Source organism: Synechococcus sp. 'PEA 65AY6A-5F PE A' (assembly GCF_047462575.1).
Classification (GTDB): Bacteria; Cyanobacteriota; Cyanobacteriia; order Thermostichales; family Thermostichaceae; genus Thermostichus.
In genome coordinates, this window is the sequence record NZ_JAOALE010000026.1 from 1 (window position 1) to 44831 (window position 44831).

At 61.0% G+C, this 44831-nt stretch carries 46 protein-coding genes, 1 tRNA gene and 1 pseudogene; 27 read left to right on the forward strand and 21 right to left on the reverse strand.

All coding sequences use genetic code 11. The features are described from left to right. From GG26_RS09490 to nusB, 4 genes and pseudogenes are all read left to right on the forward strand, one after another. Positions 1–122, forward strand: a pseudogene (locus GG26_RS09490) (IS200/IS605 family transposase); the annotation flags it as partial. 136 nt (positions 123–258) lie between these two features. Next, the gene (locus tag GG26_RS09495) at positions 259–1116 is read left to right on the forward strand and encodes a Cof-type HAD-IIB family hydrolase (RefSeq protein ID WP_011429257.1); all 858 of its coding nucleotides are present in this window, start codon (positions 259–261) and stop codon (positions 1114–1116) included. Between the two features lie 11 nt (positions 1117–1127). Beyond that, complete coding sequence (locus tag GG26_RS09500; RefSeq protein ID WP_041438062.1) at positions 1128–3287, forward strand: ATP-dependent helicase; 2160 nt, start codon at positions 1128–1130, stop codon at positions 3285–3287. Positions 3288–3406: 119 nt separating this feature from the next. Next, the gene (nusB, locus tag GG26_RS09505) at positions 3407–4273 is read left to right on the forward strand and encodes a transcription antitermination factor NusB (protein WP_099812516.1); all 867 of its coding nucleotides are present in this window, start codon (positions 3407–3409) and stop codon (positions 4271–4273) included. Between the two features lie 389 nt (positions 4274–4662). On the opposite strand, the gene GG26_RS09510 is transcribed toward nusB, so the two are convergent. After that, positions 4663–4734, reverse strand: a tRNA-Gly gene (locus tag GG26_RS09510). A 108-nt stretch (positions 4735–4842) separates the two neighbouring features. On the opposite strand from GG26_RS09510, the gene ssuE reads away from it, so the two are divergent. Next, positions 4843–5394, forward strand: a complete 552-nt coding sequence (gene ssuE / locus GG26_RS09515; protein WP_011429260.1) for an NADPH-dependent FMN reductase — start codon at positions 4843–4845, stop codon at positions 5392–5394. A gap of 63 nt (positions 5395–5457) precedes the next feature. On the opposite strand, the gene GG26_RS09520 is transcribed toward ssuE, so the two are convergent. Next, complete coding sequence (locus GG26_RS09520) at positions 5458–5877, reverse strand: hypothetical protein (protein ID WP_011429261.1); 420 nt, start codon at positions 5875–5877, stop codon at positions 5458–5460. Positions 5878–6045: 168 nt separating this feature from the next. On the opposite strand from GG26_RS09520, the gene GG26_RS09525 reads away from it, so the two are divergent. Next, entirely contained in the window at positions 6046–7695 is a 1650-nt protein-coding gene (locus GG26_RS09525) for a hypothetical protein (protein ID WP_011429262.1), read from the forward strand. On the opposite strand, the gene GG26_RS09530 is transcribed toward GG26_RS09525, so the two are convergent. The 4 genes from GG26_RS09530 to GG26_RS09545 all read right to left on the reverse strand — a co-directional run bounded on the left by GG26_RS09530 (position 7689) and on the right by GG26_RS09545 (position 10798). Beyond that, positions 7689–8882: a glycosyltransferase gene (locus GG26_RS09530; RefSeq protein ID WP_011429263.1), complete on the reverse strand. Its 1194-nt coding sequence runs from the start codon at positions 8880–8882 to the stop codon at positions 7689–7691. The genes GG26_RS09525 and GG26_RS09530 overlap by 7 nt on opposite strands. A 2-nt stretch (positions 8883–8884) precedes the next feature. After that, positions 8885–9298 (reverse strand): PH domain-containing protein, encoded by a 414-nt coding sequence (locus tag GG26_RS09535; RefSeq protein WP_011429264.1) that lies wholly within the window; start codon positions 9296–9298, stop codon positions 8885–8887. A gap of 89 nt (positions 9299–9387) precedes the next feature. Next, positions 9388–9894 (reverse strand): hypothetical protein, encoded by a 507-nt coding sequence (locus GG26_RS09540; protein WP_240527286.1) that lies wholly within the window; start codon positions 9892–9894, stop codon positions 9388–9390. A gap of 22 nt (positions 9895–9916) precedes the next feature. Continuing rightward, positions 9917–10798 carry an ion transporter gene (locus GG26_RS09545; protein WP_011429266.1) on the reverse strand — a complete coding sequence of 294 codons (882 nt, stop codon included), beginning with the start codon at positions 10796–10798 and terminating at the stop codon, positions 9917–9919. A gap of 140 nt (positions 10799–10938) precedes the next feature. Here GG26_RS09545 and GG26_RS09550 point away from each other — a divergent pair, with 140 nt between their 5' ends. Continuing rightward, complete coding sequence (locus GG26_RS09550) at positions 10939–11532, forward strand: Maf family protein (RefSeq protein ID WP_099834680.1); 594 nt, start codon at positions 10939–10941, stop codon at positions 11530–11532. On the opposite strand, the gene gatB is transcribed toward GG26_RS09550, so the two are convergent. The 3 genes from gatB to GG26_RS09565 all read right to left on the reverse strand — a co-directional run bounded on the left by gatB (position 11529) and on the right by GG26_RS09565 (position 13539). After that, positions 11529–13001 (reverse strand): Asp-tRNA(Asn)/Glu-tRNA(Gln) amidotransferase subunit GatB, encoded by a 1473-nt coding sequence (gene gatB / locus GG26_RS09555; protein ID WP_414390219.1) that lies wholly within the window; start codon positions 12999–13001, stop codon positions 11529–11531. The genes GG26_RS09550 and gatB overlap by 4 nt on opposite strands. A 65-nt stretch (positions 13002–13066) precedes the next feature. Then, complete coding sequence (locus GG26_RS09560; protein WP_099812511.1) at positions 13067–13351, reverse strand: acylphosphatase; 285 nt, start codon at positions 13349–13351, stop codon at positions 13067–13069. Next, the gene (locus GG26_RS09565; protein WP_041438067.1) at positions 13348–13539 is read right to left on the reverse strand and encodes a hypothetical protein; all 192 of its coding nucleotides are present in this window, start codon (positions 13537–13539) and stop codon (positions 13348–13350) included. Before GG26_RS09565 ends, GG26_RS09560 begins: the two co-directional genes overlap by 4 nt. A gap of 167 nt (positions 13540–13706) precedes the next feature. Between GG26_RS09565 and GG26_RS09570 the strand changes: the two genes are divergently transcribed. The 3 genes from GG26_RS09570 to GG26_RS09580 all read left to right on the forward strand — a co-directional run bounded on the left by GG26_RS09570 (position 13707) and on the right by GG26_RS09580 (position 18124). After that, positions 13707–15149 carry a gamma-aminobutyraldehyde dehydrogenase gene (locus tag GG26_RS09570; RefSeq protein ID WP_414390222.1) on the forward strand — a complete coding sequence of 481 codons (1443 nt, stop codon included), beginning with the start codon at positions 13707–13709 and terminating at the stop codon, positions 15147–15149. Positions 15150–15274: 125 nt separating this feature from the next. Beyond that, complete coding sequence (gene bchD / locus GG26_RS09575; protein ID WP_414390258.1) at positions 15275–17293, forward strand: magnesium chelatase ATPase subunit D; 2019 nt, start codon at positions 15275–15277, stop codon at positions 17291–17293. Between the two features lie 123 nt (positions 17294–17416). After that, positions 17417–18124: a DUF2993 domain-containing protein gene (locus tag GG26_RS09580; RefSeq protein WP_414390225.1), complete on the forward strand. Its 708-nt coding sequence runs from the start codon at positions 17417–17419 to the stop codon at positions 18122–18124. 362 nt (positions 18125–18486) lie between these two features. Here GG26_RS09580 and GG26_RS09585 read toward each other — a convergent pair whose 3' ends face one another. After that, positions 18487–18903, reverse strand: a complete 417-nt coding sequence (locus GG26_RS09585) for a VOC family protein (protein ID WP_071813547.1) — start codon at positions 18901–18903, stop codon at positions 18487–18489. Between the two features lie 165 nt (positions 18904–19068). Here GG26_RS09585 and GG26_RS09590 point away from each other — a divergent pair, with 165 nt between their 5' ends. The 4 genes from GG26_RS09590 (at position 19069) to GG26_RS09605 (ending at position 22032) form a co-directional block, all read left to right on the forward strand. After that, on the forward strand, positions 19069–20097 hold the full coding sequence (locus GG26_RS09590; protein WP_011429276.1) for a rod shape-determining protein: 1029 nt from the start codon (positions 19069–19071) through the stop codon (positions 20095–20097). Between the two features lie 60 nt (positions 20098–20157). Then, the gene (gene mreC / locus GG26_RS09595; RefSeq protein ID WP_011429277.1) at positions 20158–20901 is read left to right on the forward strand and encodes a rod shape-determining protein MreC; all 744 of its coding nucleotides are present in this window, start codon (positions 20158–20160) and stop codon (positions 20899–20901) included. Continuing rightward, positions 20888–21517 (forward strand): rod shape-determining protein MreD, encoded by a 630-nt coding sequence (gene mreD, locus GG26_RS09600; RefSeq protein ID WP_011429278.1) that lies wholly within the window; start codon positions 20888–20890, stop codon positions 21515–21517. Before mreC ends, mreD begins: the two co-directional genes overlap by 14 nt. A gap of 287 nt (positions 21518–21804) precedes the next feature. After that, complete coding sequence (locus GG26_RS09605) at positions 21805–22032, forward strand: indolepyruvate ferredoxin oxidoreductase subunit alpha (RefSeq protein ID WP_011429279.1); 228 nt, start codon at positions 21805–21807, stop codon at positions 22030–22032. 38 nt (positions 22033–22070) lie between these two features. Here the strand turns inward: GG26_RS09605 and GG26_RS09610 are convergent, their stop codons facing one another. Both GG26_RS09610 and GG26_RS09615 read right to left on the reverse strand, forming a co-directional pair. Beyond that, positions 22071–22595: a YIP1 family protein gene (locus tag GG26_RS09610; protein ID WP_011429280.1), complete on the reverse strand. Its 525-nt coding sequence runs from the start codon at positions 22593–22595 to the stop codon at positions 22071–22073. Positions 22596–23026: 431 nt separating this feature from the next. Beyond that, positions 23027–24979: a protein kinase domain-containing protein gene (locus GG26_RS09615; RefSeq protein ID WP_414390230.1), complete on the reverse strand. Its 1953-nt coding sequence runs from the start codon at positions 24977–24979 to the stop codon at positions 23027–23029. 130 nt (positions 24980–25109) lie between these two features. Here GG26_RS09615 and GG26_RS09620 point away from each other — a divergent pair, with 130 nt between their 5' ends. Next, entirely contained in the window at positions 25110–25967 is an 858-nt protein-coding gene (locus tag GG26_RS09620) for an inositol monophosphatase family protein (protein ID WP_011429282.1), read from the forward strand. On the opposite strand, the gene GG26_RS09625 is transcribed toward GG26_RS09620, so the two are convergent. Both GG26_RS09625 and hemE read right to left on the reverse strand, forming a co-directional pair. Then, positions 25922–26905, reverse strand: coding sequence for a glycosyltransferase family 2 protein (locus tag GG26_RS09625; RefSeq protein ID WP_011429283.1), 984 nt, complete (start codon positions 26903–26905; stop codon positions 25922–25924). The two genes, GG26_RS09620 and GG26_RS09625, sit on opposite strands and share 46 nt — an antisense overlap. A 61-nt stretch (positions 26906–26966) precedes the next feature. Next, entirely contained in the window at positions 26967–28055 is a 1089-nt protein-coding gene (gene hemE, locus GG26_RS09630) for a uroporphyrinogen decarboxylase (RefSeq protein ID WP_099812502.1), read from the reverse strand. 224 nt (positions 28056–28279) lie between these two features. Here hemE and crtE point away from each other — a divergent pair, with 224 nt between their 5' ends. From crtE to GG26_RS09650, 4 genes are all read left to right on the forward strand, one after another. Continuing rightward, positions 28280–29173, forward strand: coding sequence for a geranylgeranyl diphosphate synthase CrtE (gene crtE / locus GG26_RS09635; protein ID WP_011429285.1), 894 nt, complete (start codon positions 28280–28282; stop codon positions 29171–29173). Positions 29174–29253: 80 nt separating this feature from the next. Next, a complete protein-coding gene (locus GG26_RS09640) occupies positions 29254–29715 on the forward strand; it encodes a divergent PAP2 family protein (protein WP_041438070.1) in 462 nt (153 codons plus the stop codon). A 42-nt stretch (positions 29716–29757) separates the two neighbouring features. Further along, complete coding sequence (locus GG26_RS09645) at positions 29758–30375, forward strand: hypothetical protein (protein ID WP_011429287.1); 618 nt, start codon at positions 29758–29760, stop codon at positions 30373–30375. A gap of 31 nt (positions 30376–30406) precedes the next feature. Further along, positions 30407–31243, forward strand: a complete 837-nt coding sequence (locus GG26_RS09650) for a SirB1 family protein (protein ID WP_099812501.1) — start codon at positions 30407–30409, stop codon at positions 31241–31243. A gap of 51 nt (positions 31244–31294) precedes the next feature. Here the strand turns inward: GG26_RS09650 and GG26_RS09655 are convergent, their stop codons facing one another. Next, positions 31295–31537: a hypothetical protein gene (locus GG26_RS09655; protein ID WP_099834679.1), complete on the reverse strand. Its 243-nt coding sequence runs from the start codon at positions 31535–31537 to the stop codon at positions 31295–31297. 437 nt (positions 31538–31974) lie between these two features. On the opposite strand from GG26_RS09655, the gene GG26_RS09660 reads away from it, so the two are divergent. After that, on the forward strand, positions 31975–32802 hold the full coding sequence (locus tag GG26_RS09660) for a DUF1350 family protein (RefSeq protein ID WP_414390237.1): 828 nt from the start codon (positions 31975–31977) through the stop codon (positions 32800–32802). Here GG26_RS09660 and GG26_RS09665 read toward each other — a convergent pair. Continuing rightward, positions 32799–33038 carry a hypothetical protein gene (locus GG26_RS09665; protein WP_414390240.1) on the reverse strand — a complete coding sequence of 80 codons (240 nt, stop codon included), beginning with the start codon at positions 33036–33038 and terminating at the stop codon, positions 32799–32801. The genes GG26_RS09660 and GG26_RS09665 overlap by 4 nt on opposite strands. A 403-nt stretch (positions 33039–33441) precedes the next feature. Here GG26_RS09665 and GG26_RS09670 point away from each other — a divergent pair, with 403 nt between their 5' ends. Continuing rightward, positions 33442–33675: a hypothetical protein gene (locus GG26_RS09670; RefSeq protein ID WP_011429292.1), complete on the forward strand. Its 234-nt coding sequence runs from the start codon at positions 33442–33444 to the stop codon at positions 33673–33675. Between the two features lie 190 nt (positions 33676–33865). Here GG26_RS09670 and GG26_RS09675 read toward each other — a convergent pair whose 3' ends face one another. After that, positions 33866–34882: a hypothetical protein gene (locus GG26_RS09675; RefSeq protein WP_414390243.1), complete on the reverse strand. Its 1017-nt coding sequence runs from the start codon at positions 34880–34882 to the stop codon at positions 33866–33868. A 443-nt stretch (positions 34883–35325) separates the two neighbouring features. Beyond that, positions 35326–36435 (reverse strand): bifunctional diaminohydroxyphosphoribosylaminopyrimidine deaminase/5-amino-6-(5-phosphoribosylamino)uracil reductase RibD, encoded by a 1110-nt coding sequence (gene ribD, locus GG26_RS09680; protein ID WP_414390260.1) that lies wholly within the window; start codon positions 36433–36435, stop codon positions 35326–35328. A gap of 111 nt (positions 36436–36546) precedes the next feature. Between ribD and GG26_RS09685 the strand changes: the two genes are divergently transcribed. Together GG26_RS09685 and GG26_RS09690 are read left to right on the forward strand one after the other, a co-directional pair. Beyond that, a complete protein-coding gene (locus GG26_RS09685) occupies positions 36547–38145 on the forward strand; it encodes a glucose-6-phosphate isomerase (RefSeq protein ID WP_414390246.1) in 1599 nt (532 codons plus the stop codon). Positions 38146–38264: 119 nt separating this feature from the next. Then, entirely contained in the window at positions 38265–39416 is a 1152-nt protein-coding gene (locus GG26_RS09690) for a glucose-6-phosphate dehydrogenase assembly protein OpcA (protein WP_414390249.1), read from the forward strand. A 177-nt stretch (positions 39417–39593) separates the two neighbouring features. Here the strand turns inward: GG26_RS09690 and psb35 are convergent, their stop codons facing one another. Together psb35 and GG26_RS09700 are read right to left on the reverse strand one after the other, a co-directional pair. Next, positions 39594–39902 (reverse strand): photosystem II assembly protein Psb35, encoded by a 309-nt coding sequence (gene psb35 / locus GG26_RS09695; protein WP_099812496.1) that lies wholly within the window; start codon positions 39900–39902, stop codon positions 39594–39596. 110 nt (positions 39903–40012) lie between these two features. Continuing rightward, complete coding sequence (locus GG26_RS09700; RefSeq protein ID WP_011429298.1) at positions 40013–40231, reverse strand: hypothetical protein; 219 nt, start codon at positions 40229–40231, stop codon at positions 40013–40015. 168 nt (positions 40232–40399) lie between these two features. On the opposite strand from GG26_RS09700, the gene GG26_RS09705 reads away from it, so the two are divergent. Further along, positions 40400–41689, forward strand: a complete 1290-nt coding sequence (locus GG26_RS09705; protein WP_011429299.1) for a cysteine desulfurase — start codon at positions 40400–40402, stop codon at positions 41687–41689. Then, positions 41690–42805, forward strand: a complete 1116-nt coding sequence (locus tag GG26_RS09710) for an aldo/keto reductase (RefSeq protein ID WP_414390254.1) — start codon at positions 41690–41692, stop codon at positions 42803–42805. It begins immediately after the preceding gene. Between the two features lie 92 nt (positions 42806–42897). On the opposite strand, the gene GG26_RS09715 is transcribed toward GG26_RS09710, so the two are convergent. After that, on the reverse strand, positions 42898–43281 hold the full coding sequence (locus GG26_RS09715) for a hypothetical protein (protein WP_011429301.1): 384 nt from the start codon (positions 43279–43281) through the stop codon (positions 42898–42900). A 123-nt stretch (positions 43282–43404) separates the two neighbouring features. On the opposite strand from GG26_RS09715, the gene GG26_RS09720 reads away from it, so the two are divergent. Both GG26_RS09720 and GG26_RS09725 read left to right on the forward strand, forming a co-directional pair. Beyond that, positions 43405–44082, forward strand: a complete 678-nt coding sequence (locus tag GG26_RS09720) for a hypothetical protein (protein WP_011429302.1) — start codon at positions 43405–43407, stop codon at positions 44080–44082. 7 nt (positions 44083–44089) lie between these two features. Continuing rightward, positions 44090–44831, forward strand: a 742-nt coding sequence (locus GG26_RS09725; protein WP_011429303.1) for a hypothetical protein, incomplete at its 3' end; no start/stop codon positions are given.

Below are 44831 nucleotides of genomic sequence, written 5' to 3' on the forward strand. Positions count from 1 at the left end.
AAAGTCAACGGTACAATCACTACAACCATGGTGTGGGGCTAGCGGTTGTTTATCTCATTTTTTGGCCAAAGAGAAGGAAAAAGGTCTTGGTAGGAGAAGTCAGGAAGAGGTTGTTTGAGCTATGAAACTATATCAACGACCCCCATCATGGGTAAGCGACTAAAGTGGCTAGCGGGCTTTTCCGCCCTGCACTAAAGTGCGGGGCTACCCAGCTATCCTTTTGTGTTAGTGTCTGGGAGGTTGCCAGGAGGAGGGGCAATGCAAACCGGAGCAGAAGCTCAAGTCCAACAGCGAAAAAAGGAGGCAGGATCCTGGAGAGACATTCGGCTGTTGGTATTGGACATCGACGGCACGATTGCCGGGCCTTCCAACCAGGTTTCGGAGCCGGTGCGGCAGGCCATTCAAAAAGCCAAGGCGGCAGGCGTGCGGGTAGCCATTGCTACAGGTCGGATGCATCGCTCTGCTGAGCGGTTTCACTACGCCATTGGGGCCGATATGCCCCTCTGCAGCTATCAGGGGGCGCTCATTCGCGATCCCGACAGCCAAAAGACCTTGAAGCATTGGAGCCTGGACTGGTCGCTGGCGGAGGAGCTGCTGCAGGTGCTGCAGGATCAGCCGGTGGGGGTGCACCTCTACATCGACGATCAGCTCTATTTGCGGGAGCTCAGCCCCCTCAGCCAAGCCTATGCCGAGCGCTCCCAGGTGCCGTTCCAGATGCTCTCCCCCGCCCAACACGGGAAAAGCCCCACCAAGATCCTGGCTGTTTCGGAGGATACGGAGTTTCTGCAGCAACTCCAGGGATCCCTGCGGCAGCGGTATTCTCCTGAGCAGATCTACCTCACCCGCTCGGAGCCGATTTTTTTGGAGGCCACCCATGCGGCGGTGAACAAGGGCAATGCCGTTCGTTTTCTGGCGGAAGAGCTGCTGGGGGTGTCGGCGGATCAGGTGATGGCCATCGGCGATGGCGACAACGACATCGAGATGCTCCAGTATGCGGGGATCGGGGTAGCCATGGGGAACGCCTCGCCGGCTCTGCTGCCCCACGCTGATTGGGTTGCTCCCCCCGTCACCGAAGATGGGGTGGCGGTGGCCATTGAGACCTTTATCCTCGGCTAGTTGCGGATACAATGGTGAGCTTGGCAGATTCTCCTTTTCCCCAAGTCACGTTGCGTCCAGAACAGCAACGGGCATTGGCGTATCGGTCGGGGCCTCTGGGGATCGCGGCAGTTCCGGGGAGCGGCAAGACGTTTATCCTGGAGCTGCTAATCGCCGATCTCATCCTGAATCGCGGCGTTCCACCGGAGCGCATTGGGGTGTTCACCTACATGCGTTCGGCGCGAAGCAATTTGATCAACCGCATCAACCAACGCCTGCAACAGGCGGGCTATCCGGATCGCTTTACCCAAGCCTTCACCTTGCACTCGCTGGCGCTGCGGGTGTTGCGGGAGGTTCCCGGCCCTTGGGAAGAGCTGTCCATCCTGGAGGAATATGAACAGGAGCGCCTGCTCAGCCGTCTCTGCCGCGCCTGGCTCGCCCACCACACCCACCTCTGGGAGCCCTTGATCCCTGCCGAGAAGCCCCACAAGGTGGTCCGAAACCGGCTGCGGTTTCGACGCAGCTTCCAGCAGATGGTGCGGGCGGTGATCAGCACGGCCAAGAATCTGCGTCTGGGGCCGGAGGCGATCCCCACAACTACTCAGGGCTATCTGGGCTGGGCGGCCCCCATCTATGCTGCCTACCAAGCGGAGCTGCGTCGCCTGGGCAAGCTGGACTACGACGACCTGGGCTGGCAGGCAGTGGAGCTAATCGAGCGCGACCCGGCCCTGCGGCAGCAGGTGCAAAATTGGTACGACTACCTATTCGAGGACGAGGCCCAGGACAGCTCCCCCCTCCAAGAAGAGCTGCTGCGGCTGCTCAGCCAGCGCACCGGCAACCTGGTACGGGTCGGGGATCCCAACCAAAGCATCATGGGCACCTTCACCACCGCCGAGCCGCGGCTGTTTCGCGCCTTTTGTCAGGCCAATCCCCAGGTGACGTTGAAAGAGTCCAGCCGCAGCGCCCCCCAGATCCTGGAGTTGGCCAACCGCCTGGTGGACTGGGTGAACCAGAAGCACCCCATCCCAGCCCTGCGCACCGCCCTGGCTCCCCAGCACATTTGCCCGGCCAGCGCTGGCGGCCTAAATCCCCCGGCCAGCGAAGGGGAGGTGGTGTTTCGCCGGGTAGTCGGATCCCCGGAGCAGGAGCTGCAGGAGGTGACGCGGTGGGCCCTGGCAGCCGCCCAGGCTTTTCCCGACCAGACGGTGGCCATTCTGGTCACCACCAACGAGCTGGGGGGCAAGGCCCTCGACTACCTGCGGGAACTGGGGGCAGAGCAGGTGATCGATCTGTTGCGGGGCAACCCCAGCCAGCGGCGGGTGTTGCTGCAACTCAAGGGAATCATCGACTGGTTGGCCCAGCCCATTTCCTCTGCCCGCTTGGCCGCTGCTGTGGATCACCTGGCCGACTGGGCCGGGATCCCGCGCCTGGAGCTGGGGCCGATGCTGGACTGGATCCGCGCCTCGCTGCCGGAGCGGCTGCTATTTCCCCAGTTTGGGGAAGCCCCCACTTTGCCGGATAGCCCCTCTTGGCAAAACTTGGGCAGGCTGCTGCGCATCCTTGCCGGTTGGCTGCGGGCCGGGCGCTCCCCTTGGCCGGAGGTGCTCAATGTGATTGTCCAAAGCCTCTACCGCAAGCCGGAAGAGCTGTTTGTGGGTTGCTACGTCATCGACCAGTTGGAGCAGGTGCTGGGATCCCTGCCCGAGGTCGATTGGCAGGAGATTGCCCAAGAATTGCGGGTGATTCTGGATCGCCGCCTCAACAACCTGCCCTCGGAGATCTTTGCCTTCAACCCGGAGCCGGGCAGCATCACCGTTACGACTCTGCACCGCGCCAAGGGCTTGGAATGGGATCAGGTGTTCATCCCCCAGGTGTCGGCCTACGAGTTTCCCACCTACTCTGAAGAGCGACCGGTGGGGCTGAGGTTTTTGGAGGATGTCGATATGAGAGCAGAAGCCCTGGCCCAGTTGCGGCAGCTCAGCCGCAGAAGTTGTTGGGAGCAGCAGGCCGACTCGGCCACCGAGCAAGCCTTTTTGGATCTGGCCGCAGAGCGGCTGCGGCTGCTGTACGTGGGCATCACCCGCAGCAAACGGCGGCTTACCCTCTCCGTCTCCAGCCAATCTCGCTTTGGCGAAGAGCAGAGTGCATCGTTGGTGTTTCGCGTGTTGAGCCGCCCTTGCGAGGCAAGTTGACAGCGAGGCGCCCGGGCCTCTGGTTCTTCATTGCCCCGCGGCAGGCTGCTAGCATGGCTAAGCCCGATAGCGCCGCCTTGCGCGATGGGGCAGTCGTTTAAAAACATGGGTATTCTGCAATGCAACCTCGGCGTGTTGCCCGCGAACTGGCCCTGCTGGGGGTCAACCAACTGCCGGCCACAGCGGCCAAACTGAGCGAAAAACAACTGGAGGACTTGCTGCTGGCAGCCATCCGCGCTCTGCAGGAAGAGACCCATGAAACTCTCTCCACAGCGGCGGCGGAGATCCAGCGCAGCGATCGCCTGTTGCACGAGAGCGATCCCCTGTTATTGGCCGCTTCTGATGCCAAGGAAGAGGGCGGAGCTCGCTCTCTTACTGTCCGCCTTCAGCAGGCCCAACGACATCTGCAACGCTTGGAAACGGCTCTGAAGGAGGCCAACGCCGGCGACACCGTGCAGGGAGAATTGCTGGAGCTGGCCCACCAAGCCCAAGTGGCCCTCAGCAACGCCGGCCAAGCCCTGGAACACCTGGAACAGCGGCTGTACAGCGTCCGCCGCATCCTGGATGAGGTCGTTCAGTTGTCCCAAAAGGCGGTCAACCGGCTGGGAGTTGCCCTCTCCATGCCGGAGCTGTTGCACATTGCCCAAGCTCAAGAGGTACGCGCCTACGCTCTCCAACTGTTGACCGCCCTGCGCACCCATAAGGAGGCTATCGACGCCCGTTTGCAAGGGGTTTTGGTAGGCTGGCAACTGAAGCGGGTGGGGCGGATCGAGCGCGATATCCTGCGCCTGGCGGTAGTGGAAATGGAGATCCTGCGCAGCAGCCCCGACAAGGTCGCCATCAACGAAGCTGTAGAATTGGCCAAAAAATACGGGGATCCGGAGGCCGCCGCTTTTGTCAACGGGGTGCTACGGCGGGTGGTGGACAGCCGCATGGAAGCCCCTTTCGGTCGGAATCCTTCGCCAGCCGGGGATCTCAGAAGCTAGGCTCCTCACTGCCTTAGGGTGAAGGCCCTGCGTGGGGCAGATTGTTTGACCCTCCTACCGCCCAGGGGATTTTTACGCAGTCCGCAAGCGGACTCACAGAGGCGTTGTCAAGACACCTCTAGACAGTTCCTGGAGGCAAGGCCCCAAGGTTCTGCTGACTTTTCTGATCGCGTCAGCGGGACGGAGTCGTTGCAGGTTGGCTGAGACGGCAGTCTCTTCCGGACGCTTGCCACCGGTCGGGTTTTTCACCGTCTTAGGGGCTCGCCTGGGAACGGCACGCCTCGGTGATAACTATGCCATTGATGAGCAGCTAAAGTTGCTCACGGGCCTTTCCGCCCCGCACTCAAGTACGGGGCCAGCCAGCTATCCCTCTGTGTTTTCGATGGGGAAGCGGGCGATGAGATTCGAACTCACGACATCCAGCTTGGGAAGCTAGCGTTCTACCACTGAACTACGCCCGCAGGGATCCAGGCTCGACAACCTGGAGACTTTCCTAACGCATAGTTTAGCATTTCTTGGACGGGATCCCTGGTACAACAGAAGCAGCGTTCTACTTCTTTTGTTGATCCATGCCGGCCATCCTCCTGCTCTCCGGTAGTCCTGGCCCTCTTTCTCGGGAAGCCGCTGGCCCGCCACCGCGGTCGGAAGCGATTTTGCACCACGCTGCCGGGATCCTGTCCGGTCTGGGATTGACGACGGAGTTTGTCTCGGTGCGGGATTTGCCGCCAGAGGATCTGGTGCGGGTTAACTTTGAGAGCCCTCACCTCCAGCAGATTCAGGAAAAGGTGGCCCAGGCTGCCGGGATCGTCATCTCTGCTCCTGTCTATAAAGCTTCTTATCCAGGCGTGTTGAAGGCGCTGCTGGATTTGCTAGACCAGGATGCTTTTACCGGCAAGGTGATTCTCCCCATTGCCACCGGGGGAACCCTGGCCCACCTGCTGGCCATCGACTTTGCCATGAAGCCGGTGCTGGCCGTGATGGGCGCAACCCATATCTTGAAAGGGATCTACATCCTCAGCTCGCAGATCCAGTTTGAGGCCGACGGCACCCTGCGGCTGGAGGCCGACATTGAAGAACGTCTGCAAGCAGGGATCCGGGCGCTTGCCCAGGCGGTGAAATAACGATTTTTCGTTCATGCGGAAGCGCCCAGCCAACAACTGAAAGGCAACTCTCCGGTGCAGCCTTCAGGGATCCCTCAACAGCACCGTCGCAGTCACAGCGGCACTTTGTCCCAACCGGTCGAAAACCCGTAAACTGAGCAGGTAAGAGCCGGGCACCAAGTTCAAAGGGGGGCGGATGCGGAAGCGAGTAGTGCAGGACACGTTGCCGGAGACACAGTTGACCTGGGCTGCTGACAGCGTCTGCACCTCGATCCCCGACCATGACACCTGAAACGCCAGCTCCGCTGGGAGCCGCCCCGGCACCGACACCGAGACCCCAACCTCCAAAAAGCCGCCCCGGCTAACGGCGGCAGGAATGTCGCTGCTGGTGATTAGCGGCGGCAGAGGGGGGCTGGCAGTGAGCGCGGCGGCACCACAACCGACCAGAGCCACGCCCAGCAGGGCCAGCGTCAACCCCCAAGGTTTGGATCCCAGCTTGATCACAGGGCTCCCGCTTCAGAACTCCATCCCCCAAGTATAGAGGATGGAGGCAACATCTCTAGCGTTAGTTTTGGGAGAACTCAAAAATTCACGCTATAGGTGGTGTCAAGCTGGATATTTGCCCGGAGCATCTGCTAGAGTAAAGCCCATAATCTGTCGAGCAGCCGGGCTATGGAAGTGGAAGAGGAGCTAAAAGCTTTGCGGGCGCGCGTGCGCAACTTGGAGCGATCCCTAGCAGAGTCAGAGGCACTGTCATTGCAGCAGATTGAATGTACCCATCGCCTGGAACAGCAACTGCTGGAAGCGCAGGCCCAACTGCAGGAGCGGGAGCAAGCTTTGCAGGCTTGTCAAGAGGAGAAGGCGCGGCTGGAACAACGTCCTACCCTGGAAGCTTTTCAGCTCCAACAGCAGCACATTGAAGAGTTACAAAATCTTCTCTGGGAAATGGAGCGCCGACCCACGCTGGAGCACTACCAGATCCTGCAGCAACAGTTGCAGACCAGCCAAGCAGAAATCGAAACCCTGAAGGCAGAACTGCAGCGGCGCGTCGATCCGGCCCGGTTCTATCAACTGCAGCAGGAGCTCTGGGAGCTGAAACAGCAGGCCAACCAGTTGGGGGAATACGCCGTCAAGTTGCCGCAGGTACAGCTTTTACAAGCCCAATCGCAGCTCCGCATTCAAGCGCTGGAGGAAGAGAAGGCGCAGTTGCAGGCGCAAATCCAGGAGCTGGCCGCTCGGCCCTCTGCGCAGGAAATGGAAGCCCTACGGGCGGAGCTGGAGGCGGCCCACCGCCAGGCCGAGGCTGAGGGGCAGCGTCTCAAAGCCGAGCTGGAAAGCGAAAAGGCACGCCTGCAAGCCGACCTGAATGCAGCGCAGCAACGTCTTCGCGAATTGGAAGAACGCCCTTCGCAGGAGCAATGGGCAAGCTTGCAAGCGGAGCTGAACCAGTTGCGCCAACAAGCCTCTTTTGCCAAGGCCGAGCGAACCACCTTGCTGGCGGAGCTGCAGCAGAGCCAGCAGCGCCAGGCAGAACAGGCCCAGCAAATTGCCAAACTGGAGGCGGAGCTGCAGGCTCTGCGCCAAGAGCGAAAAGCCCAAGTGGATCCCAGCGGCGAGGCGGAGTCTCTGCAGACGCAGCGGCTCCTTGCTCTAGAAGAGCAAGTGCAGGCTCTCACCCGGGAGCTCGACGCCTTGCGGGCCGAACGGGATCAGCTTCTCCAAGAGCTGGCTCAGCGGCCCACCCTTGTCCAGTGGCAGGAAGTGCAGCAGCAGCTTCGGGAGCTGGCCCAGCGACCAACTCGGGAAAGCCTGGAAGAAGCCCGGCGGGCACAGGAGCTGGCGGAGGCCCATCATCTGGTTAGCCAGAAACAGATCGAGAAGCTGCAGCAGCAGGTGGCGACTTTGAAAACCGAGTGTGTGCAGGCCCACGCCTATGCCCAAACTCAGGAAAAAGAGGTGGCCCTGTTGTTGCAACGCAATCAGGAGCTGGAGGAGCAGCTAGCCGCTCTGCGGCAGTCGTCTGCGGCTCCTCCCCAAGCAGGTGTCGAGCTCAGGTCTGGCCGCCCGGCTCAGGAACGGGTTCAGGCGGCAGCTGAAGGGCCTGCTCCCTCCCCAGCGGTGGCTGCCGCCCCACCCACCAGCCGACCCACAACTGGGAGAACGCCCGCTGGTGGGATCCCACCCCTTGCCCTTGAGGAGCGGCAGGATCGGGCGGAGAAGCTGCTGAGACGCTCCGCCTTGGCGGCTGCACGGGCTGGGGGAGAAGGGGGCAGCCGCAGCCGCATCGAGTTGCCGGCTTTTGTACAGCGGCGGCCCTACTGAGGCTGCCATTCTTGCGGATCCAAGCGCTCTCCCGCCTGGAAACGGGGCCAGGCCCAGCGCAGCAGGGATCCCAACTGGGCGTGGAACCGCTCCGGCGCAAATTGCAAGGCATGGGTCCGAATCCGCTGCGGATCCCATTCCTGGCGCTCCGCCTGGCGCAGCCCTTCGACGAGGGCTTCCACCCTGGCTTCGGGGATGAGGATCCCCGTCTGGCCGTGGATGACGGTCTCGCGAGTGCCCCCTCGGTTGAGGGCGACCACAGGACGACCACAGGCTTGCGCCTCCACCGCCACCAGGCCAAAATCCTCTTCCCAGGGAAACAGCAGCAGCCGGCAATTGGCCAGCAGCTCCTGCAGGCGGTCTTGGGGCTGGTGGGGCAAAAACTCCACTTGCGGCCCTGCCAGTTGCTTCAGTCGCGGCAGCTCCGGCCCTTCCCCCACCACTACCAGGCGGCGGCCCAGTTGCTTGCAGGCAGCAATGGCCAAATCCACCCGCTTGTAGGGCACCAGCCGGCCCACCACCAGGTCGTAGTCGGCTTGGGGATGGGTTACCGGCTCAAACCCCTGCAGCGGCACCGGCGGATAGATAACCACAGCCTCGCGGCGGTAGAGCTTGGCCAGGCGCCGGCGGATGTGCTGCGAGTTGGCAATCAATAGGTCTGGCCGCTGGGCTGCCACAAAGTCCCACTGGCGCAGGCGGTGCAACAGCCAGCGGCTGAGGGCGGCAAGCGGGCGGATCCCCGTCAACCCCTCCCGCTCCAGATAGAGCTCCTGGTTTTCCCAGAGGTAACGGGGCGGGCTGTGGATGTAGCTAAGGTGCAGAGTGGAAGGCCCTGTCAGGATCCCTTTGGCAAAGGCATGGCTGCTGGAGATGACGCAGTCATAGGCGGAGAAGTCAAAGCTCTCGTAGGCCAAGGGCATCCAGGGCAGCAGGTACTTAAGGCGGCTGTGATAGTTGCGCCGCAGCACCCCCAGCCAGCGGGCCCAGCCCTGCAAAAACGAGGTGTAAACCGACCGCTGCTGCCAGCTCGGCGGCAAGGTGTGGGACGAGAAGAGGCTGACGTAGAGAGGTGCCTGTGGGGCAAAGGCAAGGAGCTCCTGCAAAACCTTTTCCGATCCCCCTGGCCAGATCAAATACTCGTGCACCAGCGCCAGGCGCTGCGCCCAGGAGGGATCCCAAGCAGGCATGGCTAGGCTTGGGTCGAGGGGGACCTTTTGCCGATGGGCCCGCTTACTTGCCTGGCTTTCTCGTCCAGCCGTTCGCTGATGTAGGCGTAGATCTCGCGGAAGCGGGGCACTGCCCGCATCTCTAGGCGGCTGCCGTCTTTGAGGGTGAGCACCATATCGCCCCAGGTGCCTAGGCCCCGTGGCACCGTCACCACCTTGGCAATCTCTTTGTAAATGACATCAGAGCGCTCCTTGCCGCCCCAGCCGCCGATCACAGTGATGCGACGGTTGGTTATCCGGTAGTGAACCCAAAGCTTGCGCACCAGGGCGCCCACAAACAGAGGCAAGCCAACGAGGGTGAGGCCGAGGAAGGAGTTCAACACCAGATCGCCCGTGTGAGGGCCGCCCTCAAAAAAAACTTCTTCTTTGATCGCCATGCTCAGCCCACCTAATGTCGAATGTCAGCATCAACAATGCTAAAAACAATCTTAAGCTAAACGGTTTCTCACCCCAACTGTCTGCCGAGTTAGCGGTGGATGCGGGATCGAGTCAGTTTTTGGAGGGCTTGCCCCGAGCGGTAGGTAGCCAAGATCAGGTGAACAAACAACACCATCACCACCAGCGCCACCGCCACCGCCCCGACATTGCCCAGCCAGCCCCACCCTTCCAGACCTGTCAGAGCCACCAAAGCCCAAGAGGCAGGGTGCAGCATTCCCCCCAAAAGAAGAATCTGGGAGAACAGGTGCCCGGCTGTGAAGCGGGATCCCAACGCCACCAGCGCCAGGCCGCCGCCGATGTTGATCAGCCCCATATTGCCCAAAAAGGCGTAGCAGATGTGCCAGGCGTACTTTTGTTTGGGCACCTCTTGCCAGGAAAGGGGTTCCCTAGGGATCCCTGGCAAATCTTGCGGAGCGGGCAGCAGCGGCTGAACCTGACTGAGGATGAGGCCCAGGACGATGGCTGCCAGCAGCATCACCACTCCCGCCTTTACATTGAGCTTGCCAGGGATGGCCAATTCAGGATGTGCCAACATTGCAGGTTCTCTCGATCCCGTCCTAGCCTATCCTGTCTTTGCCCCCAACCGGCAGATTGGCCAGCGGACTGCTGGCTGGAGAGGCTTGGCTATCCGGATAGAGCGGCGTGCCGCAGCGCTTACAAAACTGGGCATCCTCATCGTGCTGGGAGAGGCCGCATCCCGGGCAGGCCCACTGCAGCGAGGTGCCGCTTTTCACCAGTTGCTTGATCAGCTCCCCTACTTGCCAAGGGATCAGGGCCACGCCCGTCAGGATCATCAGCACCGTCAACAGCCGGCCCAGCTCAGAGGTGGGGGTGAGATCCCCAAACCCTACCGTGGTCATGGTAACAACCGAAAAGTAGAAAGCATCCAAAAAGGTGGCAAAAGCGCCGGGATTGGCCGGATGTTCCACCTGGTAGATGAGGCCAGAGTAGACGAAGACAATCGCAAAGAGAGTAAAAAGGATGCGCAACAAGATGCGGGTGTCGGCGGAGATGACCTGACCAAAGAGGGTCTTGCCCTCCACCAGGCGCAGCAGCCGCAAGATACGAAACCAGCGCAAGAGGCGGATAAAGCGAATATCCGTCAGCCCGGCAAAAAAAGGCAAAATCGCCAGCAAGTCAATGAGCGAATAGAGGCTGAAGACGTAGCGCAGCTTCTGCAGGGCCGCTGCCCAGCGCAGTAGATATTCCACCACGAATAGGCCGAGGATGAGGCGATCCAGCCGCTCCAGCCCAAGGCGGAGTTGGGGGGGAATGGGGTAGGTCTCCACTACAAAAAAGGCAGACGAACAGAAAACCAGCACCGCCACCAGCCAATTGACCCAGCGGCTTTCGGGTGTGTCCTGATCCCCCCAGTAGCGCTGGAGGAGGCCAGCAGGGGCAAGCTCAGTTTGGGTGGCCTGGGAGGGTAGGGTGGTCACAGACGGGATCCCGTTGGGAAGAGATCGAGAGGGTTTCCCTTGAGCGCCTATCGGGCGTACCTTGACTAGGTTAATGGAAACTAGTAGTAGAGCAAACTTCAGTCCTGCAAACGTCTAGGCTTGAGTTGAGCATTGAATCGATGTTGCCTCCCATTGTCCTGGCTTCGCAATCTCCTGCCCGCCGCCAATTGTTAGAAGCTGCCCGGATCCCTTTTCGCGTTCAACCCAGCTACTTTGACGAAAGCCAAATCCAGAGCCCGGATCCGGTGGAGCTGGTGCAGAAGCTGGCTGCGGCCAAAGCCGAAGCGGTGGCGGCTCAGCAACGGGAGCCCGTCTTGGTGATCGGGGCTGACTCCGTGCTCTACCTAGGGGGGGAGATCCTGGGCAAGCCGGCCAATGCTCTAGAGGCGGAACGGCGCCTGCGGCAAATGCGGGGCGAAGTGGGAGAGCTCTACACGGGCCATGCCTTGATTGACACGAGGCAGAACCGCCGCCTCGTCCACTATGCGGTAACACGGGTGTTTTTTGCCAAGCCCAGCGACGAGGAGATCCGCGCCTACGTGGCCACCGGCGAGCCGCTCAATTGTGCTGGCTGCTTTGCCATTGACGGCCGCGGCAGCTTGTTTGTGGAGCGGATCGAGGGGTGCCCTGGCAACGTCATTGGGCTGAGTTTGCCGTTGCTGCGGCGCATGATCCAGGAATTGGGCTATTCCCTCACCGAAGCCTGGAATTAGCCGTCTAGATGCCGCTTGAGCAGCTCGTTGGCCAGCTTGGGATCCGCCCGTCCTTGGGTTTTTTTCATCAGTTGCCCGACAAAGTAGCCGAAGAGCTTGGTTTTGCCCTCCCGGTACTGCTGCAGTTGCTCGGGGTTCTCGGCCAGCACCTCGGCGATCATTGGCTCCAAGAGGCTGCTATCGGAGATCTGGGTCAGGCCCTTGGCCTCCACCAGGGCGCAGGCCGAGCCGCCTTTTTCCAGCAGCTCCGGCAGGATCTCCTTGGCAATTTTGCTGGAAATAGTGCCTTGCTCGATGAGGCCGATTAGCTCAGCCAGGGTTTCCGGCTTCAAGGCGATGTCCGGGTAGTCCAGCTTGTGGGTGTTGAGGTAGCTGGCGATGTCGCTCATCATCCAGTTGGCGGCTGCCTTCGGGTCGGCGCCGGCAGCAACCACGGCCTCAAAGTACTCGGCGGTGTTGCGTTCGTCGCTGAGGTAGCGGGAGTCATACACCGAGAGGCCGTACACCTGTTGGTAGCGCCGCCGCTTCACACTGGGCAATTCCGGCAGCTCCGCCTGCCAGCGGGCTTTTTGCGCTTCCGTCACACGAATGGGCGGCAGATCCGGCTCCGGAAAATAGCGGTAGTCGCTGGATCCCTCTTTCTTGCGCATGCTGATGGTGCGCTGGCTGTTTTCTTCCCAGAGGCGGGTCTCCTGTACGATGGGCTCGCCTGCTTCCACGGCCTTAACTTGGCGGTTGAACTCGTACTCGATGGCCCGCTGGATGGCGTTGAAGGAGTTCATGTTCTTGATTTCCACCTTCGTGCCAAAGGTCGGGGAGCCCAGCGGGCGCACCGAGATGTTGACGTCGCAGCGCAGGGATCCCTCCTGTAGGTTGCCATCGCACAGCCCGGCGTAGCGGAGGATGCGGCGCAGCTCCTGTACATACTCGGCTGCTTCTTCCCCAGTGCGGATATCCGGCTCGCTGACGATCTCGATGAGGGGAACTCCTGCCCGGTTGAAATCCACCAGGGAATAGCTGGATCCCGACAGCCGATCGCTGCCGGCATGCACCAATTTGCCCGCGTCTTCTTCTATGTGCAAACGGGTGATGCCGATGCGCTTGCTGCGGCCGTCGCTGAGCTGGATCTCGACCCAGCCGTGGGTGGCAATGGGCAGGTCGTACTGGGAGATTTGGTAGTTTTTGGGCAGGTCGGGGTAGAAGTACTGCTTGCGGTCGAACTTGCTGTAGGGGGCGATGGTGCAATTGAGGGCCAGGCCAGCCTTGACCGCGTATTCCAGCACCTTCTCGTTCAGCACGGGCAGGGTGCCGGGCAGGCCCATGCAGACAGGGTCAATTTGGGTGTTGGGGGGAGCGCCAAAGGCCGTCGCGCTGCTGGAGAAGATCTTGGAGCGGGTGCTGAGCTGGCAGTGCACCTCCAGCCCAATCACAGCTTCGTATTCCACTTTGGCAGGGGCAGCAACCGTCATGGCCAAACGAGAAAGAGTAGGTTTTCCCATTCTAGTGGGATATCGCTAGCTGCTGAGCTGCTGCCTCAAACGGTGGGGCGGATCTCGAAGGTGGAGAGGCCTTCGGGTGGCTCGAAGCGGTGTTCGACGGCCTCCACCCGCGAGCCGGGGCTGCCCTGCTGGCACCAGCGCAACATCGCCTCCACCGCCGCCGGGGATCCTTCAAAAACCGCCTCCACCCGGCCATCCCGCAGATTGCGCACCCAGCCGTGGACGCCGGCGTTGCGGGCCATGGCTTCGGTGTAGGCCCGAAACCCCACTCCCTGAACCCGCCCGCGCACCCAAACGTGAACGCGAACCCTGTCGCTCATGCTGAGGGGGATCCCTCCGAGGTGTTGCCAAGTTCTGAAGCCGAGGGCGACTCGGCTGGCTGGGCCGTAGCTTTCTCCGCCTGCTGCTCTAGGCGCTGCCAGAGAAAGTTGACAAGGGCAACCAGTCCCACGATCCCCAGCGAGATCCCGCCGGCGTACCCAATGGCTTGCCACAGCACAGGAGACATAGGCCAACCTCGCTGGTGCAGAAAGCTCCCTTCTGACCTTACCAGACGGAAACCCCAAGAGAGGGGATCCCTGGCGGCTTGGCCCTCTCCTCGACAACGCCCTCCAAGCTGGACAAGATTCGGCACAATGGGGAGAAGTGTTGCTAGCGAGCAGTTGAGAAGAGGCCATGGCCCACAAACTCTGGATCGACGGCCAATGGGTTGACAGCCAAGGGGGAAACCTGATGGTCATCGAGAACCCGGCTACGGGCGAGCAATTGGCGGAGGTGGTGGACGCCAGCCCTGCCGATGTGGATCGGGCGGTGCAGGCGGCCCACACGGCTTTCTACGATGGCCGTTGGTCGAAGCTCACCCCCGGCGAGCGATCCCTGGCCCTCTGGAAGTTGGCGGATCTCATCGAAGCTCGCGCTGCCGAGCTGGCCCGTCTGGAGTCGGAAAACACCGGCAAGCCCTACGAGCTGGTCAGCTTGGGAGGGGATCTGGCCTTTGCGGTGGATAACCTGCGTTTCTTTGCCGCTGCCGCCCGCGACATCCATGGTTTGAGCGCCGGAGAATACGCCAGAGGTTACACCTCGCTATTTCGCAAGGAGCCAGTGGGGGTGTGCGCGCAAATTACCCCTTGGAACTACCCGCTGCTGATGGCCGTCTGGAAGATCGGCCCCGCCCTGGCTGCCGGCTGCACAGTAGTGCTCAAGCCCGCTCCCACCACCCCTCTGACTACCCTGATGCTGGCGGAGCTGACTGCTGAGGCCGGGATCCCGCCGGGGGTGGTCAACATCATTACCGGAGGCGATGCTACCGGCCAAGCCCTGGTGGAGCACCCGCAGGTACGCATGGTCAGCCTCACCGGCTCTACTGCCACTGGCAAGCAGGTGATGCGGACGGCGGCAGACACTCTCAAGCGGGTGCATCTGGAGCTGGGAGGCAAAGCCCCGTTTTTGGTTTTCGAGGATGCCGACGTGGAGACTGTGGCCGCCAAGGCTGCTTTTGCCGCCACCTTCAACAGCGGCCAGGACTGCACGGCAGCCACCCGCCTCTATGTGCACGAGAGCAAGCTGGCGCAGATGCAAGAGGCCATCGTCGAGGCGATGCGCAAAGTAAGGCTGGGATCCCCTTTTGAGGCGGGGGTGGAGATGGGGCCCTTGGTCTCGGCAGCCCAGCGGGAGCGGGTGAGGGGATTTGTGGAGCGGGCCAAAGCCGAGGGAGCCAAGGTGCTGACCGGCGGGCGGATCCCTCCTCAGTTTGACCGGGGCTACTACTACGAACCCACAGTGATTACCCATGTCGATCAAAAAGCGGAGATCGTGCAGAGTGAGGTTTTTGGGCCGGTCCTCACGCTCGGCTCGTTCCGCGAAGAAGCGGAAGCGCTACGCCTGGGCAATGACGTCCTATACGGGCTGGCGGCTTCTGTGTGGACTCAAGACCTCGGACGAGCCATGAAACTGGCCGCCGATCTGGAGTTCGGAACCGTCTGGATCAACGATCATCTCCCCATCGCCTCCGAGGCTCCCCACGGCGGCTTCAAGCAATCGGGATTTGGCAAAGATCTCTCGGCAGAGGCCGTGCGAGAGTATCAAATTGCCAAGCATGTGATGATTGCTACTTGTTGAGGGGTGGCTCTGGCAACCTCGTTCGAGGAAGAGGCTAGCGGTAGCCAGTTGGCAAGGCTCCGGGAAACTCCTACAAGCGATAGACTTGAGTGCATGTCTCCCTACCTCGAGCCCCTATCGTGCCGATGGCCACGTTCTACTCCTCAACCTCAGGATCGGCAGCTCTAGCCCCTCCCCGCACTTTCCCTCTTACCGCCGTGGTCGGCCAGCAAACCGCCAAGCTGGCTCTCCTGTTGGCGGCGGTGGATCCCAGCTTGGGAGGAGTGGTGCTGGTGGGGCCGCGCGGCACGGCCAAGTCGGTCTTGGCCCGAGGGATCCACGCCCTGCTGCCCCCCATCGAGGTGATTGCCGGCTCCTATTGCAACGACGACCCGGCGCGGCCCGAGACCTGGTCGGACTGGGCCAAGGCCCGCTACCCCCAGGGAACGACACCCCCCACCCAGGTGATAGCTCCTCCCTTTGTCCAGGTGCCTTTGGGGGTGACGGAGGATCGGCTGCTGGGATCGGTAGATGTGGAGGCCTCGGTGAGGCAGGGGGAAACGGTTTTTCAGCCGGGGCTCTTGGCTGCCGCCCACCGCGGCGTGCTCTACGTGGATGACATCCACCTCTTGGACGACGCCATCGTCAACCTGCTGCTGACGGTGGTGGGAGATGGGGTCAACCGCCTGGAGCGGGAAGGGCTGAGCCTGCAACACCCCTGCCGGCCTCTCTTGGTGGCCACCTACAACCCCGAAGAGGGATCCCTGCGCCCCCACCTGCTGGATCGCCTGGCGCTGGTGGTGCCGGTGGGGCAGGAGCTGAGCCTGGAAGAGCGCAGGGAAATTGTCCAGCGGGCAACGCAATTTGTCGACGCTCCCGAGTCCTTTCTGGCGGAACACCAAGCGGAACTGGAGGAAATCCGCACCCGCATTCTCCTGGCGCGGGAGTGGCTGCCCCAGGTCAAGCCCAAGCGGGAACAGATCCTCTACCTGGTGCAAGAAGCCATCCGCGGCAACGTCCAAGGCCATCGAGGGGAGCAGTTTGCCCTGCGGGCCGCCTGGGCCCTGGCCGCCCTGGAGGGACGGGATCGCCTGGTGGCCGAGGATCTGCAACAGGCAGTGCAACTGGTGCTGCTGCCCCGCGCCCGCTACGATCCCGACCAACCCCCGCCGCCACCCCAATCGCAACAGTCGGATCCCCAGCCGCCAGAGCCCGACAAGGAGGGGGAAGACAGAGAAGAGACGGAGCCCCAGCCGGAAAATCCCAGCCTGCCCCAGGAGTTTTTCTTCGATCCCGAACAAGTGGCCCTCGACCCGCGCCTCTTGGCCTTTGCCCAATCCCTCAACAAACAAGGGAAAACGGGATCCCGCAGCCTGGTGTTCAGCGCCGACCGGGGCCGCTACGTCAAGCCCATCCTGCCCCAGGGCGCCAATCCCTGCATCGCCGTCGACGCCACTCTGCGGGCGGCTGCCCCCTACCAGAAAAGCCGCCGCCAGCGGCAGCCGGGGCGGGCCGTCATTGTTGAGCCCGGCGACATCCGCGCCAAGAAGCTGGCCCGCAAGGCAGGGGCCTTGGTGATCTTCGTGGTAGACGCCTCCGGCTCCATGGCCCTCAACCGCATGCAGGCGGCCAAAGGCGCCGCCCTGCGCCTGCTCACTGAGGCCTACCAAAACCGCGACAAAGTTGCCCTGATTGCCTTTCGCGGCGAGGCTGCCGAGGTGCTGCTGCCCCCCACCCGCTCCATCGAGCTGGCCCGCCGCCGCCTGGAATCCCTGCCCTGCGGCGGGGGATCCCCACTGGCCCATGCCCTCACCCAAGCGGTGCGCCTGGGGGTGAACGCCCGCGCCAGCGGCGACGTGGGAGAGGTGCTCCTGGTAGCCCTCACCGATGGCCGGGCCAACATCCCCCTCAGCCGCTCCCTGGGACGCAGCGAAAGCGATCCCATCGACCTGAAGCAGGAGCTGCGGGAGATCGCCCTGCGCATCCGCGCCCTGGGATTGAAGCTGCTTCTCATCGACTCGCAGAGCCGCTTTGTAACCACCGGTTTCAGCGCCGAGCTGGCGGAACTGGCGGGCGGACGGTACTTTCATCTGCCCCGCGCCACCGACCAGGGGATCGCAGCCGTGGCCCGCTCGGCCATGCAAGAGGGACGCCCATACCCTTGAGAGAGCAGCTCTCCCTCGGTAGGAGCTGTAACTTTTCTTAATGGTTGGTTATGATCCCTGTAGGCGCTCTTAGCTTGCCCTATGGTCACAGGACTCCTGCCAGAACTCTCTTTGCCTCATCCCATGCTTACTGACTGGGTCAGCCGGGGAGTGAGCGCAGCCATTCGCGCTCTCTTCAAGCAGGCAGAGCAGCTGGAGGCGCGCGTGCGGGCAGAGCCCATTGCCAAGCTGTTGCAAGGACGCATCGACAGCTTTGAGCTGGTGGGCCAGAACCTGCAGATGTACAACGGCCTGCGGCTTTCGCTTTTAGAGCTGTTTTGCAACGCTGTAGCCATTGACTTTAGCCAAATCTGGCAGGGTCGGATTAAGCTGCGGCAGCCGGTGCAGGCCAGGATGCGGGTGGTGCTGAGCGAAGCGGATCTGGCGCGATCCTTTAACACCCCTTTTGTGCTGAACAAGCTGGCTCAGGTGGATCAGGGGGGCAAGCCGCTCTCATTTCATCAGGTCGAGGTTCACCTCACCCCAGAGCAGCGGTTGCGATTGCAGGCCGAGGTTCAGCCAGGGGGAGAAAAGCCCTTGCAGGTGGGCTTTTCCGCTCGCATCGAGGTGCTAGAACGTCGCCGCATTTGCCTTGCCGATCCGCTGTTTGAGGGCGACACGGAGGAGGGGCGGGCCCTGAGCCGAGCCTTGGTGGATCACCTGAATGCGCTCCTGGATTTGGATCGGCTAGCCCTGCAAGGGAGCAAGCTGCGAGTAGATCGGGTGTGCCTACAGCCTCACCAGATGATCCTCTACGGCAGCGCTGCTCTGGTGCGGTTTCCCACCCGCTAGCCCCCCTGGGAAAATGCTTGACAACCTTTTGGAAGGCGGGTACGCTCAGGGGTGGTGAGGAGTGAAGAGAAGAAGCCTCTGGGGTCGAAACACGGACAGACGCCCAGAGGTTTTTTCATGACCTGCTCAGCCTCAACGGGGACACCGCCATCCCTACCTAGCCTCCGAGTTTTAACTATTCTCAACCACAGGGGATGGGGGACTTTTCCCAACACCCCGGCCTCTTGCCCCAATTGGGAAAAAGCCTGTCCCCCCAAACTGGCTACGACCCTTTGAATTCAGTCTGGGACATAGCACCTGCCACAACTTTTTTTGCTCGAAAAGGTTCCAAAGAGTCTCCCCTGAGCCTCAGGGGTCTTGGTTCAGTTGCAAGTCCCCTCCCAGGTCATCGCCTGCCAGAAGGCCGCAGAAGGTTGGTGCAACACAATGCGATTGCCATCGGGATCCCGGAAGTCCACCTCCTGGCCGTGAAAGGCCTGCCGCAGCGGCGAAACGGAGATCTGGTGCTCCGCCAACACCGCCGCCAGGGATCCCAGGCATGCCGCCAGATCCTGCACCTGCAGGCAAAGACTTGCTGCTCCCGCCTGGGCGGCAAACTCTGGATGGAGACTGCGGTAGAGGCCCAGTCGCAGGCCAGGCAGGCGAAACTCCACATACACTGGCTCTCCCTCCCTGGAGAGCTGGACTTGGGGCGGGATCCCCAAGAGGGCCTGGTAAAAGTGCAACAAACGGGGCAAATTGGGGGTGGCCAAGCTCAGCAAAGCTGCAGCAATCTGCATCGCAACCGGAAAAAGGAAGCTACTCATTCTAATCCGAACTTCCGCTGATAGCCAGCCCTAACTGCGCCACTCGGAAAGGGATCCCCGCCTCTCCTAGGATTGGACTATAGTAGGTAGCGAGACTTGCTGCTCTTTCTTCACGAATAAAAACTGGAGCAACCTACCGTGGGGCTATTCAGCCGATTTTCCCGTGACATGGGCATCGATCTGGGCACGGCCAACACCCTAGTCTATGTGGCTGGCCGCGGCATTGTCCTACAGGAGCCCTCTGTCGTCGCCATCGACCAAAACACCAAACAACCGCTGGCCGTGGGGGAAGATGCCAAAAAAATGTTGGGCCGTACCCCGGGCAACATCGTGGCTGTGCGTCCTCTGCGGGATGGGGTGATCGCCGACTTCGACACGGCGGAGATGATGCTGAAGCACTTCATCCAGCGGGTGCATGGAGGTCGTTACTTGATCGCCCCGCGCATCGTCATCGGGATCCCAAGTGGGGTGACCGGCGTAGAGCGACGGGCAGTGATGGAAGCGGCCCTGCAAGCCGGCTCGCGGGAGGTGTATTTGGTGGATGAGCCGGTGGCAGCAGCCATCGGCGCGGGGCTGCCGGTGCAAGAGCCCACCGGGAACATGATCATCGACATCGGCGGCGGCACCACCGAGGTGGCCGTCCTCAGCTTGCAAGGGATCGTCCTCAGCGAGTCGGTGCGGGTGGCAGGAGACGAGCTGAGCGAGGCCATCATTCAGTACATGAAAAAAGTTCACAATCTCACCATCGGGGAGCGCACTGCCGAAGAGATTAAAATTCAAATCGGCTCTGCCTACCCAACTCAAGAGGAGATGACCATGGAAGTGCGGGGGCTGCATTTGCTTTCGGGTTTGCCCCGCACTGTGACGGTGAAGAGCACTGAGATCCGTGAGAGCATGGCCGAGCCCCTCTCGGTCATTGTGGAGGCCATCAAGCGCACCCTGGAGCGCACGCCGCCGGAATTGGCGGCAGACATCATCGACCGCGGCATTATGTTGGCGGGAGGGGGGGCGTTGCTCAAGGGGCTAGACGCCCTGATCAGCCATGAGACCGGGATCCTGGTTCACATTGCCCCGGATCCCCTCAGTTGTGTGGTGCTCGGTACAGGGCGGGTTTTGGAGGATTTCAAAACCTTGGGTCGAGTGTTGAGCGGCAGCTTCAAGGGTTAGAGGAGTTTCCTCTGAATCCCTGATTCGAGGTGTGAGTCGAGTGGGTTAGAGAGGTATTGCTTGAATCGGCTACACCAGTGGTGGATGCGTTATGGTTTGGGGTTGCTCCTGTCTGCTTCGGCGATAGGAGGGGCGTGGGCTTTGCGCCAGACCCAGGGATCCCTGCTGGTGGAGCTGTACAGTTGGCTCACCGCACCCATCCGTCCACCTGTGGATCCTGACGCCGTACTTAGCCAGGCCGCCACCCGCGAGCTACAGGCCCTGGTGGCCGAGCTGCGGCACCAAAACCGCGAGCTGAAGCGCCTGCTGCAATTTACCGAGCAAATGCCCCAAGCAGGGATCCCGGCGGCGGTGGTGGGCCGCAGCGCCGATCACTGGTGGCAACAGCTCACCCTCAGCCGCGGCAGCCAGCATGGGGTCAGGGTAGGAGATGTGGTTATGGCACCGGGGGGATTGGTCGGGCGGGTTGAGGCGGTAACCCCCAACACCAGCCGCGTGCTGCTTATTAGCGATCCCACCAGCCGTGTCGGGGTGATGCTCAGCCGCAGCCGGCACATGGGCATCTTGCGGGGCACCGGCACCCAGAACGCCATCTTGGATTTTTTCGATAAGGATCCCAAAGTGGAAGTGGGGGATGTGGTGGTAACTTCGGGCCTGAGCAGCTTCTACCCGGCGGGGGTTGTGGTGGGAACGGTTCGAGCCATCAACCTGGATGCCAGCCCTGCCCCACAAGCCACAGTCGAATTGTCGGCGCCCCTGGGCCTCTTGGAGTGGGCCTTGATTTACCGCTATGCTCAACCTTAAGTCTCGCCTCAATTGGCTGGTCACCGCCTTGTCAGGGCTGTTGGCGGTGGTGGCCCCTTGGTGGCGGGGGCCGGGCTTGGAGCTGGCGGGCCTAACCCCCGATTGGCCCCTGATCTGGGTGGTGTGCTGGAGCGTGCGGCGCAAGGCTTGGCAGGGGGCTGTTGCCGGGATCACATTGGGTTTTCTGCAGGATGCCCTGACCAACCCTTATCCTACCCATGCCCTGGGGTTGGCGGTGGTCGGGATCCTCACGGCCAAGTTGCAGAAGCAGCGCTACATGCAAGAGGACTTCATCTCCGTGGCTTTGATCGTCTTCGGCATGGTGGTGATTGCCGAGACGCTGATGGCGCTGCAATGGATGTGGCTGACGGCCTCTCAGGGATCCGCTGGCCTCGAGCCGGCGGAAATGGCAACTTGGTTGGATGGGTTGGCAAACTCCTCGCCCGCCGCCGGCGCCATTGGCGGCGATGGCCCCCGTTCTCTGGAGAGCATCTGGTGGAACCATCAGCGCAATGCCCTCACGTCGGCCATTTTAAGCAGCCTGTGGGCCCCCGCTCTCTATTGGCCCCTCAGCCGTTGGTGGCAATCTCAAGAGCAGGATTTGAGAGAGACCTAGCTGCAGGTTCTGCCGCCAGTGATCTGCATTCCCCACAGCCGCTGCCGGGCGCGATGGGACATCGGTTGCACAGCTACTGCTCCCAACGGCGGCAAAACGGTTCCTTGCCCCATTTCCTCTCTCCCTAGGAGAGGAACGGGGGGTGAGGGCTTGGGGTCGCTCTCAGAGGGATCCGTTTTCGCCTAAAATGACAAAGCCCTCTGCCACCCACTGCCAACGGGCCAACAGACTCTGGGCCAAGCGGATGGGAAGGTGTTGAGGTTGACTCGATTGAGGGAGAGGGATCCATGCCTCATACCATCGTCACCGATATTTGTGAAGGCGTTGCCGACTGTGTGGAGGCCTGCCCCGTCGCCTGCATTCACCCTGGGGACGGCAAAAATGCCAAAGGCACCGACTACTTCTGGATCGACTTTGCCACCTGTATTGACTGTGGCATCTGTCTTCAGGTTTGCCCTGTGGAAGGGGCGATCCTGCCGGAGGAAAAACCGCACCTGCAGCGAGTGCCCAACTAGCCCGGCGGGCTGCTTCTTCCCAATTTTGCAATTGCCTTTCAGCCCAGAGAAGCCAAAGCCACAACGGCGCTGGTCAACCAGTTCAAGGACAGGAGCCCGCCCAGGAAGGCCAACGGGATCAGACCCGCCAGGCGCCACCACTCCAGATCCAGCGCCACCGCTGCCGCCCGCACCTGCCAAACCACAAACCACAACAGCGCCACGAACCCCAACAGGGATCCGGCCACTCCGCCCAAGGATTGGGCAGGTCCCAGCAGCAGCCAGGGCAGGCCAGCAAAGCCCGTCAGGCAGAGGAGCGACGCAAAAGAAGGGGCAGCCCGCCCAAAACAAAAGGCCAGCGCCTGCAGCAGGGCCGCCAGGCTTACCCATCCCAGGAAGCCTGCCAGCAGCGCCAGCACCATGCTCGGCAGGTTTACCCCGAAACGACGCACAGCCTCGAGAATGTTCAGCAGCGCCACCACCCCAAAAGCTTGCCAGAGAACAGGCTGTTGCCGCAGCGAGCGAAAGGTGGGCTCCGGCAGAAACCAAGCGCCGTAAATGTTATCCAACAAAGAGTCGAGCATGGCCGGCAAAAAGTCGGTCTGCCCTCCTATCCTAGCCCAACGACAAGAGGGCTCCTCCAAAGCCAAGCAAATGCCGATCCCGTCCTTGGCAAAGCCCTGATGAGCACTTGACAAGCACGGCCCGCAGATGCGGTATGATGAGCTAAGGATTCTGAGGCGTTGGTGACTGCCGTTACGTTTTTGCGATCGATACCCTTCGACAATTAGGACGGGTGTGGATGTGAGAGCAGTAAGCCAAACTCGATTTGGAAACTATCGATAGTCATCCCCGATGTCCTACACTGGCTTTTCCAGGTCGAAAACCACGGTAAAACGGCGCAATAGGATCCTTAAGAAGGCTCTCGCTGGAGGGCCTTCTTGCTCTTAATGGCTGCACGGGATCCCTCGTCAGGCAAGTTTTGAGGGGAGCTGAGGTGGTTGTGGGATGGGGGTTAGGCGGCCTGTTGTTTGGCCTGTTGGCAATTTTGAACGGCAGGGATGCGGCGCCAATTTAAGTTAGCAAGCACCAGGGCGCTGAGGGGACGGGTGTGAGCCAGCAGCCCGGCAAGGAGCAGCAGCCAACGGCTCAAGGCAGAGCCGGCCAACAGCCAATGGATGAGCAGAGCTGCCCCTCCTCCTTCTACCCCTGCCGCCAAGACCCAGGCCCAGGCAACTTTCCCATGCCGGGACAGGAGGATCCCTTGCAATCCACCGACGCCAAGCCCCACCAGCAAGCCACGCAGCGGGCTGGCCATCGCCTGCAAGGCGTTCTGCAGCCAGGGATCCCTGGGATCGAAAGCGAAGGTTGCCATCCCCGCCTCCAGGGTATCTGCTGCTACCCAACCCAAAGCCGTGGCCAGCAGCGTGGCCGCCACCCACCGCCAAGAGACCTGCCGCCGCAATACCGCCCACTGGAGTAGCCCCATCCCCAAGCCCAGGCCGGCCCCGGCCACCGCTCCTTGGAGCGAACCCAAAGCAGCCAGCAGGGGAGCTGCCGCCCCCAGCCCCAGATAGCCGATCCCAGCCGCCGCCCAATTGGCCAGGAGCCAGCCCAGGGCCAATCCTTTGCGCTGGCGGGGCTTGCCTGAGGTGGGGAGGGTGGGCTTCTGGTGGGGGCTAACCTGTTCCTGGCCGACCTGCTGTTCGACCTCGCGCAGCCCCTGTTCTGCCGAGGGGTTACCCGGCTCCAGCCGCAGCACTCCTTGATAGTCCATCTGGGCAAGGCCCCAATGGCCCTGCCGCTGGTGGGCCAGGCCGCGGTATAGGTAGTAGCGGGCTTCGTTGGGGGCACTCTGGATCAGCTTGTTAAGCAGGTGGACAGCCATTTTGTATTCGCCTGCCTCGATCAAACGCACCGCCCGCTGCAGCTCTTCTTCCTCAGCTTCCGAAACAGGGGCGGCTCGGCTCTGCTGGGTGGCTTGCTGGCCAAAGCCGGCAGGGATCCGCTGCAGAGGAGCCTTTTGAGGGGGAGGCGGGATCTTGTCCCCATAGACGGCTCGGAGCTGCTGGGCCAGCTCCTCCATGGTGGCCGGGCGAAGGGCAGGGTCTTTCTCCAAGCAACGCAGCACCACCTTTTCTAGGGCCTCAGGGATGGGGTGGGGCAGCGGATGGTCTTGAAAAGGGCGGGGCTTTTGAAAGTTGTGGACGTGGTACCAGCCCTGCAGGGTGTCGGTCTCTGGCTCGAAGGGCAACGCACCGGTTAACAGCTCGTACAAAACCACCCCCAGGGAATAGATGTCGGAGCGGCCATCCAGCTTCTCTCCCCGCATCTGCTCCGGCGAGGCATAGACCATCGTGCCCAAAAAATACCCGGTTTGCGTCAGGCCACGAGAGGTTTCCCCCATGAGTTTGGAAATGCCAAAGTCCAGGAGCTTGACCCGTTCTTTGCCATCGGGCCCTTTTTGCACAAAGATGTTGCTGGGCTTGATATCGCGGTGGATGACCCCTCGAATCGAGTGTTTGCCCAGATCCATGTGAAAGTTGTGGGCGTGGTGCAGGGCCGAGCAAATTTGCAAAGCCAAGTTCACCACCCGCTCTGGGTGCAGGGGACCTTCCCGTGCCAACACATAGTCCAAGCCCTGGCCCGTGTAAGGCTTGGCCTTCAGGTACTCCATCACCAGGTAGGGCTGGTTTTGGTACAGACCGTAGGAGCGCACCTGCACAATGTTGGGGTGCTCGCCCAACAGGGCGCTGACCCTGGCCTCGTCCAGGAAGCGCTGCTGCAGTTGCTGGTAATACTCCGGCTCCATGTCTGGCGGCGGCGGGCGCAACAACTTAACGGCCACCGGCTCGTCATTCAACTGGGTATCCACCGCCTCGAACACATTGCCGTAGCCACCCTCGCTGATGTGGCGGGTCAGCCGGTAGCGGTTGCCAATCAGTTGTCCAATTAGGCGCTGGTTCATGGAGGAGGAGGGCCAGCCGAGGGGAGGGTCTACCTAAAATGATTCTAGTCAGCTTGAGGGCGCAAGACCTGTGGGTGAGGGATCCGCCCTTTTTCGCCCCAGAAGTCAGGGATCCCGCTAGGATTGGGGCATGGGTGCTTCTCCTGAAACCGCTTCTCTCCCGCCCTTCTGGCTGGAGGTTACCGAGTTTGCCCTGCAGGCCACGGCAAAGGTCGGAGCGCAGCTCTTGGCAGACTTTGGCCAGGCCTCCTCTACGGAAAAAGCGGACGGCAGCTTGGTGACCGCTTCTGACCAATGGGCGGATCGCGCCTTTCAGGAGGCAATTGCCGCGGCCTACCCGGATCACGGCTGCCTGAGCGAGGAGTCCAACCACATTTTCCTGGAGAAAGAGTGGTGCTGGGTGGTGGATCCCCTGGATGGCACCACCAATTTTGCCCACGGGATCCCCATCTGGGGCAGCTCGCTGGCGCTGTTGCACTGGGGTGTGCCTGTGTTTGGCTGTGTGCATCTGCCCCCCATCCGCCAGACTTTCTACGGCTACTGGCCTCAGTTTCCCGACGACGCGCCGGCAGGAGCTTTTCTCATCCGCCACGACCGGGATCCCGTCCGTCCTCAGCCCATTGGCCCCAGCACCGCCCCACCCGGACCCAACCAACTGTTTAATTTTTGCTCCCGCAGCAGCCACTGGATTAGCCCGCAATTTCCCTGCAAAGCCCGCATGCTGGGCGGCGCTGCCTACAACCTGCTGGCGGTGGCCGGCGGCAGCCTTTTGGGGGCGGTAGAACGCTCGCCCAAGATCTGGGATGTGGCGGCGGTGTGGGCCATTGTCAAGGGGGCCGGCGCCGTTTGGGAACCCCTTGGCCCTGCCGACCCGGATCCCGGAACGCCCTTGCTCCCCGGCAAGGACTATGGTCGGCTGACCTATCCGACGCTGGTGAGCGCTCAGAACAGGTGGATCCCCGTGTTTCGGGCTTTCATCGCTCTGTAGCTCTCGTAAACCGCCTGGACGTTGTACCAGTTGAGGAAGAAAACCCGACACAGCTCCAAGGCCAACTGCGAGCGGCCCTGCCGGATCAACCAGCGCAGCAGCGGCTCTAAGCGCTTCTCGTTCAGCCACCCCCCCAGCGACAGAAGGCCCCACAGGCATTGATGCAGAGGCGTCAGTTGGATCATCAGGCGCACGGCCCAGGTGGGGTGTTTTTGGTAAAAGAGAATACCCATGCGGCCCCGCTGCCGCTCCCGCTCGATGAGGGCTGGGATTTGCGCCAGCTCGAAGGGCGGATGCCAATGGTAGCCGGTGGCTTGGGGGCACTTGACCAGGCGCAGGCCCAGGCGCTTTAGCCGCACCCCCAGCTCCAGGTCTTCCCAGCCGTAGAGGTGAAACCGCTCGTCAAAGGGGCCGGCAGGGGTTTCACAAGCCCGCTCCAGCCAATGGCGGGCAATGGCCACGTTGCCGGTGGCAAAGAAGGCTGCCGAAAAATCGGTGGGCTTGAAGGGCTCGGAGCAGGGATCCCGAAAATTGCAGGTGTTGATTACCCGCCCGTAGGTGAAGACCTTGGCCTCGTGGGGCGAGTCGGGATTGCCGGTAACCCCGTGTCGCCGCAGCATCTGGGCATGAGCGGCCAAAAAGTGCTCCACCACCACCAGGTCGCTGTCGATAAAGACAATGATGGATCCCTGGGCGTGGCGAAACCCCAGGTTGCGGGCGGCAGCAGGGCCGCGGTGTTCTTGGCACAAAAGCCTGATCGGCGGCAAATCTGGCGGCTGGCTCTGCAGCCATTCCAGCGTGCCATCGGTGGAGCCGTCGTCCACCACCACCACCTCGTAGCCGTCGTAGGGGCCAGGCTGCTGCTGCGCCAAGGCCTGCAGACATTTCTGCAAGATGGGACGGCGGTTGTAGGTGGGGATGATGACGCTGATGTACACCGGGGATCCCTGGCTCGCAAGGCAAACCCTACCCCTAAAGTCAAGGGGTTTTTCCATACGGCTAGAGAGCTTTGAGCAGCTCTGCCGCCTGGCGCACCGTCTCGAAAAAGTGATGGACATTGGCCTCCGGAGTGGTGTGGTGCACGCCGTGGCCCAGGTTCATGATGTGGCCGCGAGATCCCGCCTTTTGAATCACCTCCAGGGTGCGCTGCCGGATGAATTCCGGGGATCCCAGCAACACCATCGGGTCGAGATTGCCCTGCACCGCCAGGGATCCCAGGCGGGCCCTGGCCTCGGCCATATCGCTCATCCAATCGAGGCTGAACACATCGATGCCAGCTTTGCCCACCCGCTCCAACAAAGCAGCGCTGCCGTTGATGTAGAGAATGAGCGGCACCTGCGGGCACCGAGCTTTCACCTGATCCACAATTTGCTTTTGGTAGGGCAAGGCCCAGGTTTCGTAGTCGCCGGGGCTGAGCTGGCCGGCCCAGGTGTCGAAGAGCTGCACCACCTGGGCGCCGCACTCGATCTGGTAGATCACGTAGCGGGCAATGCTATCCGCCAGCTTACTCAGCAACTGATGCAACACCTGCGGCTGAGTGAAGGCCAGGCTCTTGATATGGGCATAATCTTTGGAGCTGCGGCCCTCCACGGCGTAGCAGGCCAAGGTCCAAGGGGAGCCGACAAAGCCCAGCAGCGTCGCCTTCCCTTCCACCTCGCGGCGCAGAGTGCTGAGGATGGTCTTGATAAAGGGCAGGCTTTCTTCCGGCTCTAGCAGTCGGATTTGCTCAACTTGGGCCTGGGAGCGGATCGGCGGGTCGATGATCGGCCCCTGCTGCTCCACCAACTCAAAGGGGATCCCCATGCCCTCGAGGGGGGTGAGGATGTCGCTGAACATAATGACGCCGTCGGGGGCAAAGGCGCGAAACGGCTGCAGCGAGATCTCAATCGCCAGCTCCGGGATCTCGCAGCGCTGCTTGAAGGTGTATTTGCTCTGCAGCTCGCGGTAGGCCGCCATGTAGCGACCCGCCTGACGCATCATCCAAACGGGGGGACGATCTACCACTTCCCCGCGGGCCGCCCGCAGCAGACGGTCGCCATCGCCGACGGAGGAAGGAGAAGCGCTGAGCTGAGCAGGTGAGTGGGACATGGGAAGACCAAGCCGGTTCAAGATCCTCAATGCATCCTGACATTGGGGGGACGGCTAGCGCAAGCTCGCGGCCCTTCCTCTTGACCCTTTCCTTAGGGGTTGCAACTTGCTTTCACCGGCTGAGGAAGGCGGATCCCGACCTAGAGTGGACATGAGATAATGTCAGCTTGCAGGCCTGTTGTAGAACCCCTTCCCGCCGTTGCTGAGTTGAGAGGAGCCCTCCCTTGGTTGCCCAAACCTTCAACCTGGACACCTACTTGAGCCAACGCCAGCAACAGGTGGAAGAGGCGCTTTCTGCGGCATTGGTTCCCGCCTATCCGGAGCGCATTTACGAGGCGATGCGCTACAGCCTGCTGGCGGGGGGGAAACGCCTGAGGCCGATCCTCTGTCTGGCGGCCTGTGAGTTGGCCGGCGGCTCTGTGGAGCAGGCCATGCCCACCGCCTGCGCCCTGGAGATGATCCACACCATGTCGCTGATCCACGACGATCTGCCGGCGATGGACAACGACGATTTTCGCCGCGGCAAGCCCACCAATCACAAGGTATTCGGCGAGGATATCGCCATTTTGGCAGGAGATGCCCTGTTGGCCTATGCCTTTGAGCATATCGCCAGCCAAACGCGGGGGGTGCCGCCGCAGTTGGTGCTGCAAGTCATTGCCCGCATTGGCCATGCTGTGGCGGCAACCGGCTTGGTAGGGGGCCAGGTGGTGGATCTGGAGTCCGAAGGCAAAGCCATTTCCCTAGAAACTTTGGAGTACATCCACAGCCACAAGACGGGTGCTCTGCTGGAGGCCTCGGTGGTTTCGGGAGGGATCCTGGCAGGGGCCGATGAGGAGCTGCTGGCGCGGCTGAGCCACTACGCTCGGGACATCGGCCTGGCTTTTCAGATCGTGGACGACATTTTGGATGTTACTGCCACCAGCGAGCAACTGGGCAAAACGGCAGGCAAGGATCAAGCTGCCGCCAAAGCCACCTACCCCAGCTTGTTGGGCCTAGAGGCTTCCCGGCAGAAAGCTGAGGAACTGATCCAATCGGCCAAGGAGGCGTTGCGCCCCTACGGATCCCAGGCCGAGCCCCTGTTGGCTCTGGCCGATTTCATCACCCGCCGCCAGCATTGAGACAAGAGGACAAGAAGGTAGATGGGATCCCTGTCCACCCTGTCGGAGACCCTGGTCGCGTTCTGGTGCCGGAGAGCCCTATGCTGCAGCAGTTGATGGCCAACCACGTTCTCTGGGTTGCTCTGCTGGCCAGTGTCTTGGCCCAGGCCATCAAGCTGATCCTGGCCTATGTGCGTTCGGGCAAGCTCAACCTGCGGGTTTTGGTGGAGACAGGGGGGATGCCCAGCTCTCACGCAGCGCTGGTAACGGCTTTGTCGGTGGGGGTGGGGCTGGAGGAAGGCTGGGACAGCCTGCTGTTTGCGGCAACGATGGTCTTTGCGCTGGTGGTGATGTACGATGCCGCCGGGATCCGTCAGGCTGCCGGCAAGCAGGCGCGGGTGCTGAACCGCCTCATGGAAGAATGGTTTGAGGAGAAGGGTGCAGATCGCTTCCAGGAGCCCTACTTGAGGGAGTTGCTGGGCCATACGCCCGTCCAGGTGATCGCCGGAGCAGCCTTGGGGGCAGCCTGTATCACGTTATCTTTTGTCCTGGGAATCAACTGAACGCAATTGGGGCATGCTAGAGCAGGAGCATCACGGGTGGTCATGGCCTCCAGTTCTCAACCTCGTCCGATCCAGCGCTGCCCGGCCTGTGGCAAGCCGATCCCGGCCTATCGCTACAAGTCCCCCTACTGCGACCACTGCGGTTGGCGGGCAACCCCGGCAGGGCAAACCCCTCAAACAGGCGGATCTGGGGGCCAGAGATCCGGAGCTCAGGGGAGTAGGATTCAACAACACATTCAGCGCCTCGGCCTGCCCCCTCTGTTGCAGCCGCTGTTGAAGTTCGACTTTTACCTCTATCTGGGCTGGGGGATCAGCCCTCTGTTTCCGCTAGTCGTGGATCGACCGCTGCTGGCCGAATCCAATTACCTGTTGCTGCTCCCGCTCCTGTTGAGCTGGGGGCTGCTCTACTTGGCAGTGCGGGATCGGCCGTTGCCCCAGGATTTGCGGCTGCCGCGGCTGCTGCTGGATGTGGCGTTTATCCTGCTGCCCTTCTTCCAAAAAATCAACGTTTCCAAGGCCCCCAACCGGCCCTACTGGAATGCTCTGCTCATCTGGGTCATCGGGCTCCTCCTGTTTGCCGCCGTGGGGCTGTGGAGCTTTAGCCTGCTTCTGACGGCATTGACGCTGCTGTTGACCAGCTTCTGCACGCTGCTGTTCTAGCCGAGATGGTTGACAAACACTCCAGCCTCCCATGAGCATTCCTGCTGCCCGCCAACGCTTCCTCCAAGAAATTCAAGCGGATCCCATCGATCTGGGCCGAGCGGCCCTCTGGATCGCCCAAGAAGCCTATCCCGACTTGGATGTAGAAGAGTATTTGGCCGCTTTGGATGAGATGGCCGCAGAAGTGCAAGAGCGTCTTCCTCCCGAGCGCTACCCCCTGCGCGTCATCCGGATTTTAAATCGCTATCTCTTTGAAGATCTGGGCTTTTGTGGCAACAGCGAAGACTATTATGACCCGCGCAACAGCTTTTTAAACGAGGTGATCGATCGGCGCACCGGGATCCCGATCACTCTTTCTCTGATCTATCTAGAGCTGGCGCGGCGGATCGATTTTCCCATGGCAGGGGTAGGCATGCCCGGCCACTTTCTGGTGCGGCCCCTGTTTGCAGACGCGGAGATTTTTGTGGATCCCTTTCATCAGGGAGAAATTTTGTTTCCCGAGGACTGCCAAGAGCGTTTGGCACAGATCTACGGGCCCAGGATCCCTTTACAAGATCATCACCTCCGCCCCACCCCTCCTCGCCTAATCTTGGTGCGGCTGCTCAACAATCTTAAGCAGATTTACTTGAGCCGCGCCCAGCTAGAGCTTGCCTTGGCAGCGGTGGAGCGCATCTTGTTATTGATCCCAGAGTCCTTGCCCCACCTGAGGGATCGGGGCTTGCTCTGTTACCAGTTGGGGCGTTGGCAGCAGGCCTGTCAGGATCTGAGGCACTACCTCAACCAGGCGACCCTCCACCCAGAGCTCAGCGGCCCCGACGAGCATTTAATCCAAGAGATCCTACAAAGGCTAGAAGCTTACTCTGACTAAAGTCAGGTGCAGCAATTGCTCGAAAAAATCCTCCAATCGAGAGCTGGTCACCTAAGCAATACGGATCTCACCTGAGATCTCGCCTTGCCATCTTTGGGTGTCGCTGGGGCTTTTGCAAGAGTCTGGAGCAGCTTTCACCTCCTGGCGAAGAATTGTCTCTACCAGCTCGTCTAAAGCTTCCAGGTCAGATAGGTTGTAGTCTTTTTCCCGAAGGATTTTGTTAATAGAAAACTCCTGCTGCAGCGTCAGGGTCGAGGATCGTAAGACCTCGTCGATAATCTCGCGAATGCTCATTACAACCTCACAATCTGATGGCAATCTCAGCGGAGAATTTGTTATCTGAGCTCATAAACCTAGAATGCAAGAAATACTTGACGTAGCCATCCTGAGGATCACGTATTTTGGCCAAGATCTAGGGCCGCCCATGCTAAGGGAAACTGCCAAGGGTACTTTCACGGGGCCTCGCCGAGGCTTGGGAGCTCCCCAGGGAGGCTTGTCCGGTTCGCCTTTCCCAATCTTTTGCGAAGGGGGTGCGAGTGATGGGTTCACCCGATAGCTGCTGCAGTTTTGGCGACTTTGGGGCCAGTCGCGCCACGAGTGAGTTGCTTGGTCTAGGATCCCGGGGGGCGATCCACTAGTCTGTTGGTACTCCATTAGGATGAAGTGGGATCCTGTCGGCTAGCGGGTTTTGTGGGAAATCCCAGTCAAATCGCAGGTGAGGTTGTAGCACCATGACATTGACTTGGCAAACGGATGGACAGACTTGGTTTCTTCTGCCTCCCCAACCCCGTGCCGTGATCCACTTTCTGGGCGGAGCTTTTGTGGGATCTGCCCCACAATTTTTCTACAGCCGCCTGCTGGAAGAATTGGCCCGTATGGGCATGGCCGTTGTGGCTACCCCCTACACCACCGATATCGATCACGCGCAACTGGCTTTTAAAGCAGCGCAATCTTTGCATAGAAGCCTGCAGAGCAAAGGTTTGATGGGGTTGCCCCTCTTTGGCTTGGGCCACAGCCTTGGCGGTAAGCTGCAGATCCTCTCCTGCCTAGCCCTTCCTTCTTTGGGATCCCAGCGGCGCGGCAATATTTTCTTGGCCTACAGCAATGCGGGACTGGAACGGGCGCTGCCGGTGCTGCAGGCCTTGGCCCAGGCGTGGCCGCAACAGCAACTGAGCACTCTGTGGCGGATGTGGATGGGATCCTCGTCACCGCCAGTGAATCTGTGGTTGGAGTTTGAGCCTTCTCCGGCAGAAACCAATCGCCTTATCGAGGAGCAGTATCCGGTTAGAAACAACCTGCTTGTAGAGTTTCAGCAGGATGATATTGACGATATTCCGCTGCTCTATCAACAGCTTCGCCGCAAGTACGGAGGCTACACCGAATGGCAACGCCTGGAGGGGGATCACTTAACCCCGCTGGGTTTCAGCTATCCTTTCCGGGTCGGGGGGGAGTTCAGTCCCATCGATGCTTTCGCGCAGTTTTTTTATCAAGACTTACTGGCTCCTAACCAACGAATGATCCGGAGTATTCAAGCCTGGCTGGCAGCACAACTGGCTTAGTCGAGCCAGCTTAGGTCGGAGAGGAGCTCCTGTGAGTGGAGAGACTGAGCCTGCAGAGGAAACAGCATCTGTAGAATATCGCTCATCAGGAAGTAACAGGTTAAAACACCACCGGCAGCTACGGCCACCAGCGTTCCCGCCAACATGCGCGAGAACTCCTGCCGCTGAAACGCCTGTTCCATTAAGCGCAGCGCCCAGAACCCCAGTAGGATCACAATGGCAAGGATAATCAACATATCATAATCTAAGCTGTAATCTATTGTAACGAACCTGTCGCTCAACTGCTATTGACAAAACCTGGTTAAAGCGTAAAGAGTTCTCCGTCTTCTGCAGCCAGCAACTTGTCGGCGGGGTAGCGGCGGGCGCGGCCCCCTGGGGCCTTGCCGGCCTTGTCTAAGCTACAGGCCCCAAAGGGATCCCGCTGGCAAAGATTGCTGGGCGTTCAAGCGGCCTACACCTGTCGCCCTTCGGGGGAAGCGCCGGCAACTGTTGCAAGATCTGGCAAAGGAGAAAGCTTCCGGGCAGCTCCTAGCTCCTCAGGCCAATTGTCTGCAGGATACCAAAATACATCGACCCGCCAGCGGCTGCTCGCAGGGGGATCCCTTACACTTGAGCTAACTGCTGCTTGAGAGGTGGGGTATGGTACGGCGGAGGCTGGCCGGCGCGGCTGGATCCCTGGCACTTCAGCGTTCTCTGCAGGCTCCTTTGCAGCAGCGCAGCCGGGCGATCAACCGTCGCCGCAAACTGATCTACCGCAGAACTCGCCTACTCTACCAGCGCAACTTGCCCCTTTACCTGCGCAATTTGCTGTTGCAGTACCGCACCAGCTTTATCTACAACCTCAAAGCTAGAGCTGTGATCAGAACTCGCTAGAGAATGTCGAGCTATCTTTTCGCTCTCAGCACAACGGTCTTCACAGCGCGAAAAACAGGCAGATGGCGATGGACATTGCCCTGCCGGAAAGTCTGGATTTATAGTTAGAAATTGTTGTCTGTAAGTCTTCTAAGAGAGAGGCCGGTCTCCCTCCGAGAGAAAAGAGTTGGAAGCGGGAGCCAAGCTAAGGCTACCGAATTGTAAAGCGGCCAACTCCTATCTTCTCGCCGTTGACATGAACCTCGACGCGGTAGCGCCCGGTGTAGGGTTGGCTGAAGCTGAGAAAGCCTCGCACCGTGTCGGCTAGGGGATCCCAGGGAAAATCAAACTTGCGGATCAGTTGCTCGCTCCCGGCTTCTCCGCCCTCGTAGTACCAGAGCATCTCCACCTGGGCGTTGGCAGGGAGGCTGCCCACCGGCAAGATGGCCCAGATCAAGGTGTCGGTGGTCTTAAACTCGGTTGTGGCCTCGCCAGGGCTGCCGTCTCCCCGACCTCGGTGCAGGCTGATCACCCTTGTCCCCGCCTCGTTTGGGGCTTTCTGGCTATAGGCGCGGGCATTGGCTTGCGCTTCCTGAGCGAGGCGATCCAGCTCGGCCAGCAAATCTTCCTGCCGCTTCAGGGCCTCGGTTGCTTCCTGTAGCCAGTGGGCGATCGGCTGCTCTGGAGCTGGGGAAGAAGGCTTTCGGGCGGCCCCGGTAAGGTTTTGGATGGGAAAGCCCCGAGCCGTCCCCACCTCGCTGCCCAGCAAGTTCAGCCAGCGGCTCCGCATTTCGGGTGTCATCTCTGGCTTGGCGGCGTAGGCAATGCGCACAGGGCCGTCTGGGCCTTGGGTGATGCGGCCAATTTCATGCTCTTGGATCCCGGCAACCTGCCCACGACAGCCGGCGCTACGGAACTCGTAGAGGACATCCTCTTCGCTTTCCCGGTGAAACTCCCACATTGTTTGGGGGCAGTACTCTAGGAGATTATTCCGCATATTGTTTGCCAGGAAGCGGGGCAATTTTGGTACCTGAACGTTCATGACCGAGAGCATTTCTCTCCAAGAGGCCAAGCTCGCCTCGGGCCGTATGAGAACAGTCAATGTAGCTGTCTCAGTAACTTGGCGATCGGCAAAAGCCCACTCCCCCACATCTCCTTCAATGAGGACATTTCCTGAAGGGCTGAGGTGAGCCGAGGCAAAGAGCAGGCCGGCAAAAAGGTTCAACATGATGATCCTCCCTACCAAGATTTGTACTGGGAAATGAGAGGGGAAAGTTCTCAATCAGCTCGCCGGGCAGGCAACGAAAGGAGACTGGACAAGAAGGACAGCCCTTTGTTGTCGCTTTCTCAAGGCTCACCCCAGAGGAGCTCAATGATCCGGGTGGCTTTTGGCAAAATGGCAGTTACAGCCTGCTTGGGCAAAACCCGTATCGTCACACGAGCTGAAACCTTACTCAGGTAAGGTTTTTTCTGTGGGCTATATTCCTTTGAACCGCAAGCTCTAGAGGGCACCAGTAGCCTATCACAGGCTAGCTCAGTTTCGATCCCTGTTTTTCAGAAACGCCACATTCTTTCTGAGCAGTATACTCGTTTACCTTAAGCAGATATGATTTTGTTCGTTCAAAAACCTAAAACTCTCTCGGATGACAATTGAGAGTCATCGAGAACAAATCATTCACCGGAGTCGTCGGCGCCAGAAGGGAGGATCTTCCCGGTTATCAACCAGTTATCCCCCACAGTCTGCAGTTGCGGCTCCAACAGTTGCCAGCTTTGGTTCACATCCGGGATCCCTTCTCCTGCTACGGGGGTTGGCGCGTCGGCCCCGCCCAAGATCTTGGGAGCGATGAAGGCGGCCACCTTCTGAATGGCCCCATCCTTGAGGGCTGCCCAGGCCAAGGTGCCGCCGCATTCCCAGAGGGCACTCAGACAGCCTCGCTCAAAGAGAACCTGCGCCGCTTGAGCCGGGGTTACTCGATCCAGGTGCAGCAGCTCCACCCCTTGCTTGGCCAGGCCTCCCCAGAGGGGATGGGCCTCAGTGGCTTCGGTAATCACCAAAGTTGGCGCCTCCTCCACTTGCCACAGGTGGGCCAGCGGGGGCAGATTCAGAGAGCGGCTGAGAACCACTCGCAGGGGCTGGGATCCGTGAAAATCCGGCAGGCGGCAGGTAAGGTGGGGGTTATCGTGCCAGACGGTGCCGGAGCCCACGATGACTGCATCGTGCCAGGCCCGCTGGCGGTGAACCCACTCTCGCGCCAGCGGATTGCTGATCCAGCGGCTGTGGCCGGTGGCGGCGGCGCTCTTGCCGTCTAGGGTCATGGCGTATTTGAGCAGGCCAAAACACCGTTTCTGCACAATGGCGAAGGCAAAGCCTTCGTTGAGCTCCTGACATTCCTGCTCCAGCACCCCCACCGTCACCTCAACCCCTGCCTCCTGCAGGCGGCGGATCCCTTTGCCGGCCACCAGGGGATTGGGATCCTGCATTCCCACCACCACCCGCCGGATCCCGGCAGCCAGGATGGCCTCAGTACAAGGGGGGGTGCGCCCATAGTGGTTGCAGGGCTCGAGGTTAACGTAGAGGGTGGCGCCCTTGGCCAGGGATCCCGCCTGCTGCAGAGCCAAGACCTCGGCGTGGGGCTGGCCGGCTCCCAGATGAACACCTTCCCCCACCACCTGATCCCCCCGGACAATGACGCAGGCTACCCGCGGGTTAGGGGAGGGGCGCTGTGGTGTCGAGCGGGCCAAGGAGAGGCAGCGTTCCATCCACTGCCGGTCGGCGTCCAGGTTCATGGGAGGCGCTTTCGGGGAGCACTTGGATCCTAGCTGCTTCTTGGCAGGGAGCCGGCTGCGGCGCGGCTTTGGTAAGCTAGTTACGGCTTTGGCGGCAGGGATCCCATGGACAGCCTTCAACTTTGGCAGCGCTACTGCGATTGGCTCTACTACCATCCCGAGCTGGAAATTTTTGTGGATATCAGCCGCATCCGTTTTACCCCTGCCCAAGTGGAGGCCCTGCGGCCTCTCTTTGCCCGGGCTTTTGCTGAAATGCAGGCCTTAGAAGCCGGGGCCATTGCCAACCCGGACGAAGGTCGCCAGGTGGGCCACTATTGGCTGCGGGCGCCGGAGCTGGCTCCCACTGCCGAAATCCGGCAGGCAATTCAAGACTGCGTTGAACAGGTGGAGAGCTTTGCCAAAAAGATCCACGGCGGCGTGATCCCGGCAAGTGGAGGAGGGCGTTTCACCGAGCTGCTCTGGATTGGCATTGGCGGCTCGGCCCTGGGGCCGCAATTTGTGGCGGAGGCCTTGGCTCCGCTGCAGCCGCCCTTGAACATCCACTTCATCGACAATACGGATCCCGACGGGTTTGATCGGGTGCTGGGACGGCTAGCGGGCAAACTGGGACAGACCCTGGTGATTGTTGCCTCCAAATCCGGTAACACGCCCGAGCCGCGCAACGCCTTGGTGGAAGTGGAGCTGGCTTACCGGAAGGCCGGGATCCCCTTTGCCAGCCAGGCAGTAGCCGTTACTGGTCCCGGCAGCCAATTGGAGCAGCAGGCGCAGCGGGAAGGGTGGCTGGCAGTCTTCCCCATCTTCGACTGGGTGGGGGGGCGCACGTCAGAAACTTCGGCAGTAGGCCTGTTGCCGGCAGCGTTGCAGGGGATCGACATCCGGGCTTTGCTGGCCGGAGCTGCCACCATGGACAAAGCCACCCGCGTACCCCAGCTGGAGCGCAACCCCGCTGCCCTCTTGGCCATGGCTTGGTACATCGTCGGCGAGGGGCGGGGGCGCAAGGATATGGTAGTTTTACCCTACAAAGACCGCCTGGCGCTGTTTAGCCGCTACCTGCAGCAGTTGGTGATGGAATCTCTAGGCAAGTCCCACGACCTGCAGGGCAACCGCGTGGAGCAGGGCCTAACCGTCTACGGCAACAAGGGCACCACCGATCAGCACGCCTACGTGCAGCAGTTGCGGGACGGCCTCAACAACTTCTTCGTCACCTTCATCGAGGTGCTCCAGGATCGCGAGCCGGGGATCCCTTCCCCCTTCGTAGAGCCCGAGGTAACCAGCGGCGACTACCTGGATGGCCTACTGCAGGGCACCCGCCAGGCCCTCTACGACAACGGGCGCGACTCCATCACCATAACGCTGCCGCGGGTGGACGCCCGCTCCGTGGGGGCCCTGATTGCCCTCTACGAACGGGCAGTGGGCCTCTACGCCTCTTTAATCCAGGTCAACGCCTACCACCAGCCGGGGGTGGAAGCAGGCAAGAAAGCGGCCAGCGCCGTCCTGCAGCTCCAGCGCCAGGTGCTGGAGGTGATGCGAGAGCAAAAGGGATCCCTGACCTTGCCCCAGTTGGCGGAAAAACTGGGCTGCCCAGAGCGCATCGAGACCCTGTACTGGATTGTGCGGCATCTGCAAGCCAATGGCCGCAGTCTAGTGCTTGTGGGGGATCCTGGCCGACCCTTGGAGCTAAGCATCCAGCCGCGCCCGGCCTGAGAGTATAGAAGAGGCAACCTGAAGAGAGGTTTGACCAATCTGTACCTTACCTTAAACCCCTCCTGTGCAGCCGGCCTGTCTGCCTAGAATCGAGCAAGAGGCTACTCCAGGAGGAGACTATGGACCAACCTGCCGCCGTCCTGCCTTTACAAACCCCAAAAGATGTCTCCATCGAGGACATTGAGCAGGAGCTGAACAAGATCTGGTCCTCCAAGGGAGAGAGCGTTGCCGCCCGGGCTGCCACCTTTACCCTGGTGGTGTATGAGTCGCTAGACGATGCCCTGCTGCTGCCTTCCCCCACCGTCGAAGCCATTGCCACCCAGAACCCCTGCCGCGTCATCGACCTAAGGGCCAAACGGGAGGGAGCCACAGACGACGCCATCGAGGCCCAGGTGGCGGCCTATTGCCCGGTGACCCGCGAGCAGCGCAGCTCGCTGGTGTGTTGTGAGTACATCACCCTGAAAGCGCCGGAATCGGCTTTTGTGCGCGCTTGCAGCACTGTCGCCTCGCTGTTGATCCCCAACCTGCCCACGTTCCTGTGGTGGCAAGGGAACTTAGACTTGAATAGCTTGTTGTTTCAAAAGCTGGTAGCCCTGAGCAACCGCGTCATCGTCGACTCGCGGGGCTTTGTCAACCCAGAAGAAGACCTGCAGGAAATTCATCTCCTCATCAGCGAGGGGCACCACTGCGGGGATCTCAACTGGCGACGGCTGCTGCCCTGGCAGGAACTCACCGCCCAAGCCTTCGACCCCCCAGATCGGCGAGAGTCTCTGTCCTGGATAGATCAAGTAACCATTGACTACAGAGCTGGCAACCCCTGCCAGGCCCTCCTTTTCTTGGGCTGGCTGGCCAGCCGGCTGGGGTGGACGCCCACCGAGCGGGCCCAGACTTGGGAACACGACTACGAGATCGACCGCATCCGCTTCCAAACCCAAGCGGGAGGCGAGGTGAGGGCAGAATTGGCTGCCGTGCCCCTGGTCTCGGAGATGAGCCAGGCGGGAGATCTCATCGGCTTGCGCCTCACCTCCAGCAACCAGGAAGCCGACGCCTGCACCGTGCTCTGTTCAGAAACCACAGGGTGCATGCGCATGGAAGCCATGGGAGGTGCCCAGAGGTGCGTGGTTCGCCAGGTGGCTCCCCTGGAGCAGGAGTCCTTGGAAACGCTGCTAGCTGCCGAGTTGCAGCGGCCTGGCCCCGACTATCTTTACGAAGAGACCTTAGGGGTGGTGGCCCAGATCCTCAAATTAAAGAAAAGCGGAGCGCTGGGGTAGAATCTCGATTTCGTTGTTGGCAATCTTGGGGAGACGGATACTGTCTCGCGTTCAAATGCAGGGAAGCGAAGACCCCAACCCAGCGCTTGACAGACGAGAACCTAGGCTTCTCGGGATATCCCGACAAATCGGCCCAAGAAAGCTAGCCAGATCCGCCTATCCACTGTCGAAGCCAGCTCAGCGCAGCCCCAGGACGGAGGCCAGCACGCTGTGACCTACCAGGGCTTCCACCGCAATGCTAATGGCAAACCCCAGCATGGCCAATCGCCCGTTCCAGCGCTCGGCCTTTTCCGTCCACCCAATTTCCCACTCGGGCGGAGCCTCGCCCTCTTGCCCATACTGAGGCACGTATCGCGGACGAGCAGCACCCTCCCAGCCCGCAGGACGCTTGGAGTTGAAGAAAGCCATCGAACCGAGGGCAACAGCAGCCACCAGCCCGCTCACCATAACGGCAATGTAAGGAAAGAAAGGGTTGTCGAGGATCATCGGCCTGTTGGGTTCAGTGAAACAGTCAATAGCCTGGGTAGCGAGCCGATCGGGCAGCCCCCAGACAGAACGCCCGACCTGATGCTTGCGTAAAACTCAGATGTTCTCAACTATCGCAGTCCCAGCCACTGAGCGAGAGTGGTGGCAAAAACACTGTGACCCACCAGCGCCTCTGTGGCAACGCTGATCACCAAACCCACCATAGCCAGGCGGCCATTCCAACGCTCCGCCTGCTCCGTCCAGCCCGGGATCCAGTCGTTGGTGGTGTCGTAGTACTGGGCCACAGAAGCGGAGTCCAGGCGAGAAGGGATCCTAGGAGAGGATTGCATAGGTAATGCCTCATAACTGTACGTAAACAAACTTAACATAAAATTACAGTTCTTGACAACTTTTCCGACTGGCGAGGGGAGGTAGGGATCCCTGGCGAGAGGGAAGGAGTTTGCCGAGGGGTGCCCAGAGCGATGCCATACTGAGGGAGGTAGGCTTCTGCGCAGACTATGGCGGTATCCTCTCTTTCTTCCCCCAAGCTGGACCAGGCTTTTGACGCTGCTGCCGACTTAGCTGCCCAGGTGCGGTCGGATTTTCCAATTTTGCAGCGCCAAGTCAACGGCCAGCCGCTCATCTATTTTGACAATGCGGCCACTTCCCAGAAGCCGCTGGCGGTTTTGCAGGCAATGGATTTCTACTATCGGCACAGCAACGCCAACGTGCACCGGGGAGTGCATACCTTGGGCAACGAAGCCACGGAGGCCTACGAGGGGGCGCGGGAGAAGATTGCCCGCTTTATCAACGCGCCTTCCCCGCAAGAGATCATCTACACCCGCAACGCCAGCGAGGCCATTAACCTGGTGGCCTACAGTTGGGGCATGAGCACCCTAGAGCGGGGGGATGAGATTATTCTGTCGGTGATGGAGCACCACAGCAACTTGATCCCCTGGCAATTCGTGGCTCAAAAGACGGGGGCCTGCCTCAAGTTTATCCAGATCACGCCCGAGGGCGAGCTGGATTTGGAGCACTACCGCTCTTTGCTGGGCGACCGCACCCGCCTAGTGGCTGTAACTCACGTCTCCAACATGCTGGGATCCATCAACCCTGTCCGGGAGGTGGTTGAGTTAGCCCATCGCTGTGGGGCCAAGGTGTTGCTGGATGCCTGTCAGAGCGTGCCCCACATGCCGGTGGATGTGCAGGCCCTAGACTGCGATTGGCTGGCCTTTTCTGGGCACAAGATGGGCGGCCCCACGGGGATCGGGGTGCTCTACGGCAAGCGGGAGCTGCTGCGGGCCATGCCGCCCTTTTTGGGCGGGGGCGAGATGATTGCTGAGGTGTACTGGGATCACGCCACCTACGCCGATATCCCCCACAAGTTTGAGGCGGGCACGCCGGCCATTGCCCAAGCGGTGGGTCTGGGGGCAGCCGTCGATTACCTAAGCCAGATCGGTCTGGAGCGCGTGCATGCCCATGAGCAAAAGTTAACCGCTCGCCTCCTAGAAGGGCTTCAGCGCATTCCAGGCATTACAATCTATGGCCCCAAGGACCCGACGCGGCGGGCGGGGCTGGTCAGCTTTTCAGCGGAGGGCATCCACCCCCACGACCTGTCTACGCTGCTGGATGAGCAGGGGATCGCCATCCGGGCCGGCCACCACTGCACCCAGCCGCTGCATCGCCACTTGCAGGTGCAGTCAACAGCGCGGGCCAGCGTTTACCTCTACAACACCCTGGCCGAGGTGGATCGCTTCCTCGAGGTGCTGGCAGAGGCAGTGGCGTTTTTCAGGGAGGCCTTGGGCTAGATGCTCTACCGCCGCTTTGGGCGCACACAGCAGCTTATGTCGGCTTTCTCCCTGGGCAGCATGCGCCTAGTCCATGTGCCGCCGGAGCAGGCCCAGGCCACGGTGGCAGCGGCGCTAGAAGCAGGGATCAACCACATCGAAACGGCGCAGGCCTATGGCCAGGCCGAGGTGCTCTTGGGGGAGATCCTGCAGAAGCTGGCAGTGCCGCGGCAGCGCCTGATCCTGACCACCAAGCTTACGCCCGGCGAGAGGCTGCGGGAACGACTGGAGGGATCCCTGCGGCGGCTGCAGGTGGAGTATCTGGATCAGTTTGCCTTCCACGGCATCAACCTGCCCGAACACCTGGAGTGGGTACTGCAGGAGGGCTTGCCGCTGCTGCGGCAGGCGCAGCAGGAGGGCTTGGTGCGCTACATCGGCTTTTCCACTCATGGATCCCTGGAGCTAATCCTGCAGGCCATCCAGAGGGGCCAGTTTGACTTTGTGAATTTGCACTACCACTTTTTCCAGCAGCGCAATGCCGCGGCCCTGGAGGCGGCAGCCCAGCAGGATATGGGGGTGTTCATCATCTCCCCTGCCGACAAAGGGGGGATGCTCTATCGCCCGCCCCAGCGCCTGCAGGAGAGCTGTGCGCCCTTTAGCCCCTTGGAGTTTGCCTACCGCTTTTTGCTGGCGGATCCCCGCATCCACACCCTCAGCCTAGGCATCACCCATCCTGACGAGTTACAAACAGCCCTGGTGGCCCTGCAGGATCCGGGACGCTGGTGGACGGAGGGCCTAGCGGTGCAGGAGCGGCTGCGCCAAGCAGAAGAGGAGCGCCTGGGGTCCAGCCGCTGTGCCCAGTGCTATGCCTGCCTACCCTGTCCAGAAGGGATCCACATCCCAGAGGTGCTGCGGCTGCGCAACTTGGCTCTTGCCCACGAGATGACCGAGTTTGCCCAATATCGCTACAACATGTTCGGCCAGGCAGGGCACTGGTTCCCAGGGGTGCCTGCCGACCGCTGCAGCGAGTGCGGCGACTGCCTGCCCCGTTGTCCGCAGCACCTGCCGATCCCGGAGTTGTTGGCCGAAACCCACCGCCTTTTGCACCGCTCTCCCATCCGGCGGCTGTGGGAGTAAGGGCCCCTTCTCCCAGGGGGTGAGGGGGGTGAAAATCCTGGCCAGGAGAGCCAGCTAGGGGGAAGCCTCTTGCTGCTCCGGAGTTCAAGGCTCTAGCGCCGCTTGCTGCGCAGGGTTTTGGCACGGTTGTGTACCTGTCTAACAAACAGAGGCAGGAGCTGTTCCTGAATGTAGGCAAAGGCTGCCGGGAGGCCTTCTCTTTCGTAGATAAGGCCGATTTCTGCCTCCACCTGGGTGGGATCCCGCAGAGCCGACAAAAATTGGTTGGAGGTGAGCCAGGTGAAGAGTTCCGCGCGGCTAAGATCGCAGCCGGGAGGGGAAGGCACCTGCCAGTCGGGTGGCGGGCCGAGCAGCCACTGGCGGGCAAAGAGGCTCAGCACCGCATCTCCTAGCCACGCCTTGTCCCGTCGGGATCCCTCGTCCAACTGGGCCACCTGCTGTCTGACGGTCGAAGCAAACTGGGATCCGGGCACCATGGGCAGCACTTAGAAGGAGCAGCAAGGGTAGCAGAGCTTCCCTGCCTCATTCTACTAAGATGGGGTCTGGCCCACCCTCAGCGGGTAAAGGGGCGGAGTTGGCTGTTTTGAGGATCTCAGTGCATGTTGTTGGAGCTTACCCCAGAAGAGTGCGAGGCGGTGATCCCGCTGGTGCCGACGCGGCTCCAGTACGCAGCTTACTGGAGCGATGCCCTCAAGAGCGTAGGCCGGATCATTACAGCTATTTTGGTGGGCGTAGCGCTGCTGGTGCTGTCTCGCGCTTTTGGCGAGGGATCCTTCTTGGGGGCAGTCTCCTTTCTGGCGGGGTTTCTCTCGTTGCTCTACCCTTTCCTCTGGGGGCCCCTCTACACCATCTCCCGCCGGCAGCTAGCCTTTCGCGAGATCCCTTACGGAGGGCTCTTTTTTGGCCAGGTGTTGAGCACCCGCCGCTACGAGGTGGTGGTGGAAGAGCGGGAAAAGGTGGATGAAGAGGGGCAACTCTATATTGAAGAAGTGCGCGAGCGCCAGTTTGAGATGGAAATTGGCGATGAAACAGGAGTTCTCTACCGAGTGCGGGCCAGGGACGATCCCCGCTACCGGCGAATTGTTAAAAAGCAATCGGTGCTGGCGCTGGTGAAGGCCTATTCCCGCGATCTGCGGCGCCGACCGACCTTGAGCGAAGTCTACGTGGTCAAGCTAGGGGAGTGGGTGGGAGATGTTTCCTATCTGGATCGGGAGGCGTTTTTGGAGTTGGCCGACGAGCTGCTGGCGCTCGAGCTAGGACCGGAGGCGAAGGCATAGAAACCTTATGTCAGAGGCTGGAATCACCCGCGCAGCTTGGATCGTGGCGGCCTTGGTGGTGTCGGCAGCCCTGGGGCCGCGGTTGGCTCTGCCTTTGGCTGGGATGGTCGGCTTGGTGATTGTCGAGCAGGTGGCCTTTGGGGGGCGGCTCTCGGGGTTGCTGGGCGCGCTGCTGGATTGGGCTTCTCCAGCCTATCGGCGGCGGGTCATCTGCCACGAGGCAGGACACATTGTGGTGGCCCACCTGCTAGGGATCCCCTTGCGCGGCTACGTGCTGGGCCCCTGGCAGGCTTTCCGACACGGGATCCCCGGCTACGGGGGAGTGCAGCTGGATCAAGCCCCCATGCGCACCTGGGAAGCCCAGGGGGGCATCCCCTGGGCAGATCTAGAGCGCTACAGCCTGTTTTGGATGGCAGGGGCTGCCGCGGAGTCTCTCCAATATGGCCAAGTGGTGGGAGATGAGGAGGATAGACAACAGTTGGCCAAGCTGCTGGCAGGGATCTCAGCAGCCCAGCCCTTGACCTCTGCGGCTCAAATGAGGGCCTACATCAACCGCTTTCTGCGCCAGAGCCGGGCCTTGTTGCAAGCCCACCCCGAAGCCTATGCCGTTGCCGTCCGGCACCTAGAGCAGGGATCCCCCCTCCAAGACTGCCTAGCTGCCCTTGCGGCCAGCTTGGAGGAGCGGTGTCAACAACCTGATACATTTACGCTGAACACTGCTGAGCATTACTGCTCAGCGGTGAAGCGAT

Coding starts and splice junctions, on each gene's coding strand:
- GG26_RS09495 (WP_011429257.1), top strand. CDS start 259: ATGCAAACCGGAGCAGAAGCTCAAGTCCAACAGCGAAAAAAGGAGGCA.
- GG26_RS09500 (WP_041438062.1), top strand. CDS start 1,128: ATGGTGAGCTTGGCAGATTCTCCTTTTCCCCAAGTCACGTTGCGTCCA.
- nusB (WP_099812516.1), top strand. CDS start 3,407: ATGCAACCTCGGCGTGTTGCCCGCGAACTGGCCCTGCTGGGGGTCAAC.
- ssuE (WP_011429260.1), top strand. CDS start 4,843: ATGCCGGCCATCCTCCTGCTCTCCGGTAGTCCTGGCCCTCTTTCTCGG.
- GG26_RS09525 (WP_011429262.1), top strand. CDS start 6,046: ATGGAAGTGGAAGAGGAGCTAAAAGCTTTGCGGGCGCGCGTGCGCAAC.
- GG26_RS09530 (WP_011429263.1), bottom strand. CDS start 8,882: ATGCCTGCTTGGGATCCCTCCTGGGCGCAGCGCCTGGCGCTGGTGCAC.
- GG26_RS09535 (WP_011429264.1), bottom strand. CDS start 9,298: ATGGCGATCAAAGAAGAAGTTTTTTTTGAGGGCGGCCCTCACACGGGC.
- GG26_RS09540 (WP_240527286.1), bottom strand. CDS start 9,894: ATGTTGGCACATCCTGAATTGGCCATCCCTGGCAAGCTCAATGTAAAG.
- GG26_RS09550 (WP_099834680.1), top strand. CDS start 10,939: ATGTTGCCTCCCATTGTCCTGGCTTCGCAATCTCCTGCCCGCCGCCAA.
- gatB (WP_414390219.1), bottom strand. CDS start 13,001: ATGACGGTTGCTGCCCCTGCCAAAGTGGAATACGAAGCTGTGATTGGG.
- GG26_RS09560 (WP_099812511.1), bottom strand. CDS start 13,351: ATGAGCGACAGGGTTCGCGTTCACGTTTGGGTGCGCGGGCGGGTTCAG.
- GG26_RS09565 (WP_041438067.1), bottom strand. CDS start 13,539: ATGTCTCCTGTGCTGTGGCAAGCCATTGGGTACGCCGGCGGGATCTCG.
- GG26_RS09570 (WP_414390222.1), top strand. CDS start 13,707: ATGGCCCACAAACTCTGGATCGACGGCCAATGGGTTGACAGCCAAGGG.
- bchD (WP_414390258.1), top strand. CDS start 15,275: ATGGCCACGTTCTACTCCTCAACCTCAGGATCGGCAGCTCTAGCCCCT.
- GG26_RS09580 (WP_414390225.1), top strand. CDS start 17,417: ATGCTTACTGACTGGGTCAGCCGGGGAGTGAGCGCAGCCATTCGCGCT.
- GG26_RS09585 (WP_071813547.1), bottom strand. CDS start 18,903: ATGCAGATTGCTGCAGCTTTGCTGAGCTTGGCCACCCCCAATTTGCCC.
- mreD (WP_011429278.1), top strand. CDS start 20,888: ATGCTCAACCTTAAGTCTCGCCTCAATTGGCTGGTCACCGCCTTGTCA.
- GG26_RS09605 (WP_011429279.1), top strand. CDS start 21,805: ATGCCTCATACCATCGTCACCGATATTTGTGAAGGCGTTGCCGACTGT.
- GG26_RS09610 (WP_011429280.1), bottom strand. CDS start 22,595: ATGCTCGACTCTTTGTTGGATAACATTTACGGCGCTTGGTTTCTGCCG.
- GG26_RS09615 (WP_414390230.1), bottom strand. CDS start 24,979: ATGAACCAGCGCCTAATTGGACAACTGATTGGCAACCGCTACCGGCTG.
- GG26_RS09620 (WP_011429282.1), top strand. CDS start 25,110: ATGGGTGCTTCTCCTGAAACCGCTTCTCTCCCGCCCTTCTGGCTGGAG.
- hemE (WP_099812502.1), bottom strand. CDS start 28,055: ATGTCCCACTCACCTGCTCAGCTCAGCGCTTCTCCTTCCTCCGTCGGC.
- GG26_RS09640 (WP_041438070.1), top strand. CDS start 29,254: ATGCTGCAGCAGTTGATGGCCAACCACGTTCTCTGGGTTGCTCTGCTG.
- GG26_RS09645 (WP_011429287.1), top strand. CDS start 29,758: ATGGCCTCCAGTTCTCAACCTCGTCCGATCCAGCGCTGCCCGGCCTGT.
- GG26_RS09650 (WP_099812501.1), top strand. CDS start 30,407: ATGAGCATTCCTGCTGCCCGCCAACGCTTCCTCCAAGAAATTCAAGCG.
- GG26_RS09655 (WP_099834679.1), bottom strand. CDS start 31,537: ATGAGCATTCGCGAGATTATCGACGAGGTCTTACGATCCTCGACCCTG.
- GG26_RS09660 (WP_414390237.1), top strand. CDS start 31,975: ATGACATTGACTTGGCAAACGGATGGACAGACTTGGTTTCTTCTGCCT.
- GG26_RS09665 (WP_414390240.1), bottom strand. CDS start 33,038: ATGTTGATTATCCTTGCCATTGTGATCCTACTGGGGTTCTGGGCGCTG.
- GG26_RS09670 (WP_011429292.1), top strand. CDS start 33,442: ATGGTACGGCGGAGGCTGGCCGGCGCGGCTGGATCCCTGGCACTTCAG.
- GG26_RS09675 (WP_414390243.1), bottom strand. CDS start 34,882: ATGTTGAACCTTTTTGCCGGCCTGCTCTTTGCCTCGGCTCACCTCAGC.
- GG26_RS09685 (WP_414390246.1), top strand. CDS start 36,547: ATGGACAGCCTTCAACTTTGGCAGCGCTACTGCGATTGGCTCTACTAC.
- GG26_RS09690 (WP_414390249.1), top strand. CDS start 38,265: ATGGACCAACCTGCCGCCGTCCTGCCTTTACAAACCCCAAAAGATGTC.
- psb35 (WP_099812496.1), bottom strand. CDS start 39,902: ATGATCCTCGACAACCCTTTCTTTCCTTACATTGCCGTTATGGTGAGC.
- GG26_RS09700 (WP_011429298.1), bottom strand. CDS start 40,231: ATGCAATCCTCTCCTAGGATCCCTTCTCGCCTGGACTCCGCTTCTGTG.
- GG26_RS09705 (WP_011429299.1), top strand. CDS start 40,400: ATGGCGGTATCCTCTCTTTCTTCCCCCAAGCTGGACCAGGCTTTTGAC.
- GG26_RS09710 (WP_414390254.1), top strand. CDS start 41,690: ATGCTCTACCGCCGCTTTGGGCGCACACAGCAGCTTATGTCGGCTTTC.
- GG26_RS09715 (WP_011429301.1), bottom strand. CDS start 43,281: ATGGTGCCCGGATCCCAGTTTGCTTCGACCGTCAGACAGCAGGTGGCC.
- GG26_RS09720 (WP_011429302.1), top strand. CDS start 43,405: ATGTTGTTGGAGCTTACCCCAGAAGAGTGCGAGGCGGTGATCCCGCTG.